This window comes from Paracoccus maritimus (genome assembly GCF_025195095.1).
GTDB lineage: Bacteria > Pseudomonadota > Alphaproteobacteria > Rhodobacterales > Rhodobacteraceae > Paracoccus > Paracoccus maritimus.
Genome location: NZ_JANAVZ010000001.1, coordinates 281,912 through 338,011, shown reverse-complemented (window position 1 = coordinate 338,011; position 56,100 = coordinate 281,912). Strand labels below are relative to the sequence as shown.

Genomic DNA, 56,100 nt, shown 5'->3' with positions numbered 1-56,100 from the left:
CGGCGGCAGGTTTCTGCGTCGCCGCGGCCTGAATCCGGCAGCCCGATCCCTTGTGGGGGCTTCCGCCAGCAGGGACCATTGCTGCAACAGAAAGCCCCTGAAACCAGATGGCTTCAGGGGCTTTTTGACCAATGGTGCCCAGGAGAGGACTCGAACCTCCACGCCTTGCGGCACACGGACCTGAACCGTGCGCGTCTACCAGTTCCGCCACCTGGGCAGGTGGTGTGAGCGGGGTGACTAAAGCCAGTTTCGGGGGGCGTCAATGGGGTGTCGCGGAATTTTTTCGACCCACCTCAGAATCATCGACAGATGCCACGGCGCCGGATCTGTCCTAAACGACACGATGCAGTCATTTGCATTTTGTGTAAGTATCTTCCCCGAGTCGATCTGCGCGTCATGTTTGCGCAGACCTTGTGTTGGGAACAAGTGAATGTTGGACGCCTATCGTGAACGCGACTGGGATGTGATCGTCATCGGAACCGGAGTCGGAGGGGGCAGTGCCGCGCGCCGGCTTGCCGAGGCCGGGCTTTCGGTCCTGATGCTGGAGAAAGGGCCCGATCTGGCCGGCACGGACAAGGCCGAGATCGAGACGATGCAGACCGACCCCGCCGCCCGGCTTGATGCGGGCATGTGGCCCTATCCGCTGGAGGCGCGGATCGACGGCCGCGAATCACAGCTTCACGGCATGTTGGGGTCCTGCGTTGGCGGCACTTCGACCTTCTATGCCGCCACGCTGGAACGACCCGAGCCGCATGATCTGGATGATTCGCCGCAGCGCCCGCACCCCACAGGGGGGTGGCCTCTGTCCTATGCCGAAATGACGCCTTATTTTGACGAGGCCGAGAAGAACTATCTGATCAGCGGCGAGACGGATCCGCTTAGCGCCGTCCCCTCGCCTGCCTTGCGCGCCGCGCGCCCGGTCACCGATGTAGACGCCGCGCTGCGCCGGGCCTTTGAAAAGGCAGGGCTGCACCCATACCAGACGCATATCGCCGCCGCGTTTCCGCCCGATTGCCAACAATGCTTCGGTCGCCGCTGCCTGCGCCCCTGCAAGATGGACGGGCGGTCGGCGGGGGTCCAACCTGCGCTGCGCACCGGGAATGCCCAGTTGCTGGACCGTTGCAACGTGACGCGGATCGAGGCCGACCGCCGCGTCACCCGCATCCATTGCCAGCGCGCCGGGCAGGACTTCACGCTTAGCGCGCGGCACTATGTCCTTGCCGGCGGTGGGCTGGCCTCACCGTCGCTTCTGCTGCGCTCGGCCAGCGAATCCTGGCCGACGGGAATTGGCAATCGTCACGATCTGGTGGGCCGGAACCTGATGTTCCATCTCAGCGAGATGCTTGCGATCTGGCCCGGGCGGGGCGCGCGGTCGGACGCCCCCAGCCGGGCACTTAGCCTGCGGGACCTGTATCATGTCCAGGGTCAGCGTTTTGGCCTGATCCAGTCGATGGGAATCGACGCCGGATATGGTGAGGTGCTTTACGCGCTGAATCAGATGTTCGAACAATCGTCGCTTCGGCGTCTGCGACCGCTGCGCCATGGGTTGCGGCTGCTGCCCTATGGTATTCTGCCGATACTTGGACCGGCCAAGATATTCGTCGGCGTTCTGGAAGACCTGCCCTATTCCGAGAACCGGGTGCTGTGCGACCCCGCGCAACCCGACCGTCTGCGATTTGAATATCAGCTGCACGATGAACTGCTGCACCGACGGGCCGCATTCAGGAAGGAAATGAAATCGGCATTCCGTGCGCATCGCCGGATCTTCTTCAGCCAGATGCCGACGCTGAACTTCGCGCATCCCTGCGGAACGCTGCGATTTGGCGACGATGCGCGCAAATCCGTGCTGGACCGCGATTGCCGGGTTCATGGGATCGAAAACCTGATCGTGGCCGATTCCAGCTTCATGCCCACCTCGAACGGCTGCAATCCCAGCCTGACGATCGCAGCCAACGCCTATCGCGTCACCGACCGGCTGATCGACCGCATCCGCCACACCGCGTGACGCGGCGCGCTTGTGATGGCGCCCGGGCTTGGGTATGCACGATCAAGGACGCTGCACGAAGGAGGCGATAGGCCCATGGCACAACTAGTCACGATCTTTGGCGGGTCTGGCTTTGTCGGCCGGCAGGTGGCGCGCATCATGGCCCGGCGCGGCTGGCGGGTGCGTGTCGCGGTGCGCCGACCGGACGAGGCCCTGTTCACGCGCACTTATGGCGCGGTCGGGCAGGTCGTCCCGGTGCTGTGCAATATCCGCGACGAGGATTCTGTCCGCGCGGCGATGTCGGATGCCGACGCGGTGGTGAACTGCGTCAATATCGAACGACCCGAGGGCAAAAGCAATTTTCACACCGTCTTCGAAGAGGGTGCGACCCATATCGCCCGTCTCTCGAAGGAAATGGGTGTCCGGCGTGTCGTGCACATCTCGGGGATCGGCGTCGATCCTGATTCGGCCAGCCGCTATGTGGCCGCCAAGGCGCGCGGCGAGGCAGCGGTTCTGGAGCATCGCCCCGACGCGATCGTGCTGCGCCCTTCGGTGATCTTCGGAACTGACGATCATTTCTACAACCGCTTTGCCAGCATGTCTCGACTGGGGCCGGTCATGCCGATCGCCGGCGCGCGGACGCGCATGCAGCCTGTCTTCGTCGATGACGTCGCCACCGCCGCCGCGATGGGCGCTGCGGGCGAGGCCAAGCCCGGCATCTATGAGCTGGGCGGCCCCGACGTGATGACCCTGCGAGAGATCGTCGGACAGGTGCTGAAGGCCACCCGCCGCCGCCGGCTTGTTTTGAACATGCCTTTCTGGCTGGCAAGGATCGGCGCCGGGGTTCTGGACGGTGTGCAGTATGTCACCGGCGGGCTATTCACGAACAAGATCCTGGGACGCGATCAGGTCATTCTGCTGCGTGACGACAATGTCGTCAGCGAGGATGCCAACGGTTTTGCCGATCTTGGAATACAGCCCACCGCCGCCGAGGCGGTGATCGAGGATTATCTTTGGCGTTTTCGTCCGTCGGGCCAGTATGACGCGATCAAGGATTCGGCGAAGAACCTGCGCAGTCTCTGATGGAACACAACACGATTGTCGCCGCGATCCTCGGACTTCTCGAGGGGCTGACCGAGTTCATTCCCGTGTCGTCCACCGGCCACGTCCTGTTGGCGGGATATTTCCTTGATTTCCATTCCCCTGGCCGCGCTTTCGAGGTGGTGATCCAGCTTGGCGCGGTTCTGGCAATCCTTGGGGTCTACGCCACGCGGCTTTGGAATATCCTGTCATCTGCCCCGCATGATCCGACCTCGCGCCGGTTCATCGGCGCGGTGCTGCTGGCCTTCCTGCCTGCCGTCGTGATCGGCGTCTTGGCCCATGACATCATCAAGACCGTGTTGTTCGAAACGCCGATGCTGATCGCGGTCATGCTGATCCTTGGTGGGATCGTGCTGCTGCTGGTGGATCGGTGGGCGACCAGCCCCCGATTGTTCCGGGCCGAGGATTTCCCCCTGCCCATGGCCTTCAAGATCGGCGTGATCCAGTGCCTTGCGATGATCCCCGGCGTCTCGCGATCGGGGGCGACGATCGTTGGCGCGCTGCTTCTGGGGGCGGACAAGCGGTCGGCGGCAGAGTTTTCGTTCTTTCTGTCCATGCCCACGATGCTTGGTGCCTTCGTCTATGACCTTTACAAGAATCGCGATGTCATCGACGCCGCGGCGCTGGACAACATCATCATCGGCTTCGTGTGCGCCTTCATAACGGCGATTCTGGTGGTGCGCTGGCTGCTTGGCTATGTGTCCAAGCGTGGCTACGGGTTGTTTGCATGGTGGCGGATCATCGTCGGAAGCGTTGTTTTGCTGGCCTTGGCGGCAGGAATGTAAGTGATACTGACCTAATTTTCTCCCGCCCGCTCAATAGTCGCGTTCTAGCAAGCCAAAATCTCGCAAATAGGTCAGCATTACTGCCTTTTCATTCCCGGCCCCTTGGTTTATTGGGTCTGCGTAAGTTCCTGACAGTTGGAAGGTTGCGCAGCCATGGCCACGCAGAAGATGCTGAAATTCGTTTCTACCCCGCGCGAGATGCCGGAAAAGCGCGATGCGGCGGAGCGCAGCGAAGACTTTCACGAGATCTATCAGGAATACGCCGCGCAGAAAGCGGCCGAACAAGCCGGGCGGTGCAGCCAGTGCGGTGTGCCCTATTGCCAAAGCCACTGCCCGCTGCACAACAACATCCCGGACTGGTTGCGCCTGACCGCTGAAGGCCGGCTCAAGGAAGCCTATCAGGTCAGCCAGGCGACCAACACCTTCCCCGAGATCTGCGGACGCATCTGCCCGCAGGACAGGCTGTGCGAAGGCAACTGCGTCATCGAACAGTCCGGCCACGGCACCGTCACCATCGGCGCGGTCGAGAAATACATCACCGACACCGCCTGGCAGGAAGGCTGGGTCGCTGGCCCCGCCCCGACCCAGGAACGCGCGGAAAGCATCGGCATCGTCGGTGCAGGTCCGGGCGGTCTGGCGGCGGCGGATTCGCTGCGCAGGATGGGGTTCCAGGTCACCATCTACGACCGCTACGACCGCGCGGGCGGGCTGATGACCTATGGCATTCCCGGCTTCAAGCTGGAAAAAGACGTGGTCATGCGGCGCAACAAGCTGCTGGAAGACGGCGGCGTCGAATTCGTCCTGAACTGTAATGTCGGCGAGGATATCAGCTTCGACGCGATCCGTGGCAAGCATGACGCGGTGCTGATCGCCACCGGCGTCTACAAGACCCGCGATCTGGACATCGACGACGCCGAGGCCGACGGCGTCGTGCGCGCGATCGACTATCTGACCGCCAGCAACAAGATCGATTTCGGCGACGATGTGCCCGATTTCGACGACGGCGAGCTGAATGCCAAGGGCAAGCGCGTCGTTGTCATCGGCGGCGGCGACACCGCGATGGACTGCGTCCGCACCGCCATCCGGCAGGGCGCGCAATCGGTGAAATGCCTGTATCGCCGCGACCGGTCGAACATGCCCGGATCGCAGCGCGAGGTTCAAAACGCCGAGGAAGAAGGCGTTGAATTCGTGTGGCTTTCGGCGCCGGGCGCCTTTGCCGGACACGTCACCGGGGTCGCCGCCGAGGCGCAGGAACGCGACGTGGATCAGGTCGGCCAGATCGCCAGCGTGCGGGTGCAGAAGATGCGCCTTGGCGCGCCCGATGTCACCGGACGTCAAAGCCCCGAGCTGATCGATGGCGCCGATTACGACGAACCCGCCGAACTGGTGATCAAGGCGCTGGGATTCGAGCCCGAAGACCTGCCCCGGCTGTGGGGCGTCGATGGGCTGGAAGTGACGCGCTGGGGCACGATCAAGGCGAATTTCCAGACGCACCAGACCTCGATCCCCGGCGTCTATGCAGTGGGCGACATCGTGCGCGGCGCCAGCCTGGTCGTCTGGGCGATCCGCGACGGCCGCGAGGCCGCCGAGTCGATTGCCGGCTTCCTGACCGGCGAGGCCCGCGTGGCCGCAGAATAGGGCCGCACCGATGATGCACAGAACAGACACAGCACGTGCACAGCACGTACACAGGCAACGCACGGTGGCCGTTGCGCGCAACGCGACACGGCGCGGCGATGGATCAGCCATGCTGCCCTATCTGGCCGCCGTGCTGGCACTGGCCGCGGCATGGGCCGTGGCGCCCCGCCCCGCCGACGCCGCGACCTTCACCCCGCCGCAGGGCTGCAAGCTTGAGGTGACGGTGCAGAACCGCGGTTGTTCGGTCAGCCAGTATTACCGCTGCAGCGCCGATCCCGAAGGCGATCAGCGCAGCGCGATCTTTGGTCAGGACGGGCTGACGCATCTGTCGCGGATCGACGACGAAACGCGCTGGATCGAAAGCGCCGATCCACAGACCGGGCTGGAAGATCGCCTGGTCGAAGAGGCCAAGGATCACGCCAGTTTCACCACGCTGCTGGATAGCGGTCGCGACGATTTCGATTTCTGGACAGTCTCGAACACCGGCGAGAGGCTGCACCATGTCGGTCAGGACGAACTGACCGGCGAGACCGTCACGATCGACGGGGTCGAGCTGGAAAAGACCCGCTTCCGACTGGTTACGCGCGACGAAAGCGGCGAGGTTCTGATCACACGGGAAGGTCAGCAGTTCATAAGCCGCACGATGCGCCGCTTTTATGGCGGGGTCGAGGAGCAGAGCGACTGGACCGGCGAGACCCGCAACACCAATGACAGCCCGGTCCTGTTCAGCTTTCCCGGCGAAACCGGGTTCGGCGAGACCACGCCGCAATTCGATTGCGACCAGCTGATGACCAGCCTGAGGCTGCCGGAGGGCGGGGCATGACAACCACGCTTCACGGGCATTGCCTGTGCGGCGATGTCGCGATCACCCTGCGGGACTGGACGCCTGAGATCAGCGTCTGCCATTGCAGCATGTGCCGGCGTGCCGGGGGCGGGCTGATGGGTGGTTTCGTCGCGCCCGCAGACGCGGTGACGGTGACCGGCGAGGCGCGCCGGTATCGGTCCTCGGATTTCGCGGAACGCGCCTTCTGCCCGCGCTGCGGCGCCAATCTGTGGCTGCGCGACGACGGCGCCGAGTACGAGCTGTCGCCGGGCCTGTTCGACGACGCCACCCGCTTTCCCCTGATCCGCGAGGTCTATGCCGACTGCGCGCATCGCTTTGCATCATTCTCGGGCGATCATCCCAGGATCACCCGCGCCGAATATGAATCCCACCAGCCCCATGTGGAGGCCGACAGATGACCAAGTTTTCGCCCGATTGGCAGCACCAGGAAGAATCCCTCCGCGACTGGATGGCCGAGAACAGCCTGTACCGGCACGATGACGAACATTCGTCCTGCGGCGTGGGCTTCGTCGTCGATCTGGACGGCAAGCCACGCCGACAGGTCGTGCAGAACGGCATCGACGCGCTGAAGGCGATCTGGCATCGCGGCGCGGTGGACGCGGACGGCAAGACCGGCGACGGGGCCGGCATCCATGTGCAGATCCCGGTGCCGTTCTTCTATGACCAGGTGCGCCGCACCGGCCACGAGCCCGATCAGGACAAGCTGATCGCGGTCGGTCAGGTGTTTCTGCCGCGCACCAATTTCGCACAGCAGGAAACCTGCCGGACCATCGTGGAATCAGAGGTTCTGCGGATGGGCCACTATATCTATGGCTGGCGCCACGTTCCGGTGAACACCGCCGTTCTGGGCGAAAAGGCGAATGCCACCCGTCCCGAGATCGAGCAGATCCTGATCCGCTGCGAAAAGGACATCGACCAGGTCCAGTTCGAGCGCGAACTGTACATCATCCGCCGCCGGATCGAGAAGGCGGCGATCGCCGCGCAGGTCACACAGCTTTACTTCTGTTCGCTGTCCTGCCGGTCGATCATCTACAAGGGCATGATGCTGGCCGAACAGGTGGCCGAGTTCTATCCCGACCTGAAGGACGAGCGGTTCGAAAGCGCCTTTGCGATCTATCACCAGCGTTATTCCACCAACACCTTCCCGCAATGGTGGCTGGCCCAGCCCTTCCGCATGCTGGCCCATAACGGCGAGATCAACACCCTGAAGGGCAACCTGAACTGGCTGAAAAGCCACGAGATCCGCATGGCCAGCAACGCCTTTGGCGACATGGCCGAGGACATCAAGCCGATCGTGCCGGGCGGGTCGTCGGATTCGGCGGCGCTGGATGCGGTGTTCGAGGTGATGGTGCGGTCGGGGCGCAGCGCGCCGATGACCAAGACCATGCTGGTCCCGGAAAGCTGGTCCAAGGCGACCACCGACATGCCCAAGGCCTGGGCCGACATGTATGCCTATTGCAACGCCGTGATGGAGCCGTGGGACGGCCCCGCCGCGCTGGCGATGACCGACGGCCGCTGGGTCTGCGGCGGTCTGGACCGCAACGGATTGCGGCCGATGCGCTATGTCGTGACCGGCGACAACCTGCTGATCGCGGGGTCCGAGGTCGGCATGGTGCCGATCAACGAATCCAATGTGCGCGAAAAGGGCGCGCTGGGTCCGGGCCAGATGATCGCCGTCGATATGTGGGACGGCACGCTGTATCACGACACCGACATCAAGGACCGGCTTGCCGCCAGCCAGCCCTTTGGCGAATGGATCGAGAAGGTCGTCGATCTGAACGACATCATGCGCGAACTGCCCGAAGAGCACCGCTTCGAAGGGGACGAACTGCGCCGCCGCCAGACCGCCGCTGGCTATACGATGGAAGAGCTGGAACATGTGCTGTCGCCGATGGCCGAGGACGGCAAGGAGGCGATCGCCTCGATGGGCGACGACACGCCGCCCGCCGTGCTGTCGGGCCAGTATCGCCCGCTGAGCCATTTCTTCCGGCAGAATTTCAGCCAGGTCACCAACCCGCCCATCGACAGCCTGCGCGAAACCCGCGTCATGTCGCTGAAGACGCGGTTCGGCAACCTCAAGAACGTGCTGGACGAATCCAGTGCGCAGACGGAAATCCTGATCCTGGAAAGCCCGTTCATCGCGAATGGCGAATATGCCGAGATGTGCCGGATGTTCGGCGACGCGGTGACCTATATCGACTGCACTTTCCCCGACAATGCGGGTCAGGACGCGCTGGCCGAGGGGCTGGCCCGGATCCGCGCCGAGGCCGAGGACGCGGTGCGGTCGGGGGCGGGGCATCTGGTGCTGACGGATGAACATCAGAGTCGCGACAGGATCGCGATGCCGATGATCCTTGCGACCAGCGCGGTGCATTCCTGGCTGACCCGCAAGGGGCTGCGCACCTTCTGTTCGATCAATGTGCGCGCCGCCGAATGCATCGACCCGCATTACTTCGCGGTGCTGATCGGCAGCGGTGCGACCACGGTGAACCCCTATCTGGCGCAGGATTCCATTCAGGACCGGATCGACCGGGGCCTGCTGGAAGGCAGCCTGATCGACAATATGCGCCGCTATCGCGACGCGGTGGACGCCGGTCTGCTGAAGATCATGGCCAAGATGGGCATCTCGGTCCTGTCGTCCTATCGGGGCGGGCTGAACTTCGAGGCGGTCGGTCTGAGCCGCGCGATGGTCGCCGAATATTTCCCCGGCATGCATTCGCGCATCTCGGGGATCGGGCTGCACGGGCTGCAATCCAAGCTTGAGGCGCTGCACCAGAAGGCGTGGCATGCCGACAATGTAGAATTGCTGCCGGTCGGCGGCTTCTACAAGCTGCGCCGTTCGGGCGAGAAACACGCCTGGGAAGCCAACACGATGAAGATGCTGCAGATGGCCTGCGAAAAGGCCAGCTATGACATCTGGAAGCAGTTCAGCGCCACGATGCGGGCCAACCCGCCGATCCATATCCGCGACCTGCTGGACATCAAGCCGCTTGGCAAACCGGTGCCGATCGAGGAAGTCGAATCGATCACCTCGATCCGCAAGCGCTTTGTGACGCCGGGCATGTCCCTGGGTGCGCTGTCGCCCGAGGCGCATATGACGCTGAACATCGCGATGAACCGGATCGGCGCGAAATCGGACAGCGGCGAGGGCGGAGAAGACCCGGCGCACAGCCACCCGCTGCCCAACGGCGACAACCCCTGCGCAAAGATCAAGCAGGTCGCCAGCGGCCGGTTCGGCGTCACCGCCGAATACCTGAACGCCTGCGAGGAGCTGGAAATCAAGGTCGCCCAAGGTGCCAAGCCCGGCGAGGGCGGCCAGCTGCCCGGCATGAAGGTCACCAAGCTGATCGCGCGGCTGCGTCACTCGACGCCGGGCGTGACGCTGATCTCGCCCCCGCCGCATCACGATATCTATAGTATCGAGGATCTGGCGCAGCTGATCTATGACCTGAAGCAGATCAACCCGCGCGCCAAGATCACCGTCAAGCTGGTGGCATCGTCCGGCGTCGGCACGATTGCGGCGGGCGTGGCCAAGGCCAAGGCCGACGTGATCCTGATTTCGGGCCACAATGGCGGCACGGGCGCATCCCCCGCGACCAGCGTCAAGTTTGCCGGTCTGCCGTGGGAAATGGGCCTGACCGAGGCGCACCAGGTCCTGGCCATGAACCGCCTGCGCGAGCGGGTCACGCTGCGCACCGATGGCGGTCTGCGCACCGGACGCGACATCGTCATGGCCGCGATGATGGGTGCCGAGGAATACGGCATCGGCACCGCCGCCCTGATCGCCATGGGCTGCATCATGGTTCGTCAGTGCCAGTCGAACACCTGCCCGGTCGGCGTCTGCACGCAGGACGAAAAGCTGCGCGCGATGTTCACAGGATCGGCGGACAAGGTGGTGAACCTGATCACCTTCTATGCCCAGGAGGTGCGCGAGATCCTGGCCGGAATCGGCGCTCGCAGCCTGGACGAGGTGATCGGCCGCGCCGATCTGCTGACCCAGGTCAGCCGGGGCGCCGCGCATCTGGACGATCTGGACCTGAACCCGCTGCTGATCACCGTCGATGGCGCGGAAAAGATCGTCTATGACCGGTCCAAGCCGCGCAACGCCGTGATGGACACGCTGGACGCCGAAATCGTCAAGGACGCCGCCCGCTTCTTCGAGGAAGGCGAGAAGATGCAGCTGTCCTACGCGGTGCGCAACACCCAGCGGACGGTCGGCACCCGCACATCCAGCATGATCGTTCAGAAATTCGGGATGCGGAACAACCTGCAACCTGATCACCTGACGGTCCGCCTGACCGGCAGCGCCGGGCAGTCGCTGGGGGCCTATGCCGCGCCCGGGCTGAAGATCGAGGTATCGGGCGATGCCAACGACTATGTGGGCAAGGGTCTGTCGGGCGGCACCATCGTCGTGCGCCCGCCGATGGCCAGCCCGCTTGTCGCCGAGGACAACACGATCATCGGCAACACGGTCCTGTACGGCGCGACCGGCGGCCAGTTGTTCGCCGCAGGGCGTGCGGGCGAACGCTTCGCGGTCCGCAATTCCGGCGCGAAGGTGGTGATCGAGGGCTGTGGCACCAATGGTTGCGAATACATGACCGGCGGCGTTGCGGTAATCCTGGGCCGGATCGGGACCAATTTCGGGGCCGGGATGACCGGCGGCATGGCCTATCTGTACGATCCCGAGGGCGTGGCGCGCGACTATATCAACGCGGAAACGCTGGTCATGTGCCCGGTCACGCAGGATCACTGGGAGAGCGAACTGCACGACCTGATCGAACGCCATCAGGTGCAGACCATGTCCAAGAAGGCCGAGACGATCCTGCAGAACTGGGACCGCGAGAAGGGCAACTTCCTGCAGGTCTGCCCCAAGGAGATGCTGGCCCATCTGCCGCATCCGATCGAGGCGGTCGACACCCCCAGCGCGGTGCCGGCCGAATAGGCGCGGACCCAGCGCACAGGGATGCAATGGGACGCGGCCCCTGCGGGCCGCGTCCTTTTCGTTATACGGTTGTCAGAACTGGCGGCCGATCAGGCGGTCCAGCGACCAGCGGCCGCCGCCATGGGCCACGAAATACAGTGTGATCCCCAGCCAGATCAGCGACAGTTCCGATCCGGGATAGCCCTCGGCCTTCATGATCCAGTGGAAATAGACCGTCACCAGCAGCACGATCGAGGTGGCCAGCGCCGCCGGGCGGGTCAGCAGACCCAGCACCAGCAGCAGACCACCGATGAATTCGGTGCCCGCCAGTGCTGGCGACCACAGCCAGCCGGGATGAAAGCCGATGCTTTCGACCATGCCGGTCGCGCCCATCGGATTGCTGATCTTGGGCAGCCCATGCACCATGAAGGCGATCCCCGCGATGACCCGCATATAGGTCACGCTGATCGGCGACAGCAGGGCATAGAGGGGCTTCAGTTGCGGCACGATCAGGCCGCGGGTCTGTGTGGTTGTGTCAGTCGTCATGTTTATCCTCGGGAATGGCGCGCGCGTCGCGGCGCCGTGTGTCGGACGGCAACCGGCCCCATGCCGGTCGCGGGAAGCTCAGCCGAATGCCGTGCGCGGCGGGCGCCACGGCGCATCGCAAACATGCGCGCCCCGCATCGGCAGGATGGCGATCAGGGCGGATGCGGCGCGAGCGCGGGGGATGTCGGCCCGATCCATGGCGGGAAACAGCTCGCAGCATGGGCCGGACTTGTCTGCGGTTCCGGTCTGCGCAGCGGGCGGGGCGATTGCATGGCACATGTTCGCGGCGCGGACCTGCGGCGAACACACGGACCGGGCCGGCGCCTGCGAAGCCGCCGCGAAGGTCATCGACAAAAGCGATGCGATCAGCGTCAGCGCGGCCAGATACTTCATCCGTGAGACCGAAGATTGTTGTGCCATATCCGCCGCTTCTATGACCCGGCGCGACACCGTGCCGCAACCCCGCCTGGCCGTCGATCACGCAGAGATGTGCGCCCATGTCCAGCCGGTGCTTGACCAAATCCCGGCCTTGGCGTCTGGTTTCGGCGGCACTGTCATGCAACAGCAGCGGAGAATCGCCATGTCAGAACTGATCGTCATCGCCTTCGACGATGAAACCACCGGTTTCGAGATGCGGGCCGAACTGGTCAAGATGCAGAAGGATTATCTGATCGAGATGGAAGACGCCGTCGTCGTCACCCGCGAGGGCGAGGACGACATCAAGCTGCATCAGGCGGTCAACCTGACGGCGGCCGGCGCCGTCGGCGGTGGTTTCTGGGGCTCGTTGATCGGGCTGGTGTTCCTGAACCCGCTTCTGGGGGCGGCGGTGGGCGCGGGGGCCGGGGCGCTGGCCGGGCGCTTTACCGATATCGGCATCAACGATGATTTCATGCGCGAGGTCGGCCATTCGCTGCAACCGGGCGGCTCGGCCGTTTTCGTGCTGGTGCGCAAGATGACCGCCGACAAGGTGCTGGACCGGCTGGAGCATTTTCACCACAAGGGCCGGGTTCTGCAGACATCGCTGTCAAAGGCCGACGAGGAAAAGCTGCGCGAGGCGCTGTCGGGACAGAACCCGCCTGCCGTGCCCGACGCGTCCTGATCGCGGCGGCGGCGACTTGACGGGGCGGCAGGGCGCGTGACAAAGCCCTGTCCATGATCCTGCGTGCGCTGTTCCGCCCTCCGCTCGCCGAGGCGCCACCCGAAAAGGGCAAGACGTCCGCCGCGAAACGCTGGCGGCCGTTGCGTCGCATGCTGATCTGGCTGCGCTGGTTCGTCCTGCGCGTCCTGTTGCTGATGGCGGTGCTGGTCGGCGTCTATGCGCTGATCAACCCGCCGACGACCTGGACCATCGTGTCCGAAGCGCGCAACCATCGGATCCAGCCGCGGGACTGGGCCCGGATTGACGAGATCTCGCCGGCCATGCGGCGCGCGGTGGTCGCGGCCGAGGATGCGAATTTCTGCCTGCATTGGGGCTTCGACATGACCGAGATCCGCAAGGTCGTCGCGTCGGGATCCAGTCGGGGCGCATCGACGATCACCCAGCAGACGGCCAAGAACGTGTTCCTGTGGCAGGGCAGAAGCTGGCCGCGCAAGCTGCTGGAGACGGTCTATACCCCGATGATCGAGGCGCTTTGGTCCAAGCGGCGGATCCTTGAGGTCTATCTGAACGTGGCCGAATTCGGGCCGGGCATCTTTGGCGTGGGCGCCGCGGCACGCGCCTATTACGGCGTCACGCCCGCGGAACTGACGCCGGTGCAGGCCGCGCGACTGGCCGCCGTCCTGCCGGCGCCGAAATCGCGCAGCGCAACCCGCGCCTCGGCCCGGTCGCGGTCGATCGCCGACGGCGCGGCGACGATTGCGCGGGATGGCCGCGCGGACTGCCTGTGAGGCGCGCGTTCCGGTTGAAACGCCGCCCCCCCGGCCTTATCAAGGCGCCGTTGCGAATGAAGGGGGTCTCGAGCAGTCGATGAACAACAATACGCAGACCACGCGACTTTACCATTCCATGCTGTCGCCGTTTTGCCGCAAGGTGCGGCTGGTTCTGGCCGAGAAGAAGATCGAGGTCGAACTGGTCGAAGAGAAATACTGGGAAAATCCGCCCGATCTGAAACGCCGCAATCCCGCCGGAAAGCTGCCGGTGCTGCGCCATCGCGGCAACATGCTGGCCGAAAGCCAGGCAATCATCGAATATCTGGACGAGGCCGTGCCCGAGCCTGCCCTGATGCCGCGCCAGCCGCTGGAACGTCACGAGGTGCGCCGGTTGTGCGCGTGGTTCGACGACAAGTTCAACGCCGAGGTGACCTTGCCGATCATGACCGAGCGGGTCTGGAAAAAGGTCATGCGGTCCGGCTATCCCGACAGCCGGGCGGTCAAGGACGGCCTGCGCGCCATCAAGGAACATATCGACTATCTGACCACGCTGCTGGAGGAACGCCGCTGGCTTGCCGGAAACAGCCTGTCGCTGGCCGATTTCACCGCCGCCGCGCATTTTTCCTGCCTGGACTATATCTCGGACGTGGACTGGGACCGGTCGGACGCGGTGCGCGACTGGTATGCCACGATCAAGTCACGCCCCGCCTTTCGCGGCGTGCTGGCCGATCAGGTGCCGGGCATCCACCCGGCCCCGCATTATGCCGAACTTGACTTCGGATAAGGATGGGGGGCGCCGCCCCCCATCGCCTGACGGCGATCCCCACCTGGGTATTTCGGCAAACGAGAAGCTGAAAGGCGCGCTGACCGCCGAGGCCGAGGCGATCGGATTCGCCAAGATGCGCATTGCCCGCCCCGACGCCGTGCCCGAGATCGCCGGGCGGCTGCAATCGTTCCTGCGCGCCGGACGGCATGGGCAGATGGGCTGGATGGCCGAACGCAGCCATTGGCGCGGCGATCCCTCGGCGCTGTGGCCCGAAGCCCGCGCGGTGATCATGCTGGCCGATCTTTACACCCCCGACCACGATCCGATGGCGGTGCTGGAGGCGCGCGACCGGGCCGCGATCAGCGTCTATGCCCAGGGGCGCGATTATCACGACCTGGTCAAGAAGCGGCTGAAGCGGCTGGGGCGCTGGTTGCTGGAACAGGTGCGGGGTCATGAAATCAAGGTCTTCGTGGACACCGCCCCGGTCATGGAAAAGCCACTGGCACAGGCCGCCGGGCTGGGCTGGCAGGGCAAGCATACCAACCTGCTGGCCCGCGACCTGGGAAGCTGGTTCTTTCTGGGGGCGATCTTCACGACGCTGGACCTGCCCGAGGACGCGCCCGAGGGCGAGCATTGCGGCAGTTGTCGGGCCTGTCTGGACATCTGTCCGACCGACGCTTTTCCCGCCCCGTTCCAGCTGGATGCGCGGCGCTGCATCTCCTATCTGACGATCGAACACAAGGGCCCGGTCGATCCGGAACTGCGGCCGCTTATGGGCAACCGGATCTATGGCTGCGACGACTGTCTGGCGGTCTGCCCGTGGAACAAGTTCGCGCGCGAAGGTGCCGAGATGCGCTATCGCGGCCTTGTCGGCGCCCCGCCGCTGGCCGAACTGGCCGCGTTGGACGATGCGGGGTTCCGTACGCGATTCTCGGGCAGTCCGATCAAGCGCATCGGCCGCGACCGGCTGGTGCGCAACGTGCTGTACGCGATCGGCAATTCCGGCGCGCCCAGTCTGAGACCGGTCGCCCAGGCCCTGACCGAAGACGCAGACGGCGCGGTGGCCGACGCGGCCAGATGGGCGGCGATGCGACTGGACGGCACGCGCGGCTAAAGCAGGAAGTCGTCGCCATCCAGGGTCAGGTGCCCGTCAAGCCGGATCTGCATGTCGGCGCGCCCATCCCCATCGATATCCACGATGACCCGGGTTTCATCACCGCGATGAAACCAGCGCAGTTGATGGTCATCCGAAAAGCCCCGGTTGCCCCGATACCGCAGGTCCAGCGCGCTGAGATCCAGCCTATCCTGTCCGGGCGTGAAATCCAGAATTAGGTCAGAGTCCCGGCCCGTCCCGCTGTCCCTGAGGGAATCGTAGCGAAAGACGTCGGCACCGGCATTACCTATCAGCCGGTCGGCCCCGGAACCACCGATGAGCGTGTCGTTGCCTGCATCTCCGCGTAGCTGGTCGTCGCCGTCCCCGCCCGAGATCAGATCGTCACCGTTTCCGCCGATCAGGATATCATCGTCGCTGCCGCCGTCCAGCGTGTCACCGCCATCGCCGCCGACCAGCGTATCCTCATCCCACCCGCCGCGCAGCAGATCATCGCCCGTGCCTCCGATCAGATAGTCGTGGCCAGCGCCGCCGCTGAGGGAATCCCGACCCCAGCCTCCGTCCAGGCGATCGTTGCCATCATCGCCCCACAACCGGTCATCATCCCCACCGCCATGGATCTGGTCATCGCCATCGCCGCCATACAGGCTGTCGCGCCCGGCATCGCCGTAAAGCCTGTCCTGCCCGCCATCCCCGCGCAAGAGATCGTTGCCCAGATTTCCATACAGCAGATCGTTGCCGCTGCCGCCGTAGATGGCATCGTTGTCCATCTCTCCGTGGATGGTGTCGTGGCCCCGGTCGCCCTTCAGCGTGTCGCGTCCCCAGCCGCCGTAAAGCAGGTCGTTCCCGGCCTGCCCGAAAAGCCGGTCCCAGCCGCGGCCCGAGATCAGCGTGTCGTTTCCGGTCCCGCCGATCAGCCGGTTGTGGCCCAGCATCGAGGTGATCCGATCATCACCAGCACCGCCATCCATGAGGTCATTGCCGGAATCGCCTTCCAGCATGTCGTTCCCGTTCCCGCCCGACAGCGTGTCATAGCCATTGCCACCCCACAGGGAGTCGTCGCCGTCGCCGCCCGAAAGCCTGTCGTTGTCGGACTGCCCCAGCAGCCTGTCATTGCCCGCATCGCCGTTGATCGTGTCCCGGCCCCAGCCGCCCTCCAACAGGTCATGACCATCGCCGCCATGCATCACGTCATAGCCGCTGCCCGCAACCAGCGTATCGTTTCCCGCGCCGCCGATCAGCCGGTTATGTCCCGAAGAATCAACCAACCGGTCGTTGCCGTCGCCACCATCCAGCGTGTCGTTACCGCCCTCGCCATCCAGTGTGTCATTTCCGGCATCGCCCCAGATGCGGTCGTTTCCGTTTCCACCCGCGATCCGGTCTGCGCCTTCTCCGCCATGGAGGTCGTCGTTTCCGACCTGCCCCCAAAGCGCATCATTGCCCGCATCGCCGTACAGAGTGTCGTTGCCCCAGCCGCCATACAACGCGTCCCAGCCACCGCCCCCATACATCAGATCATAGCCGCCGCCCGCGTTCAGCGTGTCGTCGCCATCGCCCGCGACGAAGCGGTTGTGGCCCGCCAGATCCGTCAACTGGTCGTCACCGGCATCGCCGACCAGCGTGTCGTCGCCATCGCCACCATCGATGCAGTCGTTGCCGTCGCCGCCATAGAGGCTGTCCTGACCGGCGCCGCCGGTCAGCGTGTCGGCGCCCATCCCGCCATAGGCAAGATCGTTGCCTGAATCCCCGGCCAGATGATCGTCACCCGCGTCGCCGAACAGCGTGTCCCGGCCCGCGGCACCGATGATCCGGTCGTCGCCGTCACCACCGCGCAGCACGTCGTCGCCGCCTTGTCCAAGAACGGTGTCGGCACCCGCGCCGGCAGAAACAGTGTCATTTCCCGCGCCGGCATCGATATAGTCACCGCCCTGGCCGCCCGTCATCTGGTCGGCATCTGCGGTGCCGAACAGCCATCTGCCGATATCCGACGGCGCCTCATCGGGCGTGATATCCACCGGGTCGCGTTCAGGCAGCCAGTAATGCGCGATGGGAAACATCGCGTTGCTGAAATCCGCAGCCTCCAGCGGCGTGCGGTCGCGGCTGCGGACATCCAGGATCGAATTGCCATAGGTGATGCGGATGCCCCAGTCATAGGACTGGAAGCCAAGCTGCCAGGTGCTTCGGATCATCCCCAGCATCGATAGGTCCAGCCGGTCGGCACCAAGTTCGAAATCATGCACGATCACCCGCCCGTCGAAGCGGGTGACAACGAAAGTATCGGCGCCCTCGCCGCCGACAAGCATGATATCCTTGCTGGCCGTCACCAGAATGTCGTCGCCCGCCCCGCCTTCCAGCCGGGTGGTGCCGGCCTGCGCCACCAGCATGTCGTCGCCGGCGCCGCCCGACACCGTTCCCTGCCCCGCAAACGCGGTCTGGCCAACGTCACCGGGATCCAGAACCAGTTGCGTCACCCCCGTTTCGGACTGGCTGGCGACGAACAATGCGATCTTGCCGTCGATCACCTGCGCGGCGATGGCGCTGACATCGGACAGCGTCATGCCATTGCTGTCGGCAATGGATTGCAGGAACAGTAGCCGGCCGTCAGGCAGCAGCGTGAAGACGCTGACCCCGTCGTCGGCCCCCGCCGCGATGACGTAGCCGCGCCCATCGACGACAACGGTCGCCAGCCCGGTGATATTCTGAAAGCGGGTCGTCAGTTCGTCGATGATGTAATCGGTCGCGGTCAGGCTGCCATCCGCGCCAAGCCGAAAGACCGACAGCGAGGACGAGGACGACGCCCCGACGACCAGGTAGGTCTTGCCGGCGAACTGCAGCGTACCGACATGGGCGGGAATGTCGTATCCCATTCCCTGTGCCGCGACATGCATCGCCCCCGCGCCCAGCACGCCGTCCTCGCCGATCCGGTGGGTCGAGATGAAATTCCCGCCCGACGAAATCGCTACCAGCAGCCGCTGGTTGCCGACCGTCACGTCCAGAATCTGGTCAAGTCCGGCGCCGGGGATCGCATCGCTGGCGGGCAGTTGCAGGGTCGAGCGGGTCTGCAGGCTGCCATCGGGCAGCACGCGCTGAACCTTCAGAGTCAGGTCGCCCGCATGTCCCGAATAGATGAAATCCCCCGCCGCACTGGAAAAATGCCCCAGCGCCGTGACCCGGTCGCCAAGCTGCCCGGACGGAAACAGCCCGTCAAAGCCCGACAGGTTGCCAACCCCGTCCACCGGAATTCCCAGATCGGCCGCCCCGCCAAGCTGGCCAAGATGCAGGAAACTGCCGTCCGGCAGGTCGAGAATCGCCAGTTCCGGATCGCCCTGATATGTGAAACCCTGCGGGAACCCCAACCCCTGAACCAGATGCAGCCCGGTTTCGGCGCCACCGATCGCGAAGCTGGCCACGCCACCGCCGACATGGGTGGTGCTGAACAGCATCCACTGTCCCCCGATGCGGGCGACCGCCAGATCGGTGACATTCGAAAGCCAACTTGTTTCCGTGGTCCCGTAGGTGACCACGAGGCGATGGGATAGCATGTCCTGTCCGCGCACAAAGTCCCAGACCCGTCCGAATCTAGGGGTGAGCGCTTAACAAGCCATGCATGCGGGTGTCGGTAACAGGCCGATTTAGCCGACATTTTAGGTGTCTTCTTCGGAACCTTCCCCAGCGCCGCGGAAGGCCAGCGGGCCATACAGGATCAGGCCGGGCTGGCTGACCTCGGCGTTCTCCATCATTCTGGCCAGCGCCTCGACGGTGGTCCGCACCAGTCGCTGATGGGGGTGTCCCACGGCTTCGGCGAACAGCGCCGGGGTGGTTCCCGGCAGCCCGTGGTCGCGCAACCCGCGGGCCAGTTTCGGAAAGCTGCGCTGGCCCATGAACACGACGGTCGTCACGGAGGGATCGGCGATGGCGGCCCAGTTGATGTCCTCGGGCAGCTGGCCGGTCACGTCGGCGCCGGTCACGAACTGCACGCGCCGCGCGGTCAGGCGGCGTGTCAGCGGCAGTCCCGCCGCCGCCGCCGCCGCGCTGGCCGAGGTGACGCCCGGCACGATCTCGAACGGGATCGCGGCATCGGTCAGGGCGATCAGTTCCTCTTCCAGCCGCCCGAAGATGCCCGCGTCGCCGGATTTCAGCCGCACCACCCGGCGTCCGGCCTGCGCGTGGCTGACCAGCAGCGCGTTGACGTGATCCTGCCGCGCCGAGGGCCGACCGGCGCGCTTGCCGACCGCGATCAGTTCGGCATCCGGTCCCGCATGGTCCAGCACCGGCCCCGACGCCAGATCGTCGAACAGAACCACCTCTGCCTCGGCCAGACGGCGCGCGGCCTTCAGCGTCAACAGCTCGGGGTCGCCCGGTCCCGCCGAGACAAGCGATACGAAGCCGGGGGATCTTGCAGGGTCGGGCACTGGATCGGGCACGGGGGCAATGGCTTTCGCTGCGGCAACCTGACGTCTGCTATACCACCCCGCCCGGTTCTGACAATGCTGCGGCGATGCGCGGGCTGTCGGAAAACCCGCGCTGCAAAGGAAACTTTCTGCCGCGTCATGCGTGTGTCTGTGACAGGTGCAAGGAGAAGATGATGGTGGCGATATGCTGGTTCCGCCGTGTGTTGCGGCTGGACGACCACCCCGCCTTGGTGGCGGCGGCAAGTTCGGGCCCGGTGATACCGCTGGTCATCCTGGACCCAGCCGAAGCCGAGGCGCATCCCGCCAGCGCTCAGCGTCAGGCCCTGTCGCTGCCCCGTCTGCAGACCGCGCTGCACCGTCACAACAGCCGACTGATCGTGCGTCGCGGCGACACCGCCGAGGTCTTGGAACATGTTGCAAGGCAGACCGGCGCGGACGCGGTTCACACCACCGAAGGCTTTCCGTTTGCCAGCGACCACGGGCTGAAGGCGGCCGCCGAACGCGGCGGCGCGACGCTGCATCTGCATCCGCTGGCCGATCTGGTGCCGCGCGGATCGGTCAGGACCCAAGAGGGCGGGATCTACAAGGTGTTCACGCCGTTCTGGCGGGCCGTGCGCGCCGTCGATATCGACCGGCCGCTGGATCCGCCCACGCTGCATCTGCCCCAGAGTTGGCCCGACAGCGATGAAACCGACTGGCCCGAGGCGCGGTCTGCGATGAGCCGGGGATGGGATGTCGTGGCCGGGCACATCGATGCAGGTGAAGACGCGGCCCGCGACCGGCTGGATACGTTCCTGGAAGGTCCTGTCGCGGATTACGGCACGCATCGCGACCAGCCGTGGCGAACGTCGGGCACATCCGGTCTGTCGGATGCGCTGGCGGTGGGCGAGATCAGCGCCCGCAGGATCTGGCATGTCGGTCTGGCCGCGCGCGAGAACGGGCGACAGGGTGTCGAGGATTTCCTGCGCGAGGTGGCATGGCGCGAATTCGCGCGCGAGCTGTTCCACGAAAGCCCCGACATGGACCACACCTGCTGGCGCAAGGAGTGGAACGATTTTCCATGGAAGCAGGACAACAACGAAGCCGAGGACTGGCGGCGGGCGCGGACCGGCGTGCCCATGGTCGATGCCGGCCTGCGCGAATTGTTCGTGACCGGCCGGATGCACAACCGTGTGCGGATGGTCGTCGGCAGCTATCTGACCAAGCACCTGCTGACCGACTGGCGTGTGGGGCTTGACTGGTTCGCGCGGACGCTGACCGACTGGGACGCGGCGTCGAATGCGATGAACTGGCAGTGGGTGGCTGGCTGCGGCCCCGACGCATCGCCATATTTCCGGGTCTTCAACCCCGACACGCAGGCGCAAAAATTCGACGCAAAGGCACGCTATCGCGACCACTGGCTGAAGCCCGGCGCGCCGGGCGCGTCGTCATTCGCGAAAGCCGCGCCCCGATCCTGGAACATCGACCTGCAGCGCATGGCCGTTCCCGCGATCTCGTTGTCGCAGGGGCGCGCGCGGGCGCTGACGGCCTATGAGGATTTCAAGGAGTGAACCCATGAAGATCGCCGTTCTCTACATCTCGACGCTGGTCATCTTTCTTGCCGTGGACGTGGTGGGCATCAGGACCATCATCCGCCCGATCTTCGAACGCCATATTGGCGATCTGCTGGCCGATCCGTTCCGGCTTGGCCCGGCAGCGGCGTTCTATGCCTTCTATATCGTCGGCGTCCTGTATTTCGTATCGGTCCCGGCGCTGCGCGATGGCGCGCCGGTGCAGGCCGCGCTGGCAGGCGCCCTGCTGGGGCTGATGTGCTATGGCACCTATGAATTCACCAGCCTGGCGATCATGCGCGACTGGTCGTGGCAGCAGGTCATCGCGGACACCGCCTGGGGCGGGTTCCTGACCGGGTTCTCGGCCTGGGCGGGGGTGATGGTCGCGCGGATGGTCGGCTGATGCGGGCGCTGATCCTGGGCGCGTCCGGCGGGATCGGCGCGGCCATCGCGGCGCGTCTGCGGGATGGCGGGGCAGATGTCACCGGCCTGTCGCGCAGCAGCGACGGTCTGGATCTGACCGATGCGGCGACGCTGAACGATCACGCCGCGCGGTTGGACGGACAGCGATTCGACCTGATCTTCAACGCCACCGGCGCGCTGATGATCGACGGCAGTCGGCCCGAGAAAAGCTTCGATGCCGCCGATGCCGATGCGATGGCGCGGCAATTCGCGCTGAACGCGACCGGGGTGGCACTGGCGATCCGGTATTTCGGGCCGTTGCTGGCGGGCGACCGGCGCGCGGTCTTTGCGTCGCTGTCGGCACGCGTGGGGTCGATCGGGGACAACCGGCTTGGCGGCTGGTTCGGCTATCGCGCCGCCAAGGCCGCGCAGAACCAGATCATCCGCTGCGCCGCGATCGAATGGAAGCGCCGCAACCGGCACAGCATCTTCGTCGCACTGCATCCGGGCACGGTCGAAACGCCGTTGACCGCGCGATATGCCGACCGCTATCCGACGATCACGCCGGACCGCAGCGCCGAGGCGCTGTTATCCGTGATCGACGGACTGTCGCCCGAGGACAGCGGCGGTTTCCGCGACTGGAAAGGCCAGAAGGTCGAATGGTAGGGTCGCCTCAGGCCGAGAGATAGGGCGCGAGTGCGTCGTGGATCTGCGGCCCGTCTGGCTTGGTGAACGATCCCCATGTGCCCAGGATGCGGCCCTGCGGGTCAAGCAGCACCTTTGAGAAATTCCACTTCGGCACGAAGCCGGTCTGCTGCCTGACCCATTGATAGAAGGGGTGCACCTCGCCCTCGGCGACATGGAGGATATCCGTCATCGGCAGGGTGATGCCGTATTCCAGCGTGCAGTATTCCTTGACCTTCTTGCCATCATCCAACTCCTGATTGAAGTCGTTCGAGGGCACCGCGACCACGATCAGGCCCTGCGCAGCGTATTTTTCGTGCATGGCCTGCATGTCGCGCAATTGTCCGGCAAAGCCGCACAACGAGGCGGTGTTGACCACCAGCACCGGCTTGCCCTGCCAATCGGCGCTGTCCAGCAGCCCGCCATCGATCGACGGAAAGGTGAAGCGCGGCATCGGCTCTGCCGAGGCGCGGCGGGTGGCCATGCCGGTCACGGCTGCGGATACGGCGGTTGCAAGGGTCAGAAACAGGCGGCGATGCATGGCTGGGGCCTTTCTCAGCTGCGAGTCGCGAACAGGATAGCACGGCCTGCCAGCAGCGCCGATGCCAATGCCGCGAGCAGCACGACCACGAGATTTACAGGAGAGATGTTGGCGACGATCACCCCGATCAGCGCCCAGATGACCCCGATGGGATAGGCCCATTCACGGGGCCTGGTCGCCTGCACGACAAGGGCGATGGCGGTGACGCCCAACAGGCACAGCACCGCCGATATTTGTGCGGACAAAATCCCATAGCCAGCCAGCACGATCCCCAGCGACGCACCCGAAGCTGCGGTCAGCCAGCCCGCATACAGCGCCACGGGCCTGATCTGCCAGACCGCATCCCGATCTCCAGCCCGCAGAAACGCGGCCAGCGCGAAGCCAAGCATCAGAAAGATCATCACCGTCGCCCAGATCGGCGACCGCGACGCAACCCCAAGCCAGAAGAAACCGATCACAAGGCTCGCCAGCAAGGGCGGCCGCATCGCAGCCCAATCGTCGTCATCGGCGCGGCGCCAGACACCATATCCCGCGCCCGCGATCAGCCACGCATAGATCACCCCCCAGATCGAAAAGGCGTAGCCGGCCGGCTGGATCGGCGGATCGTCCTGCGGGACCGGAAAGATGCCGGGCGGATAGCCGGCGAAATTCTGGAAGATCGCCGGCGAGACGGCAAAGGCCAGCGCGGCTAACAGAACGGCAATGGCAAGCGGCGTCCTCATGCAGAATCCTCTCGGCTAAGACGGCGTGTCAGGGGCAGCGACAACCAGTAGGGCAGCGCGCGGATCAGTTTCAGGCTGCGGGTCAGGCGATGCGGGAAATGGACCTCGAACCCGCCGCGCGCCAGTCCCGTGCGGATCGCGGTGGCGGCCTTGTCGGGACGCATCAGCGCCGGCATCTTGAAATCGTTCTTCTCGGTCAGGCGCGTTTCAACGAAGCCCGGGCATATCAGGCGGATATCCAGATCCGACCGTTCCGCACGCAGGCTTTCCGCCAGATTGATGACGCCCGCCTTGCTGGCGGAATAGATCTGTCCCTGCGGCAGGCCGACATAGCCCGCGACCGACCCGCACAGCGCCAGCTGACCGCCGCGCCGCAACAAGGGCGGGCCAACCTGCGCGACATGGAAGCTGCCGGTCAGGTTGACGGTCACGATCCGGGCGGCCATGTCGGGGTCAAGATCGGATATGCGCCCCGGATCGTACAGCGCCGCCAGATGCACGATCCGGTCCAGATTGCCGCCTGCGGCGATGGCAGAGGCCGCGGCATCCAGACTGGCGCGGTCGGCTACGTCCAGGGGCCGGATCTCGGCCCCGCCGATCTCGTCGGCAAGCGCCTGCAAGGCGTCCTGGCGCCGGGCGGATAACACCAGACGGGCACCCTCGGCGGCGTATTGACGCGCCAACTCACGGCCGATGCCGTCACTGGCGCCGATGATCCAGATGCGGGAAGGTTTCGACATGCTGATCCTTTCAAGCACGTGCCCAGCAAACATCAACGTTCACCGGGCCGCACCGTTCCCCGTCAGGCATGGGCAAGACGGTATTGCAGCACGTCGGTGCGCCCCACCTCGAACGAGGCGGCGCAGGCGGCAAGGTAGAACCGCCAGACGCGGATGAATCCTTCGTCAAAACCCAGTTCGCGGATCTGTGGCAGGGCATCATCGAAGCGGGTCAGCCATTCGCGCAGGGTCCGCGCATAATCCCGGCCGAAACCGAACGCGTCCTGCACCGCAAGCCCGGCCCGGCGCGCCTCTTCTTCGAAACGCGCGGGCGAGGGCAGCATGCCGCCGGGAAAGATGAAACTGCGGATCATGTCGCCGCTTTTGCGATAGCGCAGGAAATATCGGTCAGCGACGGTGATGACCTGGATCATCGCGCGCCCGCGGTCGGACAGCACCTGTCCCAGCTTGCCGAAATAGGCGGGCCAATAGCGTTCGCCCACCGCCTCGAACATCTCGATCGAGACGACGTGATCGAAGCGTCCGTCCTCGTCACGATAATCCTGCAAGGCGATCTGCGCGCCCGACCCCAACCGCGCGCGGGCATAATCGGCCTGCTCGGACGACAGGGTCAGCCCCTTCGGGGCGAAATCGCCGCGCGCCAGCGCACGTTCGGCAAAACCGCCCCAACCGCAGCCGATTTCCAGCAGCCGCCCCGACGCCCCGTCCAGATTGTCGATGATCCGGTCATATTTTCGCTGCTGTGCAGCAGTCAGGTCATCACCCGGCCCATACAGCGCCGAGGAATAGGTCATGCTGGGGTCCAGCCACAGCCGATAGAACTGGTTGCCCAGGTCGTAATGGGCCTGGATGTTCCGCCGCGACCCCGCGCGGGTGTTGCGGTTGAGGAAATAGACCGCGCGCGCCGCCATCGCGTTCAGTCTGCGGCCGTAGATATAGGCGTCCAGAACATCCTCGTTCATCAGCGCCATGTGCAACAGCGCCTCGAGATCGGGAATATCGCACCATCCGTCGCGATAGGCCTCTGTCAGGCCGATATCGCCCTTGGCAGCCAACGCCGCCACCACCCGCCAGTCATGGATGATCAGCGTCGCGTCAGGCCCCGGGCGCAGCCCGCCGAAATGATGGGTGTGGCCCTCGGGTGTCTGGACGGTCAGCGTGCCGAACTCGATCGCTTCGGCGGTCTTCAGGAATTCGCGGGCAAATCTGCGCTCGAACATCGCCTCATTCCCCTGTTTCGCGCTGCCGGTCGGCATGCGAGACGCGGCCAGGCAGTTGCGACGGTTTGCGCAGGTATCGTATCCCGCGCCGAAACAGCAGCGCGGCCTGCAAGTGGATCAATGCAATCACTTTCTGCGACTGGAACGGATGACGCAAGGCCGCGTTGCGCGCCGATTTCCGCGTCAGCGGAAGGGCCGGCCCCACCATCGACGTGCCGAGGCCGCGGCGCCCATCTGCCGACTGCCAGTCAACCCACGCGCCGAACCGGTCCGGCCCGGGATCGAAGCGGAACAGATAGCGGCCCGAGCGAGGCAGGAACGGCGAGACGTGGAACAGTTTCTCGCCCTGAAGCCGGTCGGTGCGGGTGATCGGGCCAAGATCGGGCCGGTGGCACAGATAGCGGTGGCATTCCCCGAACGTGTTCGACACCTCGGCCAGAACCGCACGCAGATCGCCCGCATCGTCCCGGCACAGCCAGAAGCTGACCGGGTTGAACCCGTAACCCGAACTGCGCGGCAGCGTGACCAGCGTCACGTCGTGCGCATCCGCCAATCCGGCGGGGGCAAGCAGACCGGCGATGAAATCCGACAGGGACGTGCCATCGCGATGGCCGTAATCGCGGCGTCTCAGCGACCACAGCCCCGGCCTGTCCACCGGCAGCGCCGCCCGGCCCGCATCGATCGCCGCGACCGGCACCGCCAGATAGGTCGCGCGATACCGGAACTCGCGGGCCACGTCGCCGCGCCGCCCGTGCCATATCCGCGTCGGGATCAGCGCCCCGTTCCACAGATCGGTCATGCTGCTGCAGCCTCCTCGGCCCAGGGGTCCTGCCCCAGCGGCCAATCTATTCCCATCGTCTGCGCGACCCGAAGCGCCGACAGCAACCCGTCCTCGTGAAAGCCGTGTCGTGTCCATGCGCCGGCATGATACACCCCGCCACGCCCCTGAATCGAGGGCAGGCGCGACTGCGCACGCACCGCGCCCTCGTCGAAGACGGGGTGGTGCATCATGGCGTGGTCGTGGATGTGGTCGGGTTCGAATTCCGGATTCAGCGTGACGATCAGGGGCCGGGGCGTATCCAGATTCTGCAGCCGGTTCATCCAGTAGGACAGGCTGATCGGTGCCGTCGGATCGGGACGGGGCGCGCGGGTGATATAGTTCCACGCCGCCCATGCGGCCTTGCGGCGTGGCATCAGGCGGGGATCGGAATGCAACACCATGTGATTGGGCTGGGTGCGGAACCGGGACAGGATCTCGCGTTCGTCGGAATCCGGGTGATCCAGCAGCGACAGGGTCTGCGGCGCGTGGGTGGCGAACACGACGCGATCGAACCGTTCGGGCCCGCGCTTGGTGACCACGGTCACGCCCTGATCGTCGCGCGTGACGCGCAACACCGGCGTGTCCAGCCGGACCTGCCCCCGAAGTCGGGCCAGGATCGCCTGGACATAGGCCTGCGACCCGCCGGAGATGGTCCGCCATTTCGGCTGTCCGCGCACCGACAGCAGCCCGTGATTGTCGAAGAACTGCACGAAGCTGGCCGCCGGAAATTCCAGCATGCCATGCGGCGGCGTGGACCAGATCGCCCCCGAGATCGGCAACAGGAACCTGTCACGAAACTCGGTGCCAAGGCGCAGCTCGTCCAGCATCGCGCCGATACAGGCACCGCTGGACCGATATTCCATCGCCCGACGGAAGAAACGCAGGATGTCGCGCAGCATCAGCAGATGGCGGGGATCCATCGCCCTGCGGCGCTGCGCGAACAGGGCGGCCGTGTTGCCGGTGCCGTATTCATAACGCCCGGTGCCGAAGCTGGCCGAAAAGCTCATATCCGAAGGCTCGGTCGCGACACCAAGGTGATCCAGCAGCGGCATGAACAGCGGATAGGTGCGCCGGTTGCAGACGATGAAGCCGGTATCGACCGCAGTTCCCAACGCGCGGGCGGTGCGCGCGTGTCCACCTGGGCGCGGCTCGGCCTCGAAGACGGTCACATGGTGATGCGGGTCAAGAAGCCAGGCGGCCCCCAGCCCGGAAATGCCACTGCCGATCACGGCGATGCGCCGGGGCGCGACCGGCGGTTTCAAGGAACCTGTCTTGGCGTGAAGGATCACGGCGAAATCTCCTGCTGTCGTGACCATCCACGGATGAGGTCGGGAAAAGGATGCATTGAAACGATCTGGTTCATCAAAGAAAGCGAAATACATCGACACAAGCCGCGAAAGACGCGTCGGGTTGCCGGTGATCCACGGTCCTGTCGCGAATACTTGCGCGGAACCGCGCGGCGGGGCAGTCTTTGCGGCCTGAGGCGGGGCGGTCCGCGCGTCGCCCGGAGACGGGACAAGGCATGAACCTCAAGCAATTCGCGGAACTGGTGGGGGTGTCCCAGACCACCGTCAGCCGGGCACTGAACGGACATCCCGAGGTCAGCGCCCGCACGCGCGCCCGCGTGGCCGAGGCCGCGCGGCGGCACGGCTATGCGCCGAACGCGCATGCCCGGTTTCTGGCCAAGGGTCGGGCCGCGGCGCTTGGCTGCGTGCTGCCGATGTCGGGCCGCAACGAGATCGTGAACCCGATCTATACCGATTTCCTGGCCGGTCTGGGCGAGGAATGCGCCCATCGCAAGTTCGAGATCAATCTTTGCGCCGTGCAGGACCACGAACAGGAAACCGCGTATCGGCAGCTGAAATCCAAGGGTCTTGTCGGCGGTGTCGTGGTGCAGTTCCCCCGCCATGACGATCCGCGCCCGGCGCTGCTGGAGAAGATCGGTCTGCCCTTTGTCGTCCATGGCCGGGTCAGCCGCCATGACGCGCCCTATTCCTGGGTCGATGTGAACAACCAGCGCGCCTTTCACCGCGCGACCGCGTTTCTGCTGCAGCTGGGACATCGGCGCATCGCATTGCTGAACGGCGACGATTCGCTGGATTTCGCCACCCGCCGCCGCGACGGGTGGTTGCAGGCCCTGACCGAGGCGGGCGTATCGCCGCAGCCCGAACTGGCCCTGTCGGACGAGATGACGACCGCTTACGGCTATCGGACGACGCTGCGCCTGCTGGCCCAGCCCGAGCCGCCGACGGCGCTGCTGTGTTCGTCTACCGTCATCGCGCATGGCGTCAAGCAGGCCCTGGAAGAAGCCGGGCTGCGCCTGGGCGCGGACATGTCTGTGCTGTGTTTCGACGATGATCTGTCCTATCTGCGCAATCCGGGGGCGGTTCCGATCTTCACCGCGATGCGATCCCCGGTCCGCGAGGCCGGACGCCGGATCGCCGCGATGCTGATCGACAAGATCGAGACGGGCGATCCCACGCCGCGTCAGGAATTGATGGAGGCCGACCTGGTGGTGGGCCGATCGACCGCGCCGCCCTGGGCGGGTTAGCCGTCACGTCGCGCCGATCAGCCGGGCGCGAGCCAGGTCTTCGGGCGTGTTGACGTTGAAGAACGGATCGTCGGACCAGACGGCAAGACCGGGCGAATATGCCGCCGCAAAGCTGCGCACGCGTCGCTGACCGGCGTGTAGCGTGGCGCGAAGATCGTCGCGCAGGGCGACCGGCCAAAGGCCGAAGGTCGGATGTTCGCGCAGCCGGCCCGTCGCATCGCGGCTGGCGGCCAGCGCAAGGCCCCCCGGTCCCGCGTTGCGTGCCAGCATCTTGGTCAGATCGGCAGGAAAGAAGGGCGTATCCGCCGCCACGCTGACAACCGACTTGGCCCCCTGCGCGGCGGCCCAGTCCATCCCGGCCAGAATCCCGGCAAGCGGACCGGGATGATCCGGCAGGGAATCGGCGATGACCGGCAGGCCGAAGGCCGAAAACCGCGCCACATCGCCATTCGCGTTCAGCGCCATCACGCCGCATTGCGGCTGCAGCCGCCCGATCACACGGTCCAGAAGCGTCAGGTCGCCAAGCCGCAGCAATGGCTTGTCGCCGCCGCCCATGCGGGTCGCCCGGCCTCCGGCAAGGATGATGGCGGGCGGCAGATCGGTCATTCGGACGGGCCCCACCACCTATCGCTTGCGCTTGCGTTTCGCGGCACGCTTGACCTCGGCCAGGCGGGACTTGGTGGACATGCGGCGCGGTGCGCGGCCGCGCTTGCCCTTGGACTGACCCTGCGGCAGCGGATCGCCGTCAAGTTCCAACAGCTCCAGCGTCAGTCCGCCGGTGACCGGCACTGCCTCGGTCAGGCGCACGGTGACGCGCTGGCCGATGCCGATTGCGAGGCCGGTATCGGCACCGATAAGCGTCTGTGCGTCGGGGTCGAAATGAAAATATTCGCGGCCCAGATCACGGATCGGCAGCAGCCCGTCGGCGCCGGTTTCGTCCAGCTTGACGAATGCCCCGAAGCGCTGGATCCCACTGATCCGGCCCGACATTTCCGCGCCGACACGGTCGGCCAGATAGGCGGCCAGATAACGGTCGGTCGTGTCACGTTCGGCCGCCATGCTGCGGCGTTCGGTTTCGCTGATATGAGTCGCTGTCTCGGCCAGCCTGTCCATGTCGTTTTCGGACAGCCCATCGGCCTTTCCGTCGCGCCCGCCGCCCCAGCCATGCGCGGTGATCAGCGCCCTGTGCACGATCAGGTCCGAATAGCGCCGGATCGGCGAGGTGAAATGGGCATAGCTTTTCAGCGCCAGACCGAAATGGCCATAATTCTCGGGATGGTAATAGGCCTGCGTCATCGACCGCAGGGTGCTGATATTGATCAGCTCGTCGAAATCCGTGCCCTCGGACTGCGCCAGAAGCCGGTTCAGATGGCTGGTATGCAGCACCTGCCCCTTGGCCAACGTGAAACCCGATGCCTGCGCCACTTCGCGCAGCGCGTCGATCTTGTCCAGGCTGGGTTCCTCGTGAACCCGGAACAACAGCGGGCGCTGACGGCGGGTCAGTTCCTCGGCGGCAGCCACATTGGCCAGAACCATGAATTCCTCGATCAGCTTGTGGGCATCGAGGCGTTCACGGAAATTCACCGATTTCACGCGTCCGTCCTGGGTCAGTTCGATCCGCCGTTCGGGCAGGTCCAGATCCAGCGGCTGACGCCGCGCGCGCGCATCCCTGAGCAGGCCGTAAGCGTGCCACAGCGGCTTGATGACGCTGTCCATCAGCGGCGCGGTCTGTGCATCCGGATTGCCGTCGGCGGCCGCCTGCGCCTGTTCATAGGCAAGGCTGGCGCGGCTGTTCATCATGCCGCGATGAAAGTTGTGGCTGACCTTGTTGCCCTGCGCATCCAGCCGCATCCGCACCGAGATCACCGGTCGATCCACCTGTTCATGCAGCGAACACAGATCCGCCGACAATGCCTCGGGCAGCATCGGAACCACGCGGTCGGGGAAATAGGTCGAATTGCCGCGCGTCCACGCCTCGCGATCCAGCGCGCTGCCGGGGCGGACATAATGCGCCACGTCGGCGATGGCGACCCAGATCGTGGCGCCGCCGTCCTCTTCGGTCTGCGCACCGACGGCATCGTCGTGATCGCGCGCGTCCGACGGGTCGATGGTGACCAGCGGCAGATCCCGCAGATCCTCGCGGCCCTTCATGGTCGCGGGCTTCTGCGATTCGGCTTCTTCGATCACGCGGGCGGGAAATTCGTCGGGGATGCCGTGCTGATGAATGGCGATCAGGCTGACCGCCTTGGGGGCGGAGGGATCGCCCAGACGCTCGACGATGCGCGCCAGCGGCAGGCCCAAACGTCCCTTGGGTCCGGCCTGTTCGGCCTGCACCAGTTCGCCCGGCTGCGCGCCAAGCGTGGCGTCGGGGCGAACCCGCCATTCCTTGTCCTGCCCCTTGTCGATCGGCACGATGCGGCCGCCCTCGGTCTCCTTGCGGAAGATGCCGACGATGCGGTTCGGCGTCGCTGTGATGCGGCGCATCAGCCGCGCCTGATACTGATGATCCTCGCCATGCACCTCGACCAGACGGGCCAGGAAACGCTCGCCCCGTCCCAGCGCCGGATCGGTCTGGCGCGGCGTATACAGGATCTTCGGCATCGGCCCTTCGCCGCGCCAATCCAGCGGACGCGCGAACAGATCGCCCGACCCATCGGGGGCCAGCAATTCCAGCACGGTCACCGGCGGCAGCTTCTCGGCGTCCATGTAGTGGCGGCGCCGGCGTTCCAGTTGGCCCTCGGCCTCCAGCTCTTTCAAAAGCCGCTTCAGCTCGATCCGCTGCGCGCCCTTGATCCCGAACGCCTTGGCGATGTCGCGCTTGGAATTGGCGTCGGGATGATCGGCGACCCAATCCATGATCTGCTGCTTGCTGGGAATCTGGGTCATGGAACTTGCCTAACAGAGATCGCTGCGAAGCGCAGCAGGGGGCATCACAATTCGCGGATCATGTCGCGATGCGGGATTCCCGCGTCGTCGTATATGGGGCCGTCGACCACGAATCCCAGACCTTCATAGAAGCCGATCGCATGGGTCTGCGCACCCAGCTTCACGATCGTCAGACCGGGACGCGCGCGCAGCACATCGATGCCGGCGCGGATCAACTGCCTGCCCAGCCCGGTGCCGCGGGCCGCGGGCAGCACGCAGACCCGGCCAATCTTGCCCACCTCACCCTGGGTCAGAATCCGGGCGGTTCCGACCGGCGCGCCGTCCTGAAATGCCAGCAGATGGATCGCCTGCGCGTCCAGATCGTCCCATTCGTCCTCTTCGCGGATCCCCTGTTCGTCGATGAAAACCGCGCGGCGCAGGGCGCGGCAGGTGTCGATATCCTCGGTCGTCTCGATCCTCATCCGGGCCTCATACGAAATATCTTTCCAGGATGCGTTGATAGATGTCCTTCAACTGCCCGACCTGCGCGACGGGCACGCGTTCATCGACCTGATGCATGAAGCGCCCGACAAGCCCGAATTCAACGACCGGGCAGTGATCCTTGACGAAGCGCGCATCCGATGTCCCGCCCGAGGTGGACAGTTCGGGCCGCCGCCCGGTCTGCCCGGCGACGACGTCGCGCACCAGATCGACGAAGGGACCGGGCTGGGTCAGGAATGCCTCGCCCGAGATATCGGCCTGAACTGTCAGCGCGACGCCGGTTTGGTCGCTGATATCGCAGGCACGCCGGGTCAGATCGGCGGTCAGCGAATCCCCGCTATGCAGGTCGTTGAAGCGGATGTTCACGACAGCCGTCGCGGTTTCGGGAATGACATTCGATGCCGGGTTGCCACAGTCGATCGAGGTAATCTGCAAACCCGAGGGATCGAAATGGTCCGTTCCATCGTCCAGCGGCGCAGCGATCAGATCGTTCAGATAAAGGGTCAACGCATGCAGCGGGTTTTTGGCGCGGTGCGGATAGGCGGCATGACCCTGCACCCCCCTGGCCTTTATCCGGAACGTCGCCGAACCGCGGCGCCCGATCTTCATCATTTCGCCCATCTCGCTGGGGTTCGACGGCTCGCCCACGATGCAGACATCCATCCGCTCGTCCTGTTCGGTCATCCAGTCGAGGATCGCGATGGTACCATCTTTCGACGGCCCTTCCTCGTCGCCGGTGATGGTCAGGATCACGGCGCCGTCGGGCGGTGTCTGTGTGACGAAGTCGATGGCCGCGGCGACGAAGGCCGCGACGCCGGATTTCATGTCGGTCGCGCCACGCCCCCAGATCGTGCCGTCCTCGACATGGCCGGAAAAGGGCGGGTGCGTCCACGATCCCAGATCGCCGGGCGGCACCACGTCGGTATGGCCGTTGAAGCCTATGCTGCGCGCGCCCTTCGCGCCCCAGCGCGCGAACAGGTTGGCGGTGTCGCCCCGGTCGACGCGATGCACCTCGAACCCGGCTGCGCGCAGCATGTCTTCCAGAAGGACCAGCGCTCCACCCTCTTCGGGCGTCACGGACGGGCATCGGATCAGGCGGGCGGTCAGGTCTGCGGCGTCGGTCATGTCATATCCAGAAATCGAGAGCTCGGCGCACAAGGTTCAGCCCGGTCAGCACCAGCAGTATCAGCGTCCAGCGCCGAAACTGCACCACATCCAGCCGGTCCTGCAAGGCAAAGCCCGCCAGCATCCCGGCAACGGCCGGCACGCACAGGATCGCCGACAGGGGCACCGTCTGCGCATTCAACACGCCCGAGGCCAGATGCGCGGCCATCAGCACCACGGCACCCAGCAGGAACACCACGCCCTGAACGCGCACCTGTTCGCGCTTGTCCACACCCAGAGACAGCAGCAGCACGATCAGCGGCGGCCCCCAGATGCCCGAGATCCCTCCGTAAAGACCACCGATGATGCCGGTTCCGATCTCGACCCGCCGACGATGATCGATCGGCAGCGCCAGCGACCGGCCCGACAGTTGCCACAGCGCGAAACACACGATCGGCACACCCAACATCGCATACATGACACCTTGCGGGATCGCCCGAGCAAACCCGGCCGAAATCGAGATGAAGATCAGCACCATCGCGATATGCCAGCGGAAATTCATCGCCGACCCATATGCCGCACCGGCCCCCTGACGGAACGCCTGTTGCACGTTGGTCAGCAGCGTCGGCAGGATCAGCGCCGCCAACGCGGTCGTCGCGGGCAGGATCGACCCGAAGGCCGACAGCATGATCATCGGCATGGCGAACCCGACCGCGCCTTTCACGAAGCCCGCGAAAAGCGTGATCAGAACCACCGCCCAGAACTGCCAGATCTCAAGCCCGAACATGCGCGCACGCTATGCCGCGCGGTCGGGAAAGGAAATGCCGCTTCTTCGTTGCCCGAATACCCATCATACGGCGAAATCATCGCGACATTTTCAGTCCATATAGCACACATTCACGCATTATAGTTGCGCTGCGACTGCGAAAGCACTAGCAATGCTGCATTGCCGCAAGAGGACGAATCGATGAAAGACATGCCGCACCAGACCAGCACCGTCCTGTCCGAGATCGAGGATCTGCAAACCCGCGCCACCGACGGCCTGCGCGCCATGATCGCCCCCGAGGGCAGGATCGACCCGGCCGCGCTGGAGATGCATCAGCATGCCGCGCATGCGCTGTCCTGGCTGGCGACATATGTGGAATCGTTGAAGCAACTGGCGGCATGGTCGGGCCGCGTGTCGGGCGAGCTGGAGGATCTGATCGTCCGGATCGGCTTTGGCGAATATCTGACCCAGATCGCCGGCGGCATAGTGATGAGCCAGAACGAATTCGCCCGGCTTTCCGATCTGGGCGTGGACTGGTCCCCGTCGGACGCAGCGCAAGAGATGATGGCCGCGAACACACCTGCGGCGCGGGCGCGGCTGGCCGCGCTGATCGCCGAGAACCGCGGCAGCGCGACCTTCGGCGCGACAGGGCTGGACGAGGATCTGGAAATGATCCGCGACCAGTTCCGTCGTTGGGCCGACGACAAGGTTGTGCCGCACGCCCATGAATGGCATCTGAAGGACCAGTTGATCCCGATGGAAATCATCGAGGAACTGGCCGAACTTGGCGTTTTCGGCCTGACCATCCCCGAGGAACTGGGCGGGCTTGGCATGTCCAAGGCCGCGATGGTGGTCGTCAGCGAGGAATTGTCGCGCGGCTATATCGGCGTCGGCAGCCTTGGCACCCGCAGCGAGATTGCGGCCGAGCTGATCATCGGCGGCGGCACCGATGCACAAAAGGAACACTGGCTGCCGAAACTGGCGAGCGGGGAAATCCTGCCCACCGCGGTTTTCACCGAGCCCAATACCGGCAGCGATCTGGGCAGCCTGCGGACCCGCGCCATCAAGGACGGCGAAACCTGGAAGATCACCGGCAACAAGACCTGGATCACCCATGCCGCGCGGACCCATGTGATGACGCTGCTGGCGCGAACCGATCCCGATACGACCGACTATCGGGGGCTGTCGATGTTCATCGCCGAGAAGACGCCCGGCACGGATGACGACCCGTTCCCGACGCCCGGCATGTCCGGCGGCGAGATCGAGGTGCTGGGCTATCGCGGCATGAAGGAATACGAACTTGGCTTCGACGGCTTCGAGGTGAAGGGCGAGAATCTTCTGGGCGGTGTCACCGGCCAGGGCTTCAAGCAGCTGATGCAGACCTTCGAATCGGCCCGCATCCAGACCGCAGCCCGCGCCATCGGCGTGGCGCAGAACGCGCTGGAGCTGGGCCTGCAATACGCGCTGGACCGCAAGCAGTTCGGCAAAGCTTTGATCGAATTCCCGCGCGTCGCAGACAAGCTGGCGATGATGGCCGTGGAAATCATGATCGCCCGGCAACTGACCTATTTCAGCGCCTGGGAAAAGGATCACGGCCATCGCTGCGATCTGGAAGCCGGCATGGCCAAGCTGCTTGGCGCGCGTGTGGCCTGGGCCTGCGCCGACAACGCGCTGCAGATCCACGGCGGCAACGGTTTCGCGCTGGAATACCAGATCAGCCGGGTTCTGTGCGATGCCCGCATCCTGAACATCTTCGAGGGCGCGGCGGAGATTCAGGCTCAGGTCATCGCGCGACGGCTGTTGGGCTAGGATCGTTTGGGCTAGAGTGCTGGAACCGCGACGATTTTATCGCGTTCATAAGTGATTCGCGCCCGAAGGAGACCGCCATGCCCCGCCTGAACCGCCCTCGTCTTGCCCTGACTGCGGCTTTCGCCACATTGGCGCTGGCCGCATGCGAGCCGACATCTCCCGCAGCCGTCGCCGGGGGCGAGGATCGCGGCTTCATCCCGGGCGGTAACTATGTGCTGGTCGGCATGGACGGTCAGACCGTGCCGCTGCGCAATGTCAGCCTGCTTGTCGAAGAAAAGCGCCTGTCGGGCAACGCCCCCTGCAACAGCTATTCGGCACAGAACAATGCCGAACTGCCGGCAGTGTCGCTGTCGCCGATCGTCTCGACCAAGGCCACCTGCAAGGACCAGCAGATCGAGAGCCGGTTCCTGTCGGTCCTGCAGCAGGCCACCGGGATGGAATATTACGGCGGCGTTCTGAAGGTGAAATCGCCGCAGACCTGGCTGATCTTCGAACATGGCGTCAAGGCCAGCGGCGCCGACGCGCTGGAGCGTGCGCGCGCCAGCCAGTGATGGCTTGCGTCAGGCGGAGCCGCGCTATACGGCCAACCGCCTGACAAGGCGGTCGCGTGCCGCGGGCAGGCTGCGGCCGACCATCTCGGCCGCGACGCGTTGTTCAAGGAAATGTCCGGTGATCGCCAGCCCCTCGGCCAGGCCATTGCCGCGATTATCCCCGGCCCCGCCCATGATCCGGGGCAGTGGCAGCAGCCTGTCCGCCCACTCGCCGGCGCCCGCGCGACTGACCGCCCTGCCCGACCGCGGGCTGACATAGCATAGCCCTTCATGCGCCCCCGTGACCGCGCATGAGGACAGGTCGAGGCCAAAGCCCATCTCGTCCAGCAGTTTCATTTCCCAGCGAAGATAATCGCCCGCCCAGTCACGGCCTGCGTCCATGTCTTCCAGCAACACCTCGGTCATGGCGACCAGCGCGGGATGCGGATCACGTTCCGGCAGGGTGAACATCAAAAGCGCGCAGACCGCGTTCAGCCCCGCCAGCCCCAGCGGATCGGCCAGCAGCCCCGCGCGCAGGTGCAGCGGTTCGGCGCTGAAATGTCCAAGCTGGTCATCCGACCGCGCGCGCCACCGCAAATCCAGCCGCGCCCCGGGTTGCAGCATCGCGGCACGCTTGCGCGACGCGCCGCCCGGCACCAGCCCGGCATGGCGGCCGTGCCGGGCAGTCAGCACATCGATGATGACGGCGTTTTCGCCATGCGGCCGCCTCGCGATGACGGTGCCCTCGCCCTGCCATTCCATCGGCGCACGCTCAGTCCGGGTCCGGAAGCGTCAGCGACCCATCCGCGGCCAGCGGCCAGAACGGATTGCAGGCGATTTCCCAGACATGCCCGTCGGGATCGGCGAAATAGCCCGAATACCCGCCCCAGAAGACCTTCTCGGGACGTTTCAGGCAGGCGGCACCGGCCTGCAGCGCGGCGTCGAACACCGCGTCGGTTTCGGCCTCGTCAGCACAGTTCTGCGCCAGGGTGACGGCCCCGGTTCCCAGCGCGGCACCGGACCGGCCCTGATCGGCAGCCAGATCGCCGCGGCCAAACAGGCCAAGAACGGTTCCGTTCATCTGGTAGAAGATGATCCCCGGCTGCGACGCGGGATGCGCCTGCCAACCCCAGCCGGCATAGAAATCGCGCGCCCGGTCCAAATCCCCGACACCCAGCGTGATCAGCGTCACTCGTTGCCGCGGCAGTGCCATGCGTGGTCCCCTTCGCCAAGACCTGTGCAGGCTGTCACGCCGCGGCGCTGCGGGCAAGTCAAGACACCAGAACGCGCCCATTCGCGGCGTGGCGTTCGGCAAGGCGGCGCCCTTTGCTGCCCTTGACCAAAGGACGCGCGGGTTCGGCCGGCGTCGCCTCGATATCCGGGAACAGTTCAAGAATCTCGCGGCGCGCTTCGGCTCCGACCGATTTCATCGCCTGCGGCCCCGTGAACAGGGATTCCGTCATCGCGCCGTTCGAACAGACAAGCTGATGCGCGTCGAACATGAAATGCACATAGGTCACATCGGCCATGTCGTCGGCCGTGTCGATCCCGTCGATCTGCAACAGCTGCTTTGCGGCCACCAGCACCTCGGTCGTGCCGAACATGCGCTGCGCGATCGCCGACCGGATCAGGATGCGATGCTGGGGCGATACGACCAGATCCCGCAATGGCTGGTTAGGTCCCAGCGCACCGCGGCTGATGCGAACGGGCCGCAGATGCGGCGCCCTTGTCAGATCGATACGCGCAGATCCAACCCAGCGTATCGGTCGCGGGCCGCCGTCTGCCGTCGTCACAAGATCGCCGACCACAAGATCTTCGACCGGGATCGCCCCTTCAGGCGTTTCGATCAGCGTTCCTACCGCAAAGCAGGCAAATTCTGTAACCTGCCGGTCGCGAGTCAGATTGAAGGTCTGGTCCGCCTCTGCGCTGATCAAGCTGACCGAACTGATCGCCTTGGCGGTCAATGCCGGATCCGCGGCAGCAGCAGAGGATGGCGGCACCAGATACATGTCACCATTGGTCATCTGCGCGACCAGCACGACAGAGTTCGAGGTCGTGCCATCGAAATAGTTCAGCGTCGCGTTGTAGCTGAAAAGGCCATCAAAACTATAGTTTTCGGGCGTTCCGTCGCCGTTCCTGTCCGCCTGAAAGAAGTCGAAGGCGCCGCCGGTGTTGTTCGCGTTCAACGAGGTGGAAGGCGCCACATTGTCCTGCGTGGTGATGGTCGATACTGAATCGTATAGCGGCTGTGTCAGACCACCGCGATTTCCGCCGTTGCCATAGGTCCCCAGCACCGACGTCGCATTCCGGTTTTCGGCAAGGTTGTTGCCTTCGATGGTGTCGATATTCGTTGCGATCCGGCCCATGTAAAGGGCGTTCCATGTCGTCGGCATGCATACTCCTGAAGCCTTGCGTTGAAGCGCCTGATCCAGCTTCATTCATGAGTTGCATAAACTTGCAGACGATGCAAATGTCAGGGCCGCTATCTACTGCATTCGGCGGGTCGTCGCCGAGGCGGCGCGGCGTCTGGCGCCGGCCTCGCGGAACAACGAAAAGCTGTAGATGGCCAACGCCGCCCAGATCATCGGGAAGGCGATCATCCGCGCCGTCCCGAAAGGCTCGTCGAACAGCATGACGGCACACAGGAAAATCATCGTGGGGGTGATGTATTGCAGGATGCCGATGGTTGACAGCCGCAGCAGCTTGGCCCCGTTGGCGTAGAAAAGCAGCGGAATTGCCGTGACGGGACCGCATCCCAGAAGCAGCAGCATGTCCGTCGTGGTGCCGCCAAGGAAATCACCGTGACCCGCTGTCACCAGCCAGCCAAGATAGACCAGCGCCAGCGGGCACAGCAGCATCACTTCCAACGTGAAGCCTTGATTGGGGCCCAGGGGCAGGCTTTTCTTGAAATAGGCATAGAACCCCCAACTCAGCGTCAGGGTCACGGCAACGATCGGCAACCGGCCCGCCTGCACCGTCAGGATGACGACCGCCGTCAGGGCCAGCCCGATCGCCAGCAACTTGGCGCGGTTCAGCCGCTCGCCCAAAAGCAGGCCGCCGAGGGCGACGCTGAACAGCGGGTTGATGTAATAGCCAAGCGCGGCGTCCAGCGCGTGATCATGCGTGATCGCCCAGACATAGGTCAGCCAATTGACCGAGATCAGCGCCGCCGTCAGCCCGGCCATCGCCAGCAACCGGGGACGGCGCAGCGCTGCAAGAACATCGTCCGCGCGACGCTGATACAGCAGGACGGCAGCGGCGATGGGCAGCGACCAGATCACCCTGTGGGCAATGATCTCGGCGGCCGGAATATGAGACAGCGCCTTCATGTAGATCGGCAGCAACCCCCACAGGCCATATGCCGTGACGGCAAAGGCCAGGCCACGCGGGGAATCGCCGGTCTGATCGGGCAGGCTGCTCATTCAGATTGCATATGCTGCAATTCATGGCAGCGCCAGCATGATTTGTCACGGCACCGGCGACAGAAGCGGCCTTGCGTTGCGAAGGTGGCGACGGGCAAGGTTTCGTCCCGCCCCTGCCTCGGCAAAGGGCCTGGCCGGTTCAAGAAGCGCGGCCAGTTCCGGGAACAATGACAGCAACTCGATCCGCGCGGCGGGATGCAGCGCGCGCAATGCCTGCGGCCCCGGAAACAGGGTCTCGGCCGGGGCGCCGTCTGCCAGCACGATCTCGTGCCGATCACAGGCGAAATGCCAGTAGTCCAGATCTTGCAGATCATCCTGCCGCGCAATGCCCGGCAGGCCGACAAGATGATGAGCGGCGATCAGCACCTCGTCGACATCGAACATCCGGCGCGCCACCGCGGACCGCACCAGGACACGGTGTTGCGGGGACAGCAGCAGGTCGCGACGCGGCAGACCCGCACCAAGTGCACCGGCCGCAATCCTGATCGGACGCAACTTCGGAAAGGCCGACAGCATCCGCGGTCCCACGTGGCGGCACGCGGTCCAGCGAACCGGCTGCGCGCCATGATCCCGCGTCAGAACCAGGTCGCCGACGCGCAGTGACTGGACCGCGCGTTCGCCGATGGGCGTGGCGATCCGCGTGCCCGCAGCGAAGCAGACCACCGCACCATCGCGATCCAGCTGCGCCCGCGTCCCCGCCCCGCTGCTGAGAAAGCTGGCATTGCGGGTGAAGTCCACAAGGTTCGGCGTCTGGTGCAGGCTGTCGCCGTCGATCAGCGTCAGCGTGGTTCCCGGCGCGTACAGCCCTGCCGCGCCGGGGACGTACCGCCCCTGCTGGATGTCCCAGCCCCGCGAGATGCTGATCCCGACGGGTTGGTTGTCGATGGCCAGCCATGTGGCGCGGAAATGCAGTCCGCTTGCCGGATCAACCAGGATCATCTCGAAATCGGCCTCGACATTGCTTCCCGGCGCATAGTCGATGCCGTTCAGTGTGACCGGCGAATCCAGCCGCGCGCCGTCATCGTCAGGAAACTCATCGCGGCCGTCGGCACGTGCCGTGGTCACTTGCGCGGTGCCAAGACTGTCGAACGAGGCGGTGCTGACATCGATCCTGCCGCCCGATCCGATCTCGCCTTCGGATTGCCCGCTGCGCCGGAACATACCGTCGGGATCGTTCACCGAATCCCATTCGATCACGGTAAAGGTGAATGCCATGACAATCTCCGACCAAGCTGGCCGGCATCAGAGGGAAAACTGCTTAACAATACGTTAATGCCGCGTGAGCGCAGACACGTTTTGTTGGGGCTGCCACCATCGGGCATACCCGATCTTGTGACAGCCCTACGCCAAGCCTTCCTGGTCCAGCAGTGTGCGCCCATCGCGGCTTTCAATCTCGATGACCCACAGATCGGGGTCGAAGCCCCGCTGCCGGCGGATTGCCGCGTCCACGTCGGGTTCGGGGCCGTCGGTGGTGATCCGCCACGGCCGCGCATCGGTTTCGAAATCCCACTCCCGCGCGTAAAGCTGGGCGGTGCCGTCCAGTCGCGCGCATTTGACCAGCACGGCCCCGGCGGTCTCGTCGCCATGCGCAATCACATAGGCCGGAATGTTGGCCTGACCCAGACGCGCCAGATAGGCCGACACCCAGACCCCCGCCGCCAGCCGTGGCTCAGGCATCGCCGCTCCTAGTCGCCATCGCGGAAATCTAGGCCGATCTCGCCATACCGCTCGGCCTCGTCCTGCCAGTTCTCGCGCAGCTTGACCTGCAGGAACAGATGCACGCGGCGGCCCATGAATTCCTCCAGTTCCGCGCGGGCAGCCTGACCGACGGCCTTGACCGTCTCGCCGCCCTTGCCCAGCACAATGCCCTTGTGACCCGCGCGAGAGACATAGATGATCTGATCGACCCGCGCGCTGCCGTCCTTGCGTTCCTCCCACGCCTCGGTCTCGACCGTCAGCTGATAGGGGATTTCCTCGTGCAGGCGAAGGGTCAGCTTTTCGCGGGTGATCTCGGCCGCGATCATCCGCATCGGCAGATCCGCGATCTGGTCTTCCGGATACAGCCACGGCCCCGCAGGCAAGGTTTCGGCCAGCCAGTCCCGCAGATCGTCGCAGCCATATCCCTTCTCGGCCGAGATCATGAAGGTCCGTTCGAACGGATAGGCTTCGTTCAGCTTCTGCGACAGGGCAAGCAGCGCCTCGGATTTCACCCGGTCGATCTTGTTGATGATCAGTGCGACCGGGGTCTTGCGGTCCAGCGCGGCCAACTGGTCGATGATCGCCTGCGCGCCGTCGGTCAGGCCGCGATGCGCCTCGATCAGCAACAGGATGATGTCGGCGTCGGACGCCCCGCCCCAGGCCGCCGCGACCATGCTGCGATCCAGCCGGCGGCGCGGGCGGAAGATGCCCGGCGTGTCCACAAACACGATCTGGCTATCGCCCGAAATGGCGATGCCGCGGATCCGGGCGCGGGTGGTCTGGACCTTGTGGGTCACGATGCTGACCTTGGCGCCGACCATGCGGTTCAGCAATGTCGATTTGCCGGCATTGGGTTCGCCGATCAGGGCGACAAAGCCCGCACGAGTGGTCTTGTCGGTCATTCGCGGCCCTCCAGCCGGTCCAGCAGCGCTTGCGCGGCCGCCTGTTCGATGCTGCGCTTGGTCCCGGCGCCGCTGGCATGTGCCTCGCGGCCGTCGGCCAGCCGTGCGGTGATGTGAAAGACGGGCGCATGATCGGGGCCGCTGCGGTCCGTCTGGTCATAGGCGGGCGGTGGCATGCCATTGGCCTGCGCCCATTCCTGCAAAGCGGTCTTGGCGTCGCGCGGATCGTCGTCAAGGCTGTCCAGCCGGTCCCGCCACAGGCGCAGGATCATGTCGCGCGCGGTGTCGAATCCGGCATCCAGATAGACGGCGGCGATCACCGCCTCCATCGCGTCGGCCAGCAAGGCCTCTTTGCGCCGTCCGCCCGACAGCATCTCGGAACGGCCCAGCTTCAGCACGTCGCCCAGGCCGATTTCCCGGGCCATGGCCGCGCAGGTCTCGCCCTTCACCAGCGCGTTGTATCGCGGTGCAAGCTGCCCCTCGCTGGCCTTCAGGTCGGCGCGAAACAGCGCCTCGGCCATCACCAGGCCCAGCACCCGGTCGCCCAGGAATTCCAGCCGCTGGTTATCCGGACGCGTCGCCGAGGCGATCGAGCCGTGGGTCAGCGCGCGCACCAGCAGTTCGGGCCGCGCAAAGTCATGCCCAAGCCGGCCCATGAAGGCCCGGATATCGGCCGAAGGCGTCACTCGACCGCCTTGAAGAAACGATCCGCCCGCCAGGTCCAGAAATACAGCAGCGACCGCCCGGCCGAGCTGAACATGATCCGGTCGGCGCGTCCGATCAGATAATCCGCAGGCACGAAGCCCAGACCACCGACCTGTTGCGGGAAGCGCGAATCTTCGGAATTGTCGCGATTGTCGCCCATGAAGAAATACTGACCTTCTGGCACGGTGAAGGTCGGCGTGTCGTCGGCCACCCAGCCATCGACAATGTTCAGCACGTCATGGCTGACACCGTTCGGCAGGGTTTCGGTGAAACGCGGCTTGATGCATTCGCCGCCTTCGGCAACCGGATCGTTCGCACAGCGCGGGATCAAGCCCTGAGGACCCTGCTGTTCCTTGATCTCGACGAAATCGCCAGCCGCGTCGGTCTGAACCTCTTCACCGTTCAGCCACAGCCGGCCACCGCGCATCTGCACCGTGTCGCCGGGCAGGCCGATGACGCGCTTGATGAAATCGACCCCGCGGGTGGGATGGCGGAACACGACGACATCGCCACGCTCGGGGTCGCTGCCAAGGATCCGGCCGCTGATCGGGCACAGCGCGAAGGGGCAGGAATACTGGGAATAGCCATAGGCCATCTTGTTGACGAACAGGAAATCGCCGATCAGCAGCGTGTCCTTCATCGACCCTGACGGGATCCAGAACGGCTGAAAGAACAGGGTGCGAAAGATGCCCGCGATGACCAGCGCCCAGAAGATCGTCTTGACCGTCTCCCAGATGCCTTCCTTTTTCTTGCCTGCCGTGCTGTCGGCCATATTCTTGTCCTTTGGCTGCGTGGCACGAAAGGCCGCGTTCGAGGGGCTTCATGGTCCCGCACGGGGGTCAGAGTCAAGCAGGCCGGGCTTGCCGGGGCAGCGCCTCGATCACCACGAAGGCCTGTGCCCAGGGATGATCGTCGGTCAGGGTCACATGCACGATGGCGTCGTGTCCGGGCGGCGTCATCGCGGCCAGCCGTTCGGCGGCCCATCCGCTGAGTTCCATCACAGGCTGTCCGGTCGAAAGATTGCTGACCGCCATGTCCCGCCACGCGATGCCCATCGCCAGACCGGTTCCCAGCGCCTTGGAACAGGCCTCTTTCGCAGCCCATCGTTTGGCCAGCGTGCCGGCCTCGTCCTTGCGGCGCGCAGCCTTGGCCAGTTCGATGTCGGTGAAGACGCGGCGGCGAAAGCGATCTCCGAACCGGTTCAGCGTGTTCTGGATCCGGTCGATATTCGCAAGGTCAGTGCCGATGCCCAGGATCATGCGTCAGATTGCCCCGACAGGATCACGGGGACTTGGGCAAAGAAAAAGCCGCGCAAGATCACTTGAACCCCTGCGTGACGATGTCGCCCGTCTGCTGATTTATGGTGACCGAAAGCTGGAACCAGCCTTCGTCACCATCGAAGTCGCCGTTGACGGGATAGTGGCGGGCAGGCAGCGTGATGGTCAGGCCGCGCGCGGGATCATAGCTGGCCTGATGGGCGGCGAAGTCCATATCGTAGAAGCCAAGACCGTTATCCAGCCCCACGACGCGACACTGACGCAGACCCAGCTCGTCCCGCGGCGGGCTGATCACCAGCAGCTTGAGGGCGCCGCCCGCTGGTTCGACCATGTCCAGCATCGCGATGCGAACCTGATCGTCGGCATAGGTGGCGGTGTTGTCCTCCCATGGCTCGGCGATGGTATCGGCGCGGGTCGCATCGCCGCAGGGGGTGACAGTTGCCGCACTGTCCTGCGCGAATGCAGGTGCTGCCATCAGGACAAGGGCAAGGGCGACACGGATCATTGGCGGGCCTCGTTCATCCGGCGGCGCATTTCCCCGATCGCCTCGCCTAGGCCGGTAAAGACCGACTCGGCAATCAGGAAATGCCCGATATTCAGTTCCTTGATCTGGGGCAGCGCAGCGATGGGGCCGACCGTATCGAAGGTCAGTCCGTGACCTGCATGCACCTCGAGTCCAAGATCGTCTGCCAACCGTGCCCCCTCGGCAAGTCCTGCCAGTTCGGCGTCGCGTTCGACGAACCGGCCTTCGGTGTCCAGATCGCAATAGGCACCGGTATGCAGTTCCACCACGGCTGCGCCGATCCGGGCCGATGCCTCGATCTGGCGCGCCTCGTGGCCGATGAACAGCGACACCCGGCACCCCGCTTCGCGCAGCGGTGCGATGAAATCGCCCAGAAAGTTCTCGTTGCCGGCCACGTCCAGCCCGCCCTCGGTGGTACGTTCCTCGCGCTTTTCGGGGACCAGGCAGACCGCATGCGGGCGGTGTCGCAGGGCGATGCGCTGCATCTCGGGTGTGGCGGCCATTTCCAGGTTCAGCGGCAGCGTCAGATGTTCCATCAGCGCGTCGATATCGGCGTCGCTGATATGGCGTCGATCCTCGCGCAGATGCGCGGTAATGCCATCTGCACCCGCCTCTTGGGCGATGCGCGCGGCGCGCAGCGGATCGGGCCATGGCGTGCCGCGGGCATTCCGGATGGTGGCGACGTGGTCGATATTGACGCCAAGGCGCAGCATGGGGATCCTCCGCTGGTTTTGCGGGCAGTCTAGCGGGGCGGGCGCTGGGGTGCCAGTTCCGAAGCCACCGCCCACCAGCCATGCTGTTTCAACATCCCTGCGGCCTCGCGGGCCTTTGCCGCGCTGGCGTAAAGCCCGAAACAGGTCGCACCCGACCCCGACATGCGCGCAAACCCGGCACCGCTGGCATGAAACGCGTCGATGACCTGCCCGATCACCGGGGCGACAGTTTGCGCGGCAGCTTGCAGGTCGTTGCGGGTCTGGGCGAGCCAGCCGATCAGATCGTCTGCATTGCTGAAGCCGGGGATGGGCGGAAGGGGCGGACTGTCGCGGGATTGCAGCGCTTCGAAGACCTGCGGGGTCGAAACGCCCACGCCCGGATTGACCAGCACCAGCGGCAAGGTCGGCAAACCCGGCAAGGCCGTCACGATCTCGCCCGTGCCCTGCATCCGGGCGGGGCGCGACAACAGGCAGACCGGCACATCGGCCCCCAGCCTTTCTGCCGCGCCGGGCAGCGCGTGGCCCATCTGAGCAAGGCCGCGCAGCACCGCCGCCGCATCCGCCGAGCCACCGCCGATGCCCGAGGCAACGGGAAGGTTTTTGGTCAGCGCGATTGCCGCATCCGCCCCGGCCAGACGCGCGGCGCGCAGACACAGATTGTCCTCACCCGCATCCAGACCCGCGGCGAAGGGACCATCGATCCGCAAGGACAACGGTCCCGGCGACAGACGAACCTCGTCCCCGATTCCGGCAAATGCCACCAGCGAATCCAGAAGGTGATACCCGTCAGCGCGCCGACCCACGACATGCAGCGCCAGGTTCAGCTTGGCCGGCGCACTTTCGACCACATGAACGGTGGACATGGCGCCGGATCAATCCCGGGGCGTGCCCGCGGCCTCGGCCTGCGGCTGTGGAACGGTGGGGGATTCGCCCCGCGCCTCTTCATCGGCAAGCACAGCATCCAGCCCCTGATCCAGCTTGGCGCGGATCCGGTCGGGGTCGACGTCGTCGTTTTCCGAAGGGTCCAGCGACAGCGCCCGCTTCCACTGGATTTCGGCTTCGCGCTTGCGGCCGACCATCCAGTAGATGTCGCCCAGATGGTCGTTGACCAGCGGATCGGAAGCCATTGTGCCGATCGCCTGTTCCATTGGCGCGACCGCTTCCTGATAGCGGCCAAGCCGGAAATACGCCCAGGCGAGCGAATCGAGGATGTAGCCATCGCCGGGCGACAATTCGACGGCTTTCTGGATCATCGTCAGCGCGCGGTCCAGATTCACGTTCCGATCGATCCAGCTGTATCCCAGATAGTTCAGCAGGCTGGCCTGGTCCGGATTGATCTCGATGGCGGCCAGAAGATCCTGTTCGGCGCGATCGAACTGGCCCGACCGCTCCAACGCGATGCCGCGCGCATAAAGCGGGAACCAGCGCGCCTGTTCGGGCGCATCGGACAGCAGCGTCAGCGCCTTGTCATAGGCGGGAACAGCCTGCGCGAATTTTTCCTGCTGGCGCAGCAGGTCGCCCAATGCGATCCAGGCTTGCGGCAGGTCCGGATAGGCGGCGGTCAGCGACAACGCGGCCTTTTCCGCCTCGTCACGGCGGTCGGCACGCGAAAGCGCGTCGATACGGCTCAGCTCGGCCACGGGGCGCATCTGGCCCATCCGGCGCAGCGCGTCGAATTCGGGTTCGGCCAGGTCGAACTGATGCCGGTCCTGCAGCAATTGCGCCACCATCAGCCGCGCCTCGCCGGTGTCGGGCGAAAGCCATGCCGCCAGCCTTGCATGGATCAGCGACAGCGGTTCGGGATCAGGGCTGGATGCCAGCGCCGAGGCGAAGGTCAGATAGACCTGCGCAATACCGTCAGCGGGGGTCTTGACCACATCGAATGCCACCGGCTCGCCCGATGCCAGCCTGTCGCGCAGCGCCTGCAACTGCGGCTCGGCCTCGATACCCTGCACGCCGTCCAGCATCGCCACCGCCTCGTCGCGGCGTTCAAGCTGCGCCAGAACCTCGGCCCGAGCCGTGAAGCCCAGCATATGCGCGCCGGTCGCTTCGTCGGACAGCAGGGCGTCCGCGCCCTCGTAATCGCCGACCATCGCGCGGGCCAGCGCAAGATGATAGTTCACCAACGGCGCGACATCCGGGTTCTTGGCCAGCGCCTCGAAGGCGGACAGCGCATCGGATGCACGACCAGCCCCCATCAGCGCCCAGGCATTCACGATCCGATCCAGCAGGTCATCGCGGCGCAGTTCTTCGGCATCATCGGCGGATTGCTGATCCAGCAGCGCCTGCCAGTTGCCCTGATGAACCAGTTCGGCCTTGCGGATCAGCGCCGACAATTCAGTCGCGCGCCCATCGCTTTCCATGTCTGAAGACAGGCTTACGGCGCGGCCGATATCGCCGGCCGAGACCAGCGCAACCAAGGCGCTGTCCAGCAGATAGCGGTCTTCGGGATCATGGGCCACCGCCTGCGCGAAATAGCGTGCGGCAGCGCGGAAATCACTTTCGACCGCCGCCATGCGCGCAGCCAGATAGGGGCCCGCAAGACCAAAGGTCAGCGGTGCGGGCGCGTGATCCTGCTGGGTTTCCGCCCCTGCCGCGGCACTTTCGCTTTGACCAACCTCCTGCGCGTGCGCGGGCCGTGGCTCGGGCCGGGGCTGCGCTTGCAGCACGCCGAAGGGCACAGCCAGGGACGTAAGCAGCGCCAGCGCAATGGCCGATCTTGGGCGGGTCAGTTTCAAGGCATGGTCCCGGTATTCACATTTACGTTGGACACAACCTAACGGCGCGAAAGGGCCGTCGCAACGGCCCCTTCCATCGCAAAGCGATCACATATTCGGGTAGTTCGGCCCATCCCCGCCCTGCGGCGTCGTCCAGTTGATGTTCTGGCTGGGATCCTTGATGTCGCAGGTCTTGCAATGAACACAGTTCTGGAAGTTGATCTGGAATCGCGGCCCGTCGCTGTCCTCGACCACCTCATAGACGCCTGCCGGGCAGTATCGCTGCGCGGGCTCGGCGTATTCCGGCAGGTTCACCTGGATCGGAACAGACGCGTCTTTCAGCCGAAGATGACAAGGCTGGCTTTCCTCGTGGTTGGTAAAGCTGAAAGCCACATTGGTCAGCCGGTCGAAGGACAGCTTTCCATCGGGTTTCGGATAGTCGATCGGCGCATGGTCCGCCGCCTTGCCGGTCGCCTGCGCGTCGGTCTTGCCATGTTTCCAGGTTCCCAAAGGGTTCCAGCCGGTCAGGTTCGCGATCCACATGTCGAAACCACCCAGCGCAAGCGACGGCCAAAGCCCCAGCTTGGACCAGATCGGCTTGACGTTGCGGACACGCTTCAGATCCTTCGCGATCTCGCCGCCGCGCACGGCGGCGTCATAGGCCTCCAGCCGGTCGCCTTCGCGGCCATCGGCCAGCGCGGCGGCGGCGGCCTCGGCGGCCTCGATGCCGGAAATCATCGCGTTGTGGTTGCCCTTGATGCGCGGCACATTGACCAGGCCCGCCGAACATCCCAGCAGCACGCCGCCCGCAAAAGACAGTTCCGGGATCGACTGCCAGCCGCCCTCGCTGATGGCGCGGGCACCATAGGCCACGCGCTTGCCGCCCTCCAGCAGATCAGCCACCACGGGATGATGCTTGAAGCGCTGGAACTCGGCATAAGGATAAAGATGCGGGTTGGCATAGTTCAGGTGAACCACGAAGCCGACCAGCACCTGATTGTTCTCGAAATGATAGATGAAGCTGCCGCCGCCCGCGTTCTTGCCAAGCGGCCAGCCCATCGTGTGCACGACACGGCCCTTCTGGAACTTCTCGGGCGAGACCTCCCAGATCTCCTTCATGCCAAGCCCGTATTTCTGCGGCTCATGGCCTTCGGAAAGTCCCAGCTTGCCGATGATTTCCTTGGCAAGGCTGCCGCGCACGCCCTCGGCGATGAAGACATACTTGCCGTGCAGCTCCATGCCGGGTTCGTACATGCTGCCGGGGGTGCCATCGGGGTTCAGCCCCATCTCGCCCGCCACGACGCCCTTCACCCGGTCGCTGCCGTCGTCGGCCTTGGCCCAGACGATCTGGCTGGCGGCCATCCCGGGGAAGATCTCGACGCCCAGGTCCTCGGCCTGTTCGGCCAGCCAGCGGCAGACATTGCCCATGCTGACGATGTAGTTGCCGTGATTGTTCATCAGCGGCGGCATCGGCCAGTTCGGCACGCGTACCTGCCCGGCTTCGCCCAGAATGTAGAAATTGTCGTCGGTGACCTGCGTGTTCAGCGGCGCGCCCTTGTCCCGCCAGTCGGGGATCAGCCGGTTCAGGCCCGACGGGTCCAGCACCGCGCCGGACAGGATATGGGCACCGATCTCGGACCCTTTCTCCAGCACCACGACCTGGATTTCCGGGTCGATCTGTTTCAGCCGGATCGCCGCAGACAGGCCCGCAGGCCCGCCACCCACGATCACGACATCATATTCCATCGACTCGCGTTCGACCGTGGCCTCGTCCGTCATGGCTGGCGCTCTCCCTCTGCTTGCTGGTCCTAGCTGTATCGGCTGGCGCAAAGCGGGGCAATCGTCACGCCACGACATATCAGGCCGAAAACCGCCATCTGCGCCGATGCCGGGCTTGCATTGGCCCCGAAATTGGGTTCACGATACTTCGCACGAGCTTTCGCGCCCCTGCCATTGTCGAATGGCGGGGGCGTTCGATTAGCGTCAGGACGGCAACCGCACCCCGAAAGGACAGGGCAGCGATGGACAAGATACCGATGACCCGCCGCGGCTTTCAGTCGCTGGAAAAAGAGCTGACCGAGCTGAAATCGAAAGAGCGGCCCGCCATCATTCGCCAGATCGCCGAGGCACGCGAACATGGCGACCTGTCCGAGAACGCCGAATATCATGCGGCCCGCGAAAAGCAGGGCTTCATCGAGGGTCGGATCAAGGAACTGGAATCGATCCTGTCGCGCAGCGAGGTCATCGACCCCGCCAAACTGTCCGGGTCGATCAAGTTCGGCGCGACCGTCCAGCTGATCGACGAGGACACCGAGGAAAAGCGCGTCTATCAGATCGTCGGAGAAGCCGAGGCAGATATCGAACGCGGGCTGCTGAACATGCGCTCGCCGCTGGCCCGCGCACTGATCGGCAAGGACGAAGGCGACAGCGTCGAGGTGAACACCCCCGGCGGCCAGCGCAGCTACGAGATCATCACGATCCGCTACGAGTAGTGTCATGTCGCTGACTGGCCGCATCGCTTCGCTTGCACAGCGTGACGCCCTGACCACCGTCGGACTGGGGCTCAGCCTTGGCTGGCTGCTGTTGGTGGGACTGTTCTGGCTGCTGGTTCCCGGCGGCGCCGATGGCACGGGTGGTGTCGCCCGGCTGGCGGCGATCGCCGGGGTCCTGTTGCCACTGGCGCTGATCTGGCTGGCGGTCGGGTTGGCGCGATCCATCGCCGCGCTGCGGGCCGAGGCGGATGAGCTGCGCGGACATCTGACGCAACTGCGCGAATACGCGGCCACCCGCGGTGCACCACCCGCGACCGGCGACACGCGCCAGCGGACCGAACGCGGCCCAGAGGCGGCGCCTGTGCCGGCCACCTCCACGGCACGGCCCTCTGCTGCGCCCGCACGGCAACAGCCTGTCGCAAGGACAACCCCACCCGCCGGAACACGGGCCACCCCCGCAGATCAGCGACAGGCCGCGATGCGCTTTGATTCGCCCGAACCTGTGAACATCCCGCCCGAGACGCTGATCCGCGCTCTGAACTTTCCCGACGGTGCCGACGACACGGCGACCATCGCGGCAATGCGCGAGGCGCTGAAGGATCACGAGAATTCGCGCGTGCTACGCGCCGCGCATGACGTGGTCACGCTGCTGGCCGATCAGCAGGTTTACATGGATGATCTGCGGCCGGACCCCGCCGGACCGGATATCTGGCGGCGCTTTGCCGAGGGTGCGCGCGGCAGCGCGGTCGCGGCGCTTGGCGGCATCCATGACGAGGCCGCGGTCGAGGTCGCCTCGGCGCTGCTGCGCGGGGACGAGATATTCCGCGACGCCGCCCATCATTTCCTGCGCCATTTCGATATCCTGTTGACCCGCCTGCTGCCGCAGCTGGACGATGCAGAGATCGAGGTGCTGGCAGAAAGCCGTTCTGCACGCGCCTTCATGCTGGTCGGACGTGGCGCAGGCATCTTCGGCTGATACCGAAGCGGCACCTGACTACCGGCTGCGCGCGGCTGTCATATCCCTGTCGCGGCGGCGTATCGTGCCATCGAACCGGCCTCGGGCACATTATCGACGGCCCGGCGCAGGATCGTCACCTGCCCCGTCCATGGCCACCCGAACCTTCCCTGCGCGACCGCCGCGAATCCCATTGCCCGATAGAATTCCATGGCGCCGGAATTCTGGACCCGGACCTCGGCCCTCAGACCGGGATGACCTGCCAATGTCGCCCGGACCAGGGCTTGATTGAGAAGCGCGCCGCCGATCCCTTGGCGCGCATCGCGCACGACAATCCCGTCAACGACAAGATCAGCCGTCGAAGGGGCCGCGCGAAACGCGATCCGCGCGCCCAACGGCGTCGCGGCGAGAAACCCGCCCTGTGCGTCGCGCAACCCGATCACCCCGGCGACACCGCCGGTATCGTCCAACGCGACTATCCCGTGGCACGCGCGAATCCTGGGGGCCGGGCCCCAGCCGTGACCGATTGCGCCCCACCACAGCCTGGCCGCCTGGGACAGTGCCGCATCTGGCACGGGGCTGACGATCTGCAGCCGGTGGTCTTGTCTCTGATTGCGCATCATGCAAGCAAGGTTGCCGCGAACCGTCGGAAAACAAAAGCGCCATGAGCCCCTCGCCCGCCCCCAGACCCGATCATCAGCAGGCTGCCGCCGACGATCCGGCGGTGGCACGCGCCTTGGCGCGCACACCCGCGCAGGCGTTCCGGCACGGGATGATCCAGTCGGTGCCGCTGATGATCGTCGTGGTGCCCTTCGCATTGCTGTTCGGCATCGTCGCGCTGGAGGCGGGAATGGACATCGCGCAGGTGATGGGATTTTCGGTTCTGGTACTGGCCGGGGCGTCGCAGTTCACCGCCGTTCAACTGTTGTCCGATCATGCGCCGGTCCTGATCGTCATCCTGTCCGGGTTGGCGGTCAATCTGCGCATGGCGATGTATTCGGCATCGCTGGTCCCCTGGCTGCGCGAGGCGACAGGTTCTCAGAAGGCCCTGATCGCCTATGCGCTGATCGATCAAAGCTATGCCCTGTCGATCCAGCATTATGAAAAACATCCCCGGCTGTCGCTGCGGCAGCGGCTTGCCTATTTCGCGGGCGTCGCGGTGGCGATGTGTGTCCCCTGGATCGTGGCATCCTGGGTCGGCGCGACGGTCGGCCAAGCGATCCCCGAAGGTATCGCGCTGGATTTCGCCATGCCGATCACCTTTCTGGCGATGATCGCGCCGATGCTGCGCACGGTTGCGCATCTGGCCGCATGCTTTGTCGCAATCGTCGCGGCGCTGGCGCTGGCGGGACTTCCATCAGGGCTGGGCCTGCTGATCGCAGCGCCACTGGGCATGGCCACCGGAGCCATCGTTGAAACATGGATGGAACGAAAGGGGGACGGGCGATGAACGGCGGCGTATCCGATCTGACCGTCTGGTTCGTGATCATCGTGCTGGGGATCGGCACGTTCCTGATCCGCTGGTCGTTCCTGGGCGCGCTGGGGGATCGGCCGTTGCCCGGCTGGGTGCTGCGGATGCTGCGCTACACCCCGGTCGCGGTGCTGCCCGCGCTGGTCGCGCCGTTGGTCATGTGGCCCGAGGCGACCCAGGGCCAGCCAGACCCCGCGCGGCTGTCCGCCGCAGCCGCGACGCTGTTGGTCGGCGTACTGAGCAAGAACGTGATCCTTGCCATCCTTGCGGGCGGCATCACCCTGTTCGGAATGCTCTACGTTCTGGGATAGCCCCTGATCGTTCCGTCCTTCTGCTTCAGAAGGACATCGTGATTGTTCGCCGGATCGCCGTCGCGATGCGTTTTCGACACCACGCCGGGCAGGGTACGGAACCAGTTGCGCAGTTTGATCGGGGAAAATCCGGTCGGGGCGTTCTCGAATCCCGGCAGGCCGCGCAGCACACTGCCGGTCTCGACGGCGCAGAAGCTTTTGTTGGCAGCGCCGTTCGCCTCGGCCCGCGCGATGGCCAGATCCGCGACTTCGCGGCTGACGGGAACGCGATCCTCGGCCACCCAATAGGTGCTGCGGGCGTGATAATCGATGTAGAAACGCTTGAAGTTGTCGGTGACCCCATACAGCACGTCATGGCGTTCGGGGATGCGCGGATGGTTCCAGCTGCCCGCCGGATCATAAACCACCCGCTGGCTGCCATTGATCATCAGCGCGGAATGCCCGCCCTCGCCGCGCGGAATGCCGATCACGGTGAACAGCGTGATCGATGGCGGCTCGTCACTGACAAATCGCGCGGCGCGGACGGCTTCATCGCTTGCCCAGATGTTGTCGGCCCCGCATGCAGCCAGAACAGCCGGCAGTGACGCCGCCAGGAAGACGCGTCTTTTCATGTCATCAGATCCCGTTCGCGATCAGGCGTTCGTCAGCGCCATGAAGATCAGCGCCAGGATCGACAACCCTGCCACCCAGCTTGCCAGCTTGATGAAGCCCGCAAAGGTCTTCCGGTGTTCGGTGATGTCCATCTTGCCATGCTCGTGATCGGCCATGCCTGTTCTCCGCGTTTGCCTGAGACGTGCGATACCCGAATCCGGCAGCGCTGTCACGCCCCCCACAGCACTGCGCCATCGCTTTCGCCGACCGCCCGGATCCGCCCCGCGCGGCGCAGGTGATTGATATGCGCGACCGCCTCGACCAGGGCCAGCCCGAATTCCATCCCCGCGATGCGACGCTTGAACAGGATATCGAAACAGCCGACCGCGCTGCGCGGTGCCTTCGCCAGCGCGTCCTCGATGCGCGCAAGCGCGCCATGATGGTTGTCGGCCAGCTGACGCAACCTGTCGGGCAGTCCGGTGAAGGGCAGCTTGTGTCCCGGCAGGACCAGATGGCGGTCTTCGGCCAGAAGCGCCATGCGCGCGCAGCTGGCCAGCCATTCCCCCACCGGGTCGGCCTCTGGCTCGTTCGGATAGACGCCGAGATTGGGTGATATCGAGGGCAGAAGTTGGTCTCCGCCGATCACCAGATCGTCGTCCAGAGACCACAATGTGACATGCCGCGGTGCATGCCCGTCGCCCATCGCCACCCGCCACCGACGACCGCCGATCCGCATTTCCTCGCCCTCGTGCAGCCTTGTGTATCCGGGCGGCAGCGGATGGACGACATCGGCGCTGTTATAGGGGCGTTCGGCGGCGCGTCTTTCCAGCAGATCCGCGGGCATTCCCGCGCGTCGCCAGAAGTCCAGCGCCTGAGCGGTGGGCGTGTCCTGAATATCCAGTTGCAGCATCCGCGCCGTCAGCCACGCGGTCCGGCTCATCGCAAGTTCCGCGCCGTCGGTCTGCATGAACCATCCGGCAAGTCCGATATGATCGGGATGATGGTGGGTGCCGATGACACGAACGACCGGCAGCCCCTGCAACGGCCCCGACCGCAGGCGCTGCCAGATGGCGCGGGCGCGGCGCGTGTCAAAACCGGTATCCACGACGGTCCAGCCATCCGCCTCGCGCAGCGCGTAGACATTGACATGATCCAGCGCCATCGGCAGCGGCAGGCGCAGCCATATCACGCCCGGCGCCACCTCGATGCCCTCGCCCTCGTCGGGCGGCGACTGGAACGGATAGTCGATCAACCGCCAAGTCCTCCGGCCAGCGACGCGTCGCTGATCGCGGTCAGATCGGCCAGTTCCGCGCGCGCCTCGGCAAGATTGGCGGCGTATCGCGGCAGCACCCGGCCGATGAACACCCGTGCAAGCGCCAGTTGCGCCGTATCCCCCTTGCGCGCCGCGCGCAGATGGAAATGTCCCCCCAGCACCAGCGCGAAGGCCGTCAGATAGGGCACCGCACCCGCGAACCGCTCGTCCACGTCCCGTTTCAGCAGATCCTGCGTCGCTTCGCGCAGCGCCTCGGATGCCTGCCAAA

56 protein-coding genes, 1 tRNA gene and 2 pseudogenes (1 of these 59 running past the window's edge) are annotated in these 56,100 nt (G+C 65.2%); 23 read left to right on the top strand and 36 right to left on the bottom strand.

The window, feature by feature from the left end:
* Positions 1 to 132 precede the first annotated feature (132 nt).
* Positions 133 to 217 (bottom strand) — tRNA-Leu (locus MU516_RS01565).
* 213 nt (positions 218 to 430) lie between these two features.
* Here MU516_RS01565 and MU516_RS19415 point away from each other — a divergent pair.
* The 9 genes and pseudogenes from MU516_RS19415 to gltB form a co-directional block, all read left to right on the top strand.
* Positions 431 to 562: pseudogene (locus MU516_RS19415) on the top strand (FAD-dependent oxidoreductase); the annotation flags it as partial.
* A pseudogene (locus tag MU516_RS19410) lies at positions 539 to 1,321 on the top strand (GMC family oxidoreductase N-terminal domain-containing protein); the annotation flags it as partial. The pseudogenes MU516_RS19415 and MU516_RS19410, both read left to right, overlap by 24 nt.
* Positions 1,322 to 2,005, top strand: a complete 684-nt coding sequence (locus tag MU516_RS19405; protein ID WP_425606800.1) for a GMC family oxidoreductase — start codon at positions 1,322 to 1,324, stop codon at positions 2,003 to 2,005. It abuts the pseudogene before it with no gap.
* A gap of 75 nt (positions 2,006 to 2,080) precedes the next feature.
* A complete protein-coding gene (locus MU516_RS01555) occupies positions 2,081 to 3,067 on the top strand; it encodes a complex I NDUFA9 subunit family protein (RefSeq protein WP_260275445.1) in 987 nt (328 codons plus the stop codon).
* Positions 3,067 to 3,870 (top strand): undecaprenyl-diphosphate phosphatase, encoded by an 804-nt coding sequence (locus tag MU516_RS01550; RefSeq protein WP_425606790.1) that lies wholly within the window; start codon positions 3,067 to 3,069, stop codon positions 3,868 to 3,870. The genes MU516_RS01555 and MU516_RS01550 overlap by 1 nt, the downstream gene beginning before the upstream one ends.
* A 153-nt stretch (positions 3,871 to 4,023) precedes the next feature.
* Complete coding sequence (locus MU516_RS01545; protein ID WP_260275444.1) at positions 4,024 to 5,508, top strand: NAD(P)-dependent oxidoreductase; 1,485 nt, start codon at positions 4,024 to 4,026, stop codon at positions 5,506 to 5,508.
* A gap of 109 nt (positions 5,509 to 5,617) precedes the next feature.
* Positions 5,618 to 6,331 (top strand): hypothetical protein, encoded by a 714-nt coding sequence (locus tag MU516_RS01540; protein ID WP_260275443.1) that lies wholly within the window; start codon positions 5,618 to 5,620, stop codon positions 6,329 to 6,331.
* The gene (locus MU516_RS01535; protein ID WP_260275442.1) at positions 6,328 to 6,750 is read left to right on the top strand and encodes a GFA family protein; all 423 of its coding nucleotides are present in this window, start codon (positions 6,328 to 6,330) and stop codon (positions 6,748 to 6,750) included. Before MU516_RS01540 ends, MU516_RS01535 begins: the two co-directional genes overlap by 4 nt.
* Positions 6,747 to 11,294, top strand: a complete 4,548-nt coding sequence (gene gltB, locus MU516_RS01530) for a glutamate synthase large subunit (protein ID WP_260275441.1) — start codon at positions 6,747 to 6,749, stop codon at positions 11,292 to 11,294. The genes MU516_RS01535 and gltB overlap by 4 nt, the downstream gene beginning before the upstream one ends.
* Positions 11,295 to 11,366: 72 nt before the next feature.
* Here gltB and MU516_RS01525 read toward each other — a convergent pair whose 3' ends face one another.
* Together MU516_RS01525 and MU516_RS01520 are read right to left on the bottom strand one after the other, a co-directional pair.
* Entirely contained in the window at positions 11,367 to 11,819 is a 453-nt protein-coding gene (locus tag MU516_RS01525; protein WP_260275440.1) for a DoxX family protein, read from the bottom strand.
* A 78-nt stretch (positions 11,820 to 11,897) separates the two neighbouring features.
* A complete protein-coding gene (locus tag MU516_RS01520; protein WP_260275439.1) occupies positions 11,898 to 12,239 on the bottom strand; it encodes a hypothetical protein in 342 nt (113 codons plus the stop codon).
* Positions 12,240 to 12,399: 160 nt separating this feature from the next.
* On the opposite strand from MU516_RS01520, the gene MU516_RS01515 reads away from it, so the two are divergent.
* From MU516_RS01515 to queG, 4 genes are all read left to right on the top strand, one after another.
* Positions 12,400 to 12,918, top strand: coding sequence for a DUF1269 domain-containing protein (locus MU516_RS01515; RefSeq protein WP_260275438.1), 519 nt, complete (start codon positions 12,400 to 12,402; stop codon positions 12,916 to 12,918).
* 53 nt (positions 12,919 to 12,971) lie between these two features.
* Positions 12,972 to 13,706: a monofunctional biosynthetic peptidoglycan transglycosylase gene (gene mtgA / locus MU516_RS01510; protein WP_260275437.1), complete on the top strand. Its 735-nt coding sequence runs from the start codon at positions 12,972 to 12,974 to the stop codon at positions 13,704 to 13,706.
* Between the two features lie 79 nt (positions 13,707 to 13,785).
* The gene (gene fzlA, locus MU516_RS01505) at positions 13,786 to 14,472 is read left to right on the top strand and encodes an FtsZ-binding protein FzlA (RefSeq protein WP_260275436.1); all 687 of its coding nucleotides are present in this window, start codon (positions 13,786 to 13,788) and stop codon (positions 14,470 to 14,472) included.
* 49 nt (positions 14,473 to 14,521) lie between these two features.
* A complete protein-coding gene (queG, locus tag MU516_RS01500) occupies positions 14,522 to 15,568 on the top strand; it encodes a tRNA epoxyqueuosine(34) reductase QueG (protein ID WP_260275731.1) in 1,047 nt (348 codons plus the stop codon).
* Here the strand turns inward: queG and MU516_RS01495 are convergent.
* Together MU516_RS01495 and cobA are read right to left on the bottom strand one after the other, a co-directional pair.
* A complete protein-coding gene (locus MU516_RS01495) occupies positions 15,565 to 19,107 on the bottom strand; it encodes a calcium-binding protein (RefSeq protein WP_260275435.1) in 3,543 nt (1,180 codons plus the stop codon). The two genes, queG and MU516_RS01495, sit on opposite strands and share 4 nt — an antisense overlap.
* Positions 19,108 to 19,209: 102 nt before the next feature.
* The gene (cobA, locus tag MU516_RS01490; protein WP_260275434.1) at positions 19,210 to 19,989 is read right to left on the bottom strand and encodes a uroporphyrinogen-III C-methyltransferase; all 780 of its coding nucleotides are present in this window, start codon (positions 19,987 to 19,989) and stop codon (positions 19,210 to 19,212) included.
* Between the two features lie 158 nt (positions 19,990 to 20,147).
* On the opposite strand from cobA, the gene MU516_RS01485 reads away from it, so the two are divergent.
* From MU516_RS01485 to MU516_RS01475, 3 genes are read left to right on the top strand one after another with little or no spacing between them, the layout of a single operon-like run.
* Positions 20,148 to 21,527, top strand: a complete 1,380-nt coding sequence (locus MU516_RS01485) for a cryptochrome/photolyase family protein (RefSeq protein ID WP_260275433.1) — start codon at positions 20,148 to 20,150, stop codon at positions 21,525 to 21,527.
* A 4-nt stretch (positions 21,528 to 21,531) separates the two neighbouring features.
* A complete protein-coding gene (locus MU516_RS01480) occupies positions 21,532 to 21,930 on the top strand; it encodes a DUF2177 family protein (RefSeq protein ID WP_209054686.1) in 399 nt (132 codons plus the stop codon).
* On the top strand, positions 21,930 to 22,595 hold the full coding sequence (locus tag MU516_RS01475) for an SDR family NAD(P)-dependent oxidoreductase (RefSeq protein WP_311319087.1): 666 nt from the start codon (positions 21,930 to 21,932) through the stop codon (positions 22,593 to 22,595). Before MU516_RS01480 ends, MU516_RS01475 begins: the two co-directional genes overlap by 1 nt.
* 7 nt (positions 22,596 to 22,602) lie before the next feature.
* Here the strand turns inward: MU516_RS01475 and MU516_RS01470 are convergent, their stop codons facing one another.
* From MU516_RS01470 to MU516_RS01445, 6 genes are all read right to left on the bottom strand, one after another.
* On the bottom strand, positions 22,603 to 23,154 hold the full coding sequence (locus tag MU516_RS01470; protein ID WP_260275432.1) for a glutathione peroxidase: 552 nt from the start codon (positions 23,152 to 23,154) through the stop codon (positions 22,603 to 22,605).
* Between the two features lie 14 nt (positions 23,155 to 23,168).
* Positions 23,169 to 23,876, bottom strand: coding sequence for a TspO/MBR family protein (locus MU516_RS01465; protein WP_260275431.1), 708 nt, complete (start codon positions 23,874 to 23,876; stop codon positions 23,169 to 23,171).
* Positions 23,873 to 24,616 (bottom strand): SDR family NAD(P)-dependent oxidoreductase, encoded by a 744-nt coding sequence (locus tag MU516_RS01460; RefSeq protein WP_260275430.1) that lies wholly within the window; start codon positions 24,614 to 24,616, stop codon positions 23,873 to 23,875. The genes MU516_RS01465 and MU516_RS01460 overlap by 4 nt, the downstream gene beginning before the upstream one ends.
* A 62-nt stretch (positions 24,617 to 24,678) precedes the next feature.
* A complete protein-coding gene (locus tag MU516_RS01455) occupies positions 24,679 to 25,836 on the bottom strand; it encodes an SAM-dependent methyltransferase (RefSeq protein ID WP_260275429.1) in 1,158 nt (385 codons plus the stop codon).
* Between the two features lie 4 nt (positions 25,837 to 25,840).
* The gene (locus MU516_RS01450; RefSeq protein WP_209054691.1) at positions 25,841 to 26,635 is read right to left on the bottom strand and encodes a DUF1365 domain-containing protein; all 795 of its coding nucleotides are present in this window, start codon (positions 26,633 to 26,635) and stop codon (positions 25,841 to 25,843) included.
* A complete protein-coding gene (locus MU516_RS01445) occupies positions 26,632 to 27,945 on the bottom strand; it encodes an NAD(P)/FAD-dependent oxidoreductase (RefSeq protein ID WP_260275428.1) in 1,314 nt (437 codons plus the stop codon). Before MU516_RS01445 ends, MU516_RS01450 begins: the two co-directional genes overlap by 4 nt.
* A 233-nt stretch (positions 27,946 to 28,178) precedes the next feature.
* Between MU516_RS01445 and MU516_RS01440 the strand changes: the two genes are divergently transcribed.
* A complete protein-coding gene (locus MU516_RS01440) occupies positions 28,179 to 29,207 on the top strand; it encodes a substrate-binding domain-containing protein (RefSeq protein WP_260275427.1) in 1,029 nt (342 codons plus the stop codon).
* Between the two features lie 3 nt (positions 29,208 to 29,210).
* Here the strand turns inward: MU516_RS01440 and mobA are convergent, their stop codons facing one another.
* Genes mobA through MU516_RS01415 form a run of 5 tightly spaced genes read right to left on the bottom strand, consistent with a single transcriptional unit; the run spans position 29,211 to position 34,464 of the window.
* Entirely contained in the window at positions 29,211 to 29,813 is a 603-nt protein-coding gene (gene mobA / locus MU516_RS01435) for a molybdenum cofactor guanylyltransferase MobA (RefSeq protein WP_260275426.1), read from the bottom strand.
* A gap of 18 nt (positions 29,814 to 29,831) precedes the next feature.
* The gene (rnr, locus tag MU516_RS01430; RefSeq protein ID WP_260275425.1) at positions 29,832 to 32,093 is read right to left on the bottom strand and encodes a ribonuclease R; all 2,262 of its coding nucleotides are present in this window, start codon (positions 32,091 to 32,093) and stop codon (positions 29,832 to 29,834) included.
* 44 nt (positions 32,094 to 32,137) lie between these two features.
* Positions 32,138 to 32,554, bottom strand: a complete 417-nt coding sequence (locus MU516_RS01425) for a GNAT family N-acetyltransferase (RefSeq protein WP_260275424.1) — start codon at positions 32,552 to 32,554, stop codon at positions 32,138 to 32,140.
* A gap of 7 nt (positions 32,555 to 32,561) precedes the next feature.
* Positions 32,562 to 33,698, bottom strand: coding sequence for a succinyl-diaminopimelate desuccinylase (gene dapE / locus MU516_RS01420; protein ID WP_260275423.1), 1,137 nt, complete (start codon positions 33,696 to 33,698; stop codon positions 32,562 to 32,564).
* 1 nt (position 33,699) lies between these two features.
* Positions 33,700 to 34,464: a sulfite exporter TauE/SafE family protein gene (locus MU516_RS01415; RefSeq protein ID WP_260275422.1), complete on the bottom strand. Its 765-nt coding sequence runs from the start codon at positions 34,462 to 34,464 to the stop codon at positions 33,700 to 33,702.
* Positions 34,465 to 34,644: 180 nt separating this feature from the next.
* Here MU516_RS01415 and MU516_RS01410 point away from each other — a divergent pair, with 180 nt between their 5' ends.
* Complete coding sequence (locus MU516_RS01410) at positions 34,645 to 36,252, top strand: acyl-CoA dehydrogenase family protein (RefSeq protein ID WP_425606789.1); 1,608 nt, start codon at positions 34,645 to 34,647, stop codon at positions 36,250 to 36,252.
* Between the two features lie 77 nt (positions 36,253 to 36,329).
* Positions 36,330 to 36,803, top strand: a complete 474-nt coding sequence (locus MU516_RS01405; RefSeq protein ID WP_260275421.1) for an META domain-containing protein — start codon at positions 36,330 to 36,332, stop codon at positions 36,801 to 36,803.
* A 24-nt stretch (positions 36,804 to 36,827) separates the two neighbouring features.
* Here the strand turns inward: MU516_RS01405 and recO are convergent, their stop codons facing one another.
* The 15 genes from recO to MU516_RS01330 form a co-directional block, all read right to left on the bottom strand.
* Complete coding sequence (gene recO, locus MU516_RS01400; RefSeq protein ID WP_260275420.1) at positions 36,828 to 37,544, bottom strand: DNA repair protein RecO; 717 nt, start codon at positions 37,542 to 37,544, stop codon at positions 36,828 to 36,830.
* 10 nt (positions 37,545 to 37,554) lie between these two features.
* A complete protein-coding gene (locus tag MU516_RS01395; RefSeq protein WP_260275728.1) occupies positions 37,555 to 37,989 on the bottom strand; it encodes a VOC family protein in 435 nt (144 codons plus the stop codon).
* A gap of 64 nt (positions 37,990 to 38,053) precedes the next feature.
* Positions 38,054 to 39,175, bottom strand: coding sequence for a Hint domain-containing protein (locus MU516_RS01390; protein WP_260275419.1), 1,122 nt, complete (start codon positions 39,173 to 39,175; stop codon positions 38,054 to 38,056).
* Positions 39,176 to 39,268: 93 nt separating this feature from the next.
* Positions 39,269 to 40,204, bottom strand: coding sequence for an EamA family transporter RarD (gene rarD, locus MU516_RS01385; protein ID WP_260275418.1), 936 nt, complete (start codon positions 40,202 to 40,204; stop codon positions 39,269 to 39,271).
* A gap of 45 nt (positions 40,205 to 40,249) precedes the next feature.
* A complete protein-coding gene (locus MU516_RS01380; protein WP_260275417.1) occupies positions 40,250 to 41,419 on the bottom strand; it encodes a Hint domain-containing protein in 1,170 nt (389 codons plus the stop codon).
* Positions 41,420 to 41,545: 126 nt separating this feature from the next.
* Positions 41,546 to 41,881, bottom strand: a complete 336-nt coding sequence (locus MU516_RS01375; RefSeq protein WP_260275416.1) for a DUF1491 family protein — start codon at positions 41,879 to 41,881, stop codon at positions 41,546 to 41,548.
* Positions 41,882 to 41,889: 8 nt separating this feature from the next.
* Entirely contained in the window at positions 41,890 to 42,804 is a 915-nt protein-coding gene (gene era, locus MU516_RS01370; protein ID WP_260275415.1) for a GTPase Era, read from the bottom strand.
* Positions 42,801 to 43,490 (bottom strand): ribonuclease III, encoded by a 690-nt coding sequence (gene rnc / locus MU516_RS01365; protein WP_260275414.1) that lies wholly within the window; start codon positions 43,488 to 43,490, stop codon positions 42,801 to 42,803. The genes era and rnc overlap by 4 nt, the downstream gene beginning before the upstream one ends.
* A complete protein-coding gene (gene lepB, locus MU516_RS01360) occupies positions 43,487 to 44,281 on the bottom strand; it encodes a signal peptidase I (RefSeq protein WP_260275413.1) in 795 nt (264 codons plus the stop codon). The genes rnc and lepB overlap by 4 nt, the downstream gene beginning before the upstream one ends.
* A gap of 73 nt (positions 44,282 to 44,354) precedes the next feature.
* Complete coding sequence (gene acpS, locus MU516_RS01355) at positions 44,355 to 44,768, bottom strand: holo-ACP synthase (protein ID WP_260275412.1); 414 nt, start codon at positions 44,766 to 44,768, stop codon at positions 44,355 to 44,357.
* Between the two features lie 58 nt (positions 44,769 to 44,826).
* Positions 44,827 to 45,291, bottom strand: a complete 465-nt coding sequence (locus MU516_RS01350) for a hypothetical protein (RefSeq protein WP_260275411.1) — start codon at positions 45,289 to 45,291, stop codon at positions 44,827 to 44,829.
* Positions 45,288 to 46,022 (bottom strand): pyridoxine 5'-phosphate synthase, encoded by a 735-nt coding sequence (locus MU516_RS01345; RefSeq protein ID WP_260275410.1) that lies wholly within the window; start codon positions 46,020 to 46,022, stop codon positions 45,288 to 45,290. Before MU516_RS01345 ends, MU516_RS01350 begins: the two co-directional genes overlap by 4 nt.
* Before the next feature lie 29 nt (positions 46,023 to 46,051).
* Positions 46,052 to 46,885 carry a 4-(cytidine 5'-diphospho)-2-C-methyl-D-erythritol kinase gene (locus MU516_RS01340; RefSeq protein WP_260275409.1) on the bottom strand — a complete coding sequence of 278 codons (834 nt, stop codon included), beginning with the start codon at positions 46,883 to 46,885 and terminating at the stop codon, positions 46,052 to 46,054.
* Between the two features lie 9 nt (positions 46,886 to 46,894).
* Positions 46,895 to 48,760 (bottom strand): tetratricopeptide repeat protein, encoded by a 1,866-nt coding sequence (locus MU516_RS01335; RefSeq protein ID WP_260275408.1) that lies wholly within the window; start codon positions 48,758 to 48,760, stop codon positions 46,895 to 46,897.
* 87 nt (positions 48,761 to 48,847) lie between these two features.
* Positions 48,848 to 50,518 (bottom strand): electron transfer flavoprotein-ubiquinone oxidoreductase, encoded by a 1,671-nt coding sequence (locus tag MU516_RS01330; RefSeq protein WP_260275407.1) that lies wholly within the window; start codon positions 50,516 to 50,518, stop codon positions 48,848 to 48,850.
* Between the two features lie 242 nt (positions 50,519 to 50,760).
* On the opposite strand from MU516_RS01330, the gene greA reads away from it, so the two are divergent.
* Together greA and MU516_RS01320 are read left to right on the top strand one after the other, a co-directional pair.
* Positions 50,761 to 51,231, top strand: coding sequence for a transcription elongation factor GreA (gene greA / locus MU516_RS01325; protein WP_260275406.1), 471 nt, complete (start codon positions 50,761 to 50,763; stop codon positions 51,229 to 51,231).
* 4 nt (positions 51,232 to 51,235) lie between these two features.
* The gene (locus tag MU516_RS01320) at positions 51,236 to 52,207 is read left to right on the top strand and encodes a hypothetical protein (RefSeq protein ID WP_260275405.1); all 972 of its coding nucleotides are present in this window, start codon (positions 51,236 to 51,238) and stop codon (positions 52,205 to 52,207) included.
* Positions 52,208 to 52,245: 38 nt separating this feature from the next.
* On the opposite strand, the gene MU516_RS01315 is transcribed toward MU516_RS01320, so the two are convergent.
* A complete protein-coding gene (locus tag MU516_RS01315) occupies positions 52,246 to 52,806 on the bottom strand; it encodes a GNAT family N-acetyltransferase (RefSeq protein WP_260275404.1) in 561 nt (186 codons plus the stop codon).
* Positions 52,807 to 52,958: 152 nt separating this feature from the next.
* Here MU516_RS01315 and MU516_RS01310 point away from each other — a divergent pair, with 152 nt between their 5' ends.
* Both MU516_RS01310 and MU516_RS01305 read left to right on the top strand, forming a co-directional pair.
* A complete protein-coding gene (locus tag MU516_RS01310) occupies positions 52,959 to 53,636 on the top strand; it encodes an AzlC family ABC transporter permease (RefSeq protein ID WP_260275727.1) in 678 nt (225 codons plus the stop codon).
* Positions 53,633 to 53,968, top strand: a complete 336-nt coding sequence (locus MU516_RS01305; protein ID WP_209054717.1) for an AzlD domain-containing protein — start codon at positions 53,633 to 53,635, stop codon at positions 53,966 to 53,968. Before MU516_RS01310 ends, MU516_RS01305 begins: the two co-directional genes overlap by 4 nt.
* On the opposite strand, the gene MU516_RS01300 is transcribed toward MU516_RS01305, so the two are convergent.
* The 4 genes in view from MU516_RS01300 to MU516_RS01285 are tightly spaced (at most 53 nt apart) and all read right to left on the bottom strand, a layout consistent with a single transcriptional unit that may run on beyond the window.
* Positions 53,953 to 54,579 carry a hypothetical protein gene (locus MU516_RS01300; protein WP_260275403.1) on the bottom strand — a complete coding sequence of 209 codons (627 nt, stop codon included), beginning with the start codon at positions 54,577 to 54,579 and terminating at the stop codon, positions 53,953 to 53,955. The genes MU516_RS01305 and MU516_RS01300 overlap by 16 nt on opposite strands.
* Before the next feature lie 21 nt (positions 54,580 to 54,600).
* Positions 54,601 to 54,735 (bottom strand): aa3-type cytochrome c oxidase subunit IV, encoded by a 135-nt coding sequence (locus MU516_RS01295; protein ID WP_209054719.1) that lies wholly within the window; start codon positions 54,733 to 54,735, stop codon positions 54,601 to 54,603.
* A gap of 53 nt (positions 54,736 to 54,788) precedes the next feature.
* Positions 54,789 to 55,811 (bottom strand): MBL fold metallo-hydrolase, encoded by a 1,023-nt coding sequence (locus MU516_RS01290; protein ID WP_260275402.1) that lies wholly within the window; start codon positions 55,809 to 55,811, stop codon positions 54,789 to 54,791.
* On the bottom strand, positions 55,808 to 56,100 hold the 3' portion of the coding sequence (locus MU516_RS01285) for an acyl-CoA dehydrogenase (protein WP_260275401.1). 1,405 nt of this gene lie beyond the right edge of the window; only the last 293 of its 1,698 coding nucleotides appear in the window; the start codon falls outside the window, past its right edge; it ends in the stop codon at positions 55,808 to 55,810. The genes MU516_RS01290 and MU516_RS01285 overlap by 4 nt, the downstream gene beginning before the upstream one ends.

Bases quoted from the DNA above. Each gene is read 5' to 3' on its own strand.
- MU516_RS19405 (WP_425606800.1), top strand. From the start codon at position 1,322: ATGTTCCATCTCAGCGAGATGCTTGCGATCTGGCCCGGGCGGGGCGCG.
- MU516_RS01555 (WP_260275445.1), top strand. From the start codon at position 2,081: ATGGCACAACTAGTCACGATCTTTGGCGGGTCTGGCTTTGTCGGCCGG.
- MU516_RS01550 (WP_425606790.1), top strand. From the start codon at position 3,067: ATGGAACACAACACGATTGTCGCCGCGATCCTCGGACTTCTCGAGGGG.
- MU516_RS01545 (WP_260275444.1), top strand. From the start codon at position 4,024: ATGGCCACGCAGAAGATGCTGAAATTCGTTTCTACCCCGCGCGAGATG.
- MU516_RS01540 (WP_260275443.1), top strand. From the start codon at position 5,618: ATGCTGCCCTATCTGGCCGCCGTGCTGGCACTGGCCGCGGCATGGGCC.
- MU516_RS01535 (WP_260275442.1), top strand. From the start codon at position 6,328: ATGACAACCACGCTTCACGGGCATTGCCTGTGCGGCGATGTCGCGATC.
- gltB (WP_260275441.1), top strand. From the start codon at position 6,747: ATGACCAAGTTTTCGCCCGATTGGCAGCACCAGGAAGAATCCCTCCGC.
- MU516_RS01525 (WP_260275440.1), bottom strand. From the start codon at position 11,819: ATGACGACTGACACAACCACACAGACCCGCGGCCTGATCGTGCCGCAA.
- MU516_RS01520 (WP_260275439.1), bottom strand. From the start codon at position 12,239: ATGGCACAACAATCTTCGGTCTCACGGATGAAGTATCTGGCCGCGCTG.
- MU516_RS01515 (WP_260275438.1), top strand. From the start codon at position 12,400: ATGTCAGAACTGATCGTCATCGCCTTCGACGATGAAACCACCGGTTTC.
- mtgA (WP_260275437.1), top strand. From the start codon at position 12,972: ATGATCCTGCGTGCGCTGTTCCGCCCTCCGCTCGCCGAGGCGCCACCC.
- fzlA (WP_260275436.1), top strand. From the start codon at position 13,786: ATGAACAACAATACGCAGACCACGCGACTTTACCATTCCATGCTGTCG.
- MU516_RS01495 (WP_260275435.1), bottom strand. From the start codon at position 19,107: ATGCTATCCCATCGCCTCGTGGTCACCTACGGGACCACGGAAACAAGT.
- MU516_RS01485 (WP_260275433.1), top strand. From the start codon at position 20,148: ATGATGGTGGCGATATGCTGGTTCCGCCGTGTGTTGCGGCTGGACGAC.
- MU516_RS01480 (WP_209054686.1), top strand. From the start codon at position 21,532: ATGAAGATCGCCGTTCTCTACATCTCGACGCTGGTCATCTTTCTTGCC.
- MU516_RS01475 (WP_311319087.1), top strand. From the start codon at position 21,930: ATGCGGGCGCTGATCCTGGGCGCGTCCGGCGGGATCGGCGCGGCCATC.
- MU516_RS01470 (WP_260275432.1), bottom strand. From the start codon at position 23,154: ATGCATCGCCGCCTGTTTCTGACCCTTGCAACCGCCGTATCCGCAGCC.
- MU516_RS01465 (WP_260275431.1), bottom strand. From the start codon at position 23,876: ATGAGGACGCCGCTTGCCATTGCCGTTCTGTTAGCCGCGCTGGCCTTT.
- MU516_RS01460 (WP_260275430.1), bottom strand. From the start codon at position 24,616: ATGTCGAAACCTTCCCGCATCTGGATCATCGGCGCCAGTGACGGCATC.
- MU516_RS01455 (WP_260275429.1), bottom strand. From the start codon at position 25,836: ATGTTCGAGCGCAGATTTGCCCGCGAATTCCTGAAGACCGCCGAAGCG.
- MU516_RS01450 (WP_209054691.1), bottom strand. From the start codon at position 26,635: ATGACCGATCTGTGGAACGGGGCGCTGATCCCGACGCGGATATGGCAC.
- MU516_RS01440 (WP_260275427.1), top strand. From the start codon at position 28,179: ATGAACCTCAAGCAATTCGCGGAACTGGTGGGGGTGTCCCAGACCACC.
- mobA (WP_260275426.1), bottom strand. From the start codon at position 29,813: ATGACCGATCTGCCGCCCGCCATCATCCTTGCCGGAGGCCGGGCGACC.
- rnr (WP_260275425.1), bottom strand. From the start codon at position 32,093: ATGACCCAGATTCCCAGCAAGCAGCAGATCATGGATTGGGTCGCCGAT.
- MU516_RS01425 (WP_260275424.1), bottom strand. From the start codon at position 32,554: ATGAGGATCGAGACGACCGAGGATATCGACACCTGCCGCGCCCTGCGC.
- dapE (WP_260275423.1), bottom strand. From the start codon at position 33,698: ATGACCGACGCCGCAGACCTGACCGCCCGCCTGATCCGATGCCCGTCC.
- MU516_RS01415 (WP_260275422.1), bottom strand. From the start codon at position 34,464: ATGTTCGGGCTTGAGATCTGGCAGTTCTGGGCGGTGGTTCTGATCACG.
- MU516_RS01410 (WP_425606789.1), top strand. From the start codon at position 34,645: ATGAAAGACATGCCGCACCAGACCAGCACCGTCCTGTCCGAGATCGAG.
- MU516_RS01405 (WP_260275421.1), top strand. From the start codon at position 36,330: ATGCCCCGCCTGAACCGCCCTCGTCTTGCCCTGACTGCGGCTTTCGCC.
- recO (WP_260275420.1), bottom strand. From the start codon at position 37,544: ATGGAATGGCAGGGCGAGGGCACCGTCATCGCGAGGCGGCCGCATGGC.
- MU516_RS01390 (WP_260275419.1), bottom strand. From the start codon at position 39,175: ATGCCGACGACATGGAACGCCCTTTACATGGGCCGGATCGCAACGAAT.
- rarD (WP_260275418.1), bottom strand. From the start codon at position 40,204: ATGAGCAGCCTGCCCGATCAGACCGGCGATTCCCCGCGTGGCCTGGCC.
- MU516_RS01380 (WP_260275417.1), bottom strand. From the start codon at position 41,419: ATGGCATTCACCTTTACCGTGATCGAATGGGATTCGGTGAACGATCCC.
- MU516_RS01375 (WP_260275416.1), bottom strand. From the start codon at position 41,881: ATGCCTGAGCCACGGCTGGCGGCGGGGGTCTGGGTGTCGGCCTATCTG.
- era (WP_260275415.1), bottom strand. From the start codon at position 42,804: ATGACCGACAAGACCACTCGTGCGGGCTTTGTCGCCCTGATCGGCGAA.
- lepB (WP_260275413.1), bottom strand. From the start codon at position 44,281: ATGGCCGACAGCACGGCAGGCAAGAAAAAGGAAGGCATCTGGGAGACG.
- acpS (WP_260275412.1), bottom strand. From the start codon at position 44,768: ATGATCCTGGGCATCGGCACTGACCTTGCGAATATCGACCGGATCCAG.
- MU516_RS01350 (WP_260275411.1), bottom strand. From the start codon at position 45,291: ATGATCCGTGTCGCCCTTGCCCTTGTCCTGATGGCAGCACCTGCATTC.
- MU516_RS01345 (WP_260275410.1), bottom strand. From the start codon at position 46,022: ATGCTGCGCCTTGGCGTCAATATCGACCACGTCGCCACCATCCGGAAT.
- MU516_RS01340 (WP_260275409.1), bottom strand. From the start codon at position 46,885: ATGTCCACCGTTCATGTGGTCGAAAGTGCGCCGGCCAAGCTGAACCTG.
- MU516_RS01330 (WP_260275407.1), bottom strand. From the start codon at position 50,518: ATGACGGACGAGGCCACGGTCGAACGCGAGTCGATGGAATATGATGTC.
- greA (WP_260275406.1), top strand. From the start codon at position 50,761: ATGGACAAGATACCGATGACCCGCCGCGGCTTTCAGTCGCTGGAAAAA.
- MU516_RS01320 (WP_260275405.1), top strand. From the start codon at position 51,236: ATGTCGCTGACTGGCCGCATCGCTTCGCTTGCACAGCGTGACGCCCTG.
- MU516_RS01315 (WP_260275404.1), bottom strand. From the start codon at position 52,806: ATGCGCAATCAGAGACAAGACCACCGGCTGCAGATCGTCAGCCCCGTG.
- MU516_RS01310 (WP_260275727.1), top strand. From the start codon at position 52,959: ATGATCCAGTCGGTGCCGCTGATGATCGTCGTGGTGCCCTTCGCATTG.
- MU516_RS01305 (WP_209054717.1), top strand. From the start codon at position 53,633: ATGAACGGCGGCGTATCCGATCTGACCGTCTGGTTCGTGATCATCGTG.
- MU516_RS01300 (WP_260275403.1), bottom strand. From the start codon at position 54,579: ATGAAAAGACGCGTCTTCCTGGCGGCGTCACTGCCGGCTGTTCTGGCT.
- MU516_RS01295 (WP_209054719.1), bottom strand. From the start codon at position 54,735: ATGGCCGATCACGAGCATGGCAAGATGGACATCACCGAACACCGGAAG.